The sequence below is a fragment of the Ureibacillus terrenus genome, assembly GCF_006569205.1.
GTDB lineage: Bacteria > Bacillota > Bacilli > Bacillales_A > Planococcaceae > Ureibacillus > Ureibacillus terrenus.
The window spans coordinates 1-57,671 of sequence record NZ_VIGD01000011.1 but is presented as its reverse complement, the minus strand read 5'-3'; the positions used below and the strand labels follow the sequence as shown (position 1 = coordinate 57,671).

50 protein-coding genes and 1 riboswitch are annotated in these 57,671 nt (G+C 41.2%); of the genes, 22 read left to right on the top strand and 28 right to left on the bottom strand.

Features of this window, described 5'->3' with window-relative positions:
- Positions 1–628 precede the first annotated feature (628 nt).
- From FKZ59_RS09495 to FKZ59_RS09470, 6 genes are all read left to right on the top strand, one after another.
- Positions 629–847, top strand: coding sequence for a hypothetical protein (locus FKZ59_RS09495; protein WP_141602525.1), 219 nt, complete (start codon positions 629–631; stop codon positions 845–847).
- Positions 848–1,215: 368 nt separating this feature from the next.
- The gene (locus FKZ59_RS09490) at positions 1,216–4,020 is read left to right on the top strand and encodes a 2-oxoglutarate dehydrogenase E1 component (RefSeq protein ID WP_141602524.1); all 2,805 of its coding nucleotides are present in this window, start codon (positions 1,216–1,218) and stop codon (positions 4,018–4,020) included.
- A 52-nt stretch (positions 4,021–4,072) separates the two neighbouring features.
- Positions 4,073–5,338 (top strand): 2-oxoglutarate dehydrogenase complex dihydrolipoyllysine-residue succinyltransferase, encoded by a 1,266-nt coding sequence (gene odhB / locus FKZ59_RS09485; protein WP_141602523.1) that lies wholly within the window; start codon positions 4,073–4,075, stop codon positions 5,336–5,338.
- Between the two features lie 327 nt (positions 5,339–5,665).
- Positions 5,666–6,520 (top strand): transporter substrate-binding domain-containing protein, encoded by an 855-nt coding sequence (locus FKZ59_RS09480; RefSeq protein WP_141602522.1) that lies wholly within the window; start codon positions 5,666–5,668, stop codon positions 6,518–6,520.
- A 120-nt stretch (positions 6,521–6,640) separates the two neighbouring features.
- Positions 6,641–7,387, top strand: a complete 747-nt coding sequence (locus tag FKZ59_RS09475) for an amino acid ABC transporter permease (protein WP_141602521.1) — start codon at positions 6,641–6,643, stop codon at positions 7,385–7,387.
- Between the two features lie 3 nt (positions 7,388–7,390).
- Positions 7,391–8,128 carry an amino acid ABC transporter ATP-binding protein gene (locus tag FKZ59_RS09470; protein WP_141602520.1) on the top strand — a complete coding sequence of 246 codons (738 nt, stop codon included), beginning with the start codon at positions 7,391–7,393 and terminating at the stop codon, positions 8,126–8,128.
- Between the two features lie 41 nt (positions 8,129–8,169).
- On the opposite strand, the gene FKZ59_RS09465 is transcribed toward FKZ59_RS09470, so the two are convergent.
- Positions 8,170–8,928, bottom strand: a complete 759-nt coding sequence (locus FKZ59_RS09465) for an alpha/beta fold hydrolase (protein ID WP_181733248.1) — start codon at positions 8,926–8,928, stop codon at positions 8,170–8,172.
- Between the two features lie 569 nt (positions 8,929–9,497).
- On the opposite strand from FKZ59_RS09465, the gene FKZ59_RS09460 reads away from it, so the two are divergent.
- Positions 9,498–9,701, top strand: a complete 204-nt coding sequence (locus FKZ59_RS09460) for a DUF6501 family protein (RefSeq protein ID WP_141602518.1) — start codon at positions 9,498–9,500, stop codon at positions 9,699–9,701.
- Between the two features lie 28 nt (positions 9,702–9,729).
- On the opposite strand, the gene FKZ59_RS09455 is transcribed toward FKZ59_RS09460, so the two are convergent.
- Both FKZ59_RS09455 and FKZ59_RS09450 read right to left on the bottom strand, forming a co-directional pair.
- Entirely contained in the window at positions 9,730–10,797 is a 1,068-nt protein-coding gene (locus FKZ59_RS09455; RefSeq protein ID WP_141602517.1) for a toxic anion resistance protein, read from the bottom strand.
- Entirely contained in the window at positions 10,794–11,396 is a 603-nt protein-coding gene (locus tag FKZ59_RS09450) for a 5-bromo-4-chloroindolyl phosphate hydrolysis family protein (protein WP_246045860.1), read from the bottom strand. Before FKZ59_RS09450 ends, FKZ59_RS09455 begins: the two co-directional genes overlap by 4 nt.
- Before the next feature lie 263 nt (positions 11,397–11,659).
- Here FKZ59_RS09450 and FKZ59_RS09445 point away from each other — a divergent pair, with 263 nt between their 5' ends.
- Entirely contained in the window at positions 11,660–11,950 is a 291-nt protein-coding gene (locus tag FKZ59_RS09445; protein ID WP_141602515.1) for a DUF1033 family protein, read from the top strand.
- A 251-nt stretch (positions 11,951–12,201) separates the two neighbouring features.
- Positions 12,202–12,402 (top strand): cold-shock protein, encoded by a 201-nt coding sequence (locus FKZ59_RS09440; protein ID WP_141602514.1) that lies wholly within the window; start codon positions 12,202–12,204, stop codon positions 12,400–12,402.
- Between the two features lie 97 nt (positions 12,403–12,499).
- Here the strand turns inward: FKZ59_RS09440 and FKZ59_RS09435 are convergent, their stop codons facing one another.
- Both FKZ59_RS09435 and FKZ59_RS09430 read right to left on the bottom strand, forming a co-directional pair.
- Positions 12,500–13,264 (bottom strand): 3-hydroxybutyrate dehydrogenase, encoded by a 765-nt coding sequence (locus tag FKZ59_RS09435; RefSeq protein ID WP_141602513.1) that lies wholly within the window; start codon positions 13,262–13,264, stop codon positions 12,500–12,502.
- Between the two features lie 20 nt (positions 13,265–13,284).
- Positions 13,285–14,604 carry a GntP family permease gene (locus tag FKZ59_RS09430; RefSeq protein ID WP_141602576.1) on the bottom strand — a complete coding sequence of 440 codons (1,320 nt, stop codon included), beginning with the start codon at positions 14,602–14,604 and terminating at the stop codon, positions 13,285–13,287.
- Between the two features lie 214 nt (positions 14,605–14,818).
- Here FKZ59_RS09430 and FKZ59_RS09425 point away from each other — a divergent pair, with 214 nt between their 5' ends.
- Complete coding sequence (locus tag FKZ59_RS09425; RefSeq protein WP_141602512.1) at positions 14,819–16,384, top strand: acyl-CoA synthetase; 1,566 nt, start codon at positions 14,819–14,821, stop codon at positions 16,382–16,384.
- 562 nt (positions 16,385–16,946) lie between these two features.
- Here FKZ59_RS09425 and FKZ59_RS09420 read toward each other — a convergent pair.
- The 4 genes from FKZ59_RS09420 to msrA form a co-directional block, all read right to left on the bottom strand.
- A complete protein-coding gene (locus FKZ59_RS09420) occupies positions 16,947–17,633 on the bottom strand; it encodes a hypothetical protein (protein WP_141602511.1) in 687 nt (228 codons plus the stop codon).
- A gap of 152 nt (positions 17,634–17,785) precedes the next feature.
- Positions 17,786–19,390, bottom strand: a complete 1,605-nt coding sequence (locus FKZ59_RS09415) for an ABC-F family ATP-binding cassette domain-containing protein (protein WP_141602510.1) — start codon at positions 19,388–19,390, stop codon at positions 17,786–17,788.
- Between the two features lie 213 nt (positions 19,391–19,603).
- Positions 19,604–20,752, bottom strand: coding sequence for a baeRF3 domain-containing protein (locus FKZ59_RS09410; RefSeq protein ID WP_141602509.1), 1,149 nt, complete (start codon positions 20,750–20,752; stop codon positions 19,604–19,606).
- 1,295 nt (positions 20,753–22,047) lie between these two features.
- Positions 22,048–22,566: a peptide-methionine (S)-S-oxide reductase MsrA gene (msrA, locus tag FKZ59_RS09405; RefSeq protein ID WP_141602508.1), complete on the bottom strand. Its 519-nt coding sequence runs from the start codon at positions 22,564–22,566 to the stop codon at positions 22,048–22,050.
- A gap of 186 nt (positions 22,567–22,752) precedes the next feature.
- On the opposite strand from msrA, the gene FKZ59_RS09400 reads away from it, so the two are divergent.
- Together FKZ59_RS09400 and FKZ59_RS09395 are read left to right on the top strand one after the other, a co-directional pair.
- Positions 22,753–23,709 (top strand): LCP family protein, encoded by a 957-nt coding sequence (locus FKZ59_RS09400; RefSeq protein ID WP_181733247.1) that lies wholly within the window; start codon positions 22,753–22,755, stop codon positions 23,707–23,709.
- Between the two features lie 65 nt (positions 23,710–23,774).
- Positions 23,775–24,992, top strand: coding sequence for an AI-2E family transporter (locus tag FKZ59_RS09395; RefSeq protein ID WP_141602507.1), 1,218 nt, complete (start codon positions 23,775–23,777; stop codon positions 24,990–24,992).
- Positions 24,993–25,158: 166 nt separating this feature from the next.
- Here FKZ59_RS09395 and FKZ59_RS09390 read toward each other — a convergent pair whose 3' ends face one another.
- On the bottom strand, positions 25,159–26,298 hold the full coding sequence (locus tag FKZ59_RS09390) for an aminotransferase class I/II-fold pyridoxal phosphate-dependent enzyme (protein WP_408057483.1): 1,140 nt from the start codon (positions 26,296–26,298) through the stop codon (positions 25,159–25,161).
- 186 nt (positions 26,299–26,484) lie between these two features.
- Here FKZ59_RS09390 and FKZ59_RS09385 point away from each other — a divergent pair, with 186 nt between their 5' ends.
- Positions 26,485–27,288 (top strand): hypothetical protein, encoded by an 804-nt coding sequence (locus tag FKZ59_RS09385; protein ID WP_141602505.1) that lies wholly within the window; start codon positions 26,485–26,487, stop codon positions 27,286–27,288.
- A 39-nt stretch (positions 27,289–27,327) separates the two neighbouring features.
- Here FKZ59_RS09385 and FKZ59_RS09380 read toward each other — a convergent pair whose 3' ends face one another.
- The 3 genes from FKZ59_RS09380 to thiT form a co-directional block, all read right to left on the bottom strand.
- Positions 27,328–28,122 carry an enoyl-CoA hydratase/isomerase family protein gene (locus FKZ59_RS09380; RefSeq protein ID WP_141602504.1) on the bottom strand — a complete coding sequence of 265 codons (795 nt, stop codon included), beginning with the start codon at positions 28,120–28,122 and terminating at the stop codon, positions 27,328–27,330.
- 172 nt (positions 28,123–28,294) lie between these two features.
- On the bottom strand, positions 28,295–29,338 hold the full coding sequence (locus FKZ59_RS09375; RefSeq protein ID WP_141602503.1) for a PTS transporter subunit IIC: 1,044 nt from the start codon (positions 29,336–29,338) through the stop codon (positions 28,295–28,297).
- Between the two features lie 336 nt (positions 29,339–29,674).
- Positions 29,675–30,256: an energy-coupled thiamine transporter ThiT gene (gene thiT, locus FKZ59_RS09370; protein WP_141602502.1), complete on the bottom strand. Its 582-nt coding sequence runs from the start codon at positions 30,254–30,256 to the stop codon at positions 29,675–29,677.
- A 74-nt stretch (positions 30,257–30,330) separates the two neighbouring features.
- A riboswitch (TPP riboswitch) is annotated at positions 30,331–30,437 on the bottom strand.
- Positions 30,438–30,637: 200 nt separating this feature from the next.
- On the opposite strand from thiT, the gene FKZ59_RS09365 reads away from it, so the two are divergent.
- Together FKZ59_RS09365 and FKZ59_RS09360 are read left to right on the top strand one after the other, a co-directional pair.
- Positions 30,638–31,063, top strand: a complete 426-nt coding sequence (locus FKZ59_RS09365) for a GatB/YqeY domain-containing protein (protein ID WP_141602501.1) — start codon at positions 30,638–30,640, stop codon at positions 31,061–31,063.
- A gap of 144 nt (positions 31,064–31,207) precedes the next feature.
- Positions 31,208–31,369, top strand: coding sequence for a transcriptional regulator (locus tag FKZ59_RS09360; protein ID WP_141602500.1), 162 nt, complete (start codon positions 31,208–31,210; stop codon positions 31,367–31,369).
- 181 nt (positions 31,370–31,550) lie between these two features.
- Here FKZ59_RS09360 and FKZ59_RS09355 read toward each other — a convergent pair whose 3' ends face one another.
- The gene (locus tag FKZ59_RS09355) at positions 31,551–32,942 is read right to left on the bottom strand and encodes a nucleoside-diphosphate sugar epimerase (RefSeq protein WP_141602499.1); all 1,392 of its coding nucleotides are present in this window, start codon (positions 32,940–32,942) and stop codon (positions 31,551–31,553) included.
- Positions 32,943–33,561: 619 nt separating this feature from the next.
- On the opposite strand from FKZ59_RS09355, the gene FKZ59_RS14750 reads away from it, so the two are divergent.
- The 4 genes from FKZ59_RS14750 (at position 33,562) to FKZ59_RS09340 (ending at position 38,237) form a co-directional block, all read left to right on the top strand.
- Positions 33,562–33,738, top strand: a complete 177-nt coding sequence (locus FKZ59_RS14750; protein WP_181733246.1) for a hypothetical protein — start codon at positions 33,562–33,564, stop codon at positions 33,736–33,738.
- A 181-nt stretch (positions 33,739–33,919) separates the two neighbouring features.
- Positions 33,920–34,774: a hypothetical protein gene (locus FKZ59_RS09350; RefSeq protein ID WP_141602498.1), complete on the top strand. Its 855-nt coding sequence runs from the start codon at positions 33,920–33,922 to the stop codon at positions 34,772–34,774.
- Positions 34,775–36,369: 1,595 nt separating this feature from the next.
- Positions 36,370–36,696: a DUF485 domain-containing protein gene (locus tag FKZ59_RS09345; RefSeq protein ID WP_141602497.1), complete on the top strand. Its 327-nt coding sequence runs from the start codon at positions 36,370–36,372 to the stop codon at positions 36,694–36,696.
- Positions 36,693–38,237 carry a solute symporter family protein gene (locus FKZ59_RS09340; RefSeq protein ID WP_141602496.1) on the top strand — a complete coding sequence of 515 codons (1,545 nt, stop codon included), beginning with the start codon at positions 36,693–36,695 and terminating at the stop codon, positions 38,235–38,237. Before FKZ59_RS09345 ends, FKZ59_RS09340 begins: the two co-directional genes overlap by 4 nt.
- A gap of 106 nt (positions 38,238–38,343) precedes the next feature.
- Here FKZ59_RS09340 and FKZ59_RS09335 read toward each other — a convergent pair whose 3' ends face one another.
- The 3 genes from FKZ59_RS09335 to parE form a co-directional block, all read right to left on the bottom strand.
- Positions 38,344–39,246 (bottom strand): DMT family transporter, encoded by a 903-nt coding sequence (locus tag FKZ59_RS09335; RefSeq protein ID WP_141602495.1) that lies wholly within the window; start codon positions 39,244–39,246, stop codon positions 38,344–38,346.
- Between the two features lie 117 nt (positions 39,247–39,363).
- Positions 39,364–41,811: a DNA topoisomerase IV subunit A gene (gene parC, locus FKZ59_RS09330; RefSeq protein ID WP_141602494.1), complete on the bottom strand. Its 2,448-nt coding sequence runs from the start codon at positions 41,809–41,811 to the stop codon at positions 39,364–39,366.
- Positions 41,811–43,784: a DNA topoisomerase IV subunit B gene (gene parE / locus FKZ59_RS09325; RefSeq protein WP_141602493.1), complete on the bottom strand. Its 1,974-nt coding sequence runs from the start codon at positions 43,782–43,784 to the stop codon at positions 41,811–41,813. The genes parC and parE overlap by 1 nt, the downstream gene beginning before the upstream one ends.
- A gap of 384 nt (positions 43,785–44,168) precedes the next feature.
- On the opposite strand from parE, the gene plsY reads away from it, so the two are divergent.
- Both plsY and FKZ59_RS09315 read left to right on the top strand, forming a co-directional pair.
- The gene (gene plsY / locus FKZ59_RS09320; RefSeq protein WP_141602492.1) at positions 44,169–44,771 is read left to right on the top strand and encodes a glycerol-3-phosphate 1-O-acyltransferase PlsY; all 603 of its coding nucleotides are present in this window, start codon (positions 44,169–44,171) and stop codon (positions 44,769–44,771) included.
- 24 nt (positions 44,772–44,795) lie between these two features.
- The gene (locus FKZ59_RS09315; RefSeq protein WP_141602491.1) at positions 44,796–45,086 is read left to right on the top strand and encodes a HesB/YadR/YfhF family protein; all 291 of its coding nucleotides are present in this window, start codon (positions 44,796–44,798) and stop codon (positions 45,084–45,086) included.
- A 39-nt stretch (positions 45,087–45,125) separates the two neighbouring features.
- Here the strand turns inward: FKZ59_RS09315 and FKZ59_RS09310 are convergent, their stop codons facing one another.
- From FKZ59_RS09310 to FKZ59_RS09285, 6 genes are all read right to left on the bottom strand, one after another.
- Positions 45,126–45,494 (bottom strand): hypothetical protein, encoded by a 369-nt coding sequence (locus FKZ59_RS09310; RefSeq protein ID WP_141602490.1) that lies wholly within the window; start codon positions 45,492–45,494, stop codon positions 45,126–45,128.
- A gap of 125 nt (positions 45,495–45,619) precedes the next feature.
- Positions 45,620–45,853 carry a small acid-soluble spore protein Tlp gene (gene tlp, locus FKZ59_RS09305; RefSeq protein WP_141602489.1) on the bottom strand — a complete coding sequence of 78 codons (234 nt, stop codon included), beginning with the start codon at positions 45,851–45,853 and terminating at the stop codon, positions 45,620–45,622.
- A 73-nt stretch (positions 45,854–45,926) separates the two neighbouring features.
- Entirely contained in the window at positions 45,927–46,838 is a 912-nt protein-coding gene (locus FKZ59_RS09300; RefSeq protein ID WP_141602488.1) for a VanW family protein, read from the bottom strand.
- Between the two features lie 173 nt (positions 46,839–47,011).
- Positions 47,012–47,662 carry a glycoside hydrolase domain-containing protein gene (locus tag FKZ59_RS09295; protein ID WP_141602487.1) on the bottom strand — a complete coding sequence of 217 codons (651 nt, stop codon included), beginning with the start codon at positions 47,660–47,662 and terminating at the stop codon, positions 47,012–47,014.
- A 152-nt stretch (positions 47,663–47,814) separates the two neighbouring features.
- On the bottom strand, positions 47,815–48,651 hold the full coding sequence (locus FKZ59_RS09290) for a DMT family transporter (protein ID WP_141602486.1): 837 nt from the start codon (positions 48,649–48,651) through the stop codon (positions 47,815–47,817).
- 192 nt (positions 48,652–48,843) lie between these two features.
- Positions 48,844–49,566, bottom strand: coding sequence for an SIR2 family NAD-dependent protein deacylase (locus tag FKZ59_RS09285; protein ID WP_141602485.1), 723 nt, complete (start codon positions 49,564–49,566; stop codon positions 48,844–48,846).
- Between the two features lie 222 nt (positions 49,567–49,788).
- Between FKZ59_RS09285 and FKZ59_RS09280 the strand changes: the two genes are divergently transcribed.
- Positions 49,789–51,129, top strand: coding sequence for a hemolysin family protein (locus tag FKZ59_RS09280; RefSeq protein ID WP_141602484.1), 1,341 nt, complete (start codon positions 49,789–49,791; stop codon positions 51,127–51,129).
- A 30-nt stretch (positions 51,130–51,159) separates the two neighbouring features.
- On the opposite strand, the gene FKZ59_RS09275 is transcribed toward FKZ59_RS09280, so the two are convergent.
- From FKZ59_RS09275 to FKZ59_RS09255, 5 genes are all read right to left on the bottom strand, one after another.
- Entirely contained in the window at positions 51,160–52,047 is an 888-nt protein-coding gene (locus tag FKZ59_RS09275; RefSeq protein ID WP_141602483.1) for an alpha/beta hydrolase, read from the bottom strand.
- A gap of 163 nt (positions 52,048–52,210) precedes the next feature.
- A complete protein-coding gene (locus FKZ59_RS09270; RefSeq protein WP_141602482.1) occupies positions 52,211–53,332 on the bottom strand; it encodes a CapA family protein in 1,122 nt (373 codons plus the stop codon).
- A 343-nt stretch (positions 53,333–53,675) separates the two neighbouring features.
- Positions 53,676–54,854: a lipid-transfer protein gene (locus FKZ59_RS09265; protein ID WP_141602481.1), complete on the bottom strand. Its 1,179-nt coding sequence runs from the start codon at positions 54,852–54,854 to the stop codon at positions 53,676–53,678.
- 25 nt (positions 54,855–54,879) lie between these two features.
- The gene (locus FKZ59_RS09260; protein ID WP_141602480.1) at positions 54,880–55,650 is read right to left on the bottom strand and encodes a 3-hydroxyacyl-CoA dehydrogenase; all 771 of its coding nucleotides are present in this window, start codon (positions 55,648–55,650) and stop codon (positions 54,880–54,882) included.
- Between the two features lie 70 nt (positions 55,651–55,720).
- Positions 55,721–56,869: an acyl-CoA dehydrogenase family protein gene (locus tag FKZ59_RS09255; protein WP_141602479.1), complete on the bottom strand. Its 1,149-nt coding sequence runs from the start codon at positions 56,867–56,869 to the stop codon at positions 55,721–55,723.
- Positions 56,870–57,671: the final 802 nt, after the last annotated feature.

The following is a 57,671-nucleotide window of genomic DNA, read 5'->3' as shown; positions in this document are numbered from 1 at the left end:
GAATGCAATAGAACAATTTTATAAAAAAATCCATGGGAGTTCAACTATTTACAACGATTTATGTTACAATTAAATAATAGGTTGGAATGTTCCGCTTTTTTTTAGGAAAAGCAAATTAAAATGATGAATGTTTTATTTATAAAGTACCTTAAAACCCATGCCTTCAAACCAGGAACATTTTACGAATTGCTGAATTCCGGGTCAGGAGCATAAAAATACATTATGCGCGATCGCAAAAAATGTGACTACAATAAAAAATTTTCCTTTAAAAATTCATGGAATTTAAAAAAAATGTGCCACAATTTAAGTTCCCTTAAATTGTGGCACTAAAATTTTGGAGAAAAAATTACTCCGGGTGAAAAAAGTGTTAAGGGGTGTCATGCTTACATTTATTAATTAACCATTTATAGAATGATTTAAACATTTTTTTCAATTTTATATAAAAGATTTGTAAAAAAAAGTTAAAACCGTATATTTTCCAGAAATTATAAGCTTTTTTATCGGCATGATTTTGATGCTGCAAAATGAATAAAAATTTTTTTGAAATTGTATTGTATATATGAAGTGTTGTCATCAGCATGAAAGAATTAACAATTCATAGATGGTTATAATATGAAGGTGGAAAGCGGTGGAGCAAAAATGGACGTCTGACCGTCAGAAAGAACATGAAAAAAATGAAGCGGAGAATTATGAACATAATTGCAAAGTGCTTGAAGATATATCCTCAAATGTTACAATAAACTATAGTTCACTTGGAAAAATGAGTGGATGTATTTGCGGGCCGCTTTTGCACAAAGCGGAAACCGATCAGACAATAAAATTTGAAAACCGTTATTTCCTTTTTTAAATTTATTTGTATGCTGATAATAATTTTGCCGCAATGTTCTGGAACGAATTTGGATTTTCGGGGGTGGCTTATTTATCTTAATAACATAGTGAAAATAGGTAAAAAGCACATAATATTCAAATTTTTTATGGCTTAAGCGTGTTTCTATTCCTTATTTAAATGCTAATAAAAAAATTTTTCCGTCCACTCAAATTTTTTCATATAAATTTGTGAAAAATAGTTGTATTTTTTGTGAAGAGTAGTAATATTGAGATGGAAAAAAGGTTCTTCTCATAAAAATTATATAAATGAAATTTAATAGAAGAAGTTGAATTTACTTTAAATTTATTATAAGGATTGTGATTTAGCAAAATTTGGAGGTTTTTCTCATGTCAAACAATGTTATTACAGCTGGATCTCCTTGGTCAGCATTTTCTGGTCCTAACTTGGGGTATTTGATGGAACAATATGAACTATATTTGCAAAACCCTGAGGAAGTGGATTCAGATTTAGTTGAGTTGTTCCGACGTTATGGTGCCCCTGTTCTGGAAGAAGCAACAAGCGGCGCCCAACCAGCGGCTCAAGCAGCAGATTTGAAAAAAGTTTTGGCAGCGATCCGATTAGCAGATGCGGTGCGCGCTTTTGGCCATTATGCAGCTGATGTTTATCCACTAAAAGACCGGCCGTTAGACTCCACAAAAATTGAACCATCAACATATGGTTTAACAGATGCTGACTTGGCCGAATTGCCTGCTTCTTTATTCTTTAGTAACGTTCCTGCAAACGTTTCCAACGGTCTTGAAGCAGTCCAATATTTGCGTTCCCTTTACACAGGGAAAATCGGCTTTGAGTACTCCCATGTAGAAGACGAAGCCGAAAAAAACTGGATTCAATCCAAAATCGAATCGGGCTTCTTTAATGCGGCATTGACACCGGAAGAAAAGAAAGCCGTTTTAGAAAAACTTACCCGTATTGAAAACTTCGAAAAATTCATTCATAAAACATTCGTAGGCCAAAAACGATTCTCTGTCGAAGGCCTGGATACACTAGTTGTTTTAATCGACGAGATTGTTAAATCCGCAGAGCAGGATAATTTGAAAAAGCTCGAAATCGGTATGGCTCACCGCGGACGTTTGAATGTATTGACGCATATTGTGAAAAAGCCGTATGAAATGATGTTTGCGGATTTTGCCCATGTGCCAAACGATTACTTCTTCCCTGAAGACAGTTCACTTGAAATTTCCAAAGGCTGGACAGGCGACGTTAAGTATCACATGGGTGCGACATATCACAGAAAATCCGGCTTGACTGTTAAACTTGCCTACAACCCTTCGCACTTGGAAGTGGTTAGCCCTGTTGTCGCAGGCGCAACTAGAGCGGCACAAGAAGACACATCACAACCAGGCGCACCGGTGCAAGATACTTCGAAAGCTTTAGCGGTGATTGTCCACGGCGACGCAGCGTTCAGCGGAGAAGGTGTTGTGCAAGAAACATTCAATATGGCACAAACAAAAGGATTCTCTACCGGAGGAAGCATCCATATCATTTCAAACAACATGATCGGATTTACGACGGAGTGCTATGATTCCCGTTCTACCCATTATTCATCCGACTTGGCAAAAGGTTATGGCATTCCGATTGTGCACGTGAACGCAGACGATCCTGAAGCGGTGGTTCAAGTAGCGAAATTTGCATTTGAATACCGTCAAAACTTTGGCAAAGACATTTTGATCGACTTAATCGGTTACCGCAGATACGGACATAACGAAACAGACGATCCTACGGTGACAAATCCGCTCACTTACTTGATCGTCGCAAAACATCCGACTGTCCGCGAAATATATGCTGAACGGGTAGCCAATGAAGGAATTGTCACAAAAGAAGAAGCAGAGCAGTTAAATAAAGACGTATATGCCGAAATGCAAAAAGCTTATGATTATGTAAAGAAAGTCGGGGAAGAAAAAGGGCATTTGGAAATTGAAATGCCTGAAGAGGTAAAACAGCCTCTTCCTGAAGTCGAAACAGGCGTTCCTGCAGATGAATTGAGACAAATCAACGAAGAATTGTTGGCATGGCCTGAAAACTTCGAGCCGCAAAATAAATTGGCAAGAATTTTGAAAAGACGAATTGAAGCCCTTGAAACAGGAAAAATCGATTGGGGTCATGCTGAAACATTGGCGTTTGCGTCCATTTTGCGCGAAGGAAACCCAATCCGCATCTCTGGACAGGATGCACAGCGCGGTACATTCTCTCAGCGCCATTTAGTACTGCATGATAAAAACAACGGTTCTGAATGGACGCCATTGCATCATATTTCCGGTTCAAAAGCATCCTTTAGCGTATATAACTCTCCTTTGACAGAAGCGGCGATTGTCGGTTATGAATATGGTTACAATCTTGAAAACGAAAAGGCTTTGACAATTTGGGAAGCACAATTCGGGGACTTCGCAAATATGGCCCAAATGATGTTCGATAACTTCATTTCTGCAGCCCGCTCAAAATGGGGAATTAAATCCGGATTGGTGTTATTGTTGCCAAACGGTATGGAAGGACAAGGTCCAGAGCACTCATCAGCACGCATCGAGCGCTACTTGCAGTTGTGCGCTGAAAATAACTGGATCGTTGCGAACTGCTCCAATGCAGGCAACTACTTCCACTTATTGCGCAGACAGGCTAAATTGCTTGGCACAGAAGCGGTGCGTCCTTTAGTGGTGGCCACACCAAAATCATTATTGCGCCATCCGTTGGCAGCGGCGACTTTGGAACAATTATCCGAAGGCAAATTTGAAGAAGTTATTGAACAGCCTGGCCTTGGACAAAACGCTAAAAAAGTGGAGCGCATCATTTTGGCTTCAGGCAAAGTGGCAATCGACTTGGCAGAAGCCGTCAAAGATGGCGAAGGATTCGATAAGCTTCACATTCTTCGAATTGAACAATTGTATCCATTCCCAATGGAAAAATTGAAAGAAATTATCGCTAGATACCCTAAAGCAAAAGAAATCGTTTGGGTTCAAGAAGAGCCTAAAAACCAAGGACCTTGGAGATTCGTTCTGGAATACTTGCTTGAACTTGCTGATGGCAAAAAAGTTCGTTATGTTGGCCGTCCGGAAATGTCTTCTACTTCAGAAGGCGATGCAGATTCACATAAAGCCGCCCAAGCGAAAGTGATCAGCGACGCTTTGGCAGACCTATGATTGCGACAGAAGAATTCAGATTAGTGTTGAGACTTAAAGGAGGATATTGAAAGTGGCTGAAATCAAAGTCCCTGAATTAGCAGAATCGATTACAGAAGGTACTATTGCACGATGGGTGAAAAAAGTCGGAGATCCTGTCGAAAAAGGAGAATTCATTGTTGAATTAGAAACAGACAAAGTCAATGCAGAAATTATTTCCGAAGAAGCGGGTGTATTGACGCAAATTCTCGCTGAAGAAGGCGATACTGTAAATGTCGGGCAAACAATTGCCATTGTCGAGCCGGCGGCAGGGGGCGCTGCTCCTACACCAGCTCCACAGGCTGAACCTGCAAAAGAAGAGCCAAAAGCAGAACAACCAGCTCAACCAGCTCAACCTGTTCAACCGCAGGCTCAAGCTGCACCAGTTGAAGAGACATCTGCCGGAGGACGTATTGTGGCTTCTCCTGCAGCAAGAAGACTTGCTCGTGAAAAAGGAATTGATTTGGCAGCAATTTCGCCAGTAGACCCACAAGGCCGAATCCGTGTCCAAGATGTTGCTGCCCATGCAGCTCAACCTGCTGCACCGGCACAACCAGCACAACCGGCACAACCGAAATCACCAATTGCGACAATTGATGATTCCCGTGTAACAGTCGAAAGAATGAGCCGTCGCCGTCAAACAATCGCAAAACGCCTTCTTGAAGTAAAACAAAATACGGCAATGTTGACAACTTTCAACGAAATCGATATGACGAACGTCATGGAATTGCGTAAACGCAAACAGGAACAGTTCGTGAAAGAAAACGGCATCAAACTTGGTTTCATGTCCTTCTTCACAAAAGCCGTTGTTGCTGCATTGAAAAAATATCCATATGTCAATGCACAAATTGTTGGAAACGAAATTCACAAATTCAATTTCTACGATATCGGAATTGCGGTATCCACTGAGGAAGGTCTTGTAGTTCCTGTTGTTCGCGATGCAGACCGCAAAAACTTCGCTGAAATCGAAAAAGAAATTGCGGAACTTGCTCAAAAAGCCCGCGAGAAAAAATTGGCCCTTTCCGATTTGCAAGGCGGAACATTTACGATTACAAACGGCGGTGTATTCGGTTCATTAATGTCCACTCCGATCATCAACGGTACACAAGTCGCAATCCTGGGAATGCATGCCATTGTGAACCGTCCGGTTGCCATCAACGGACAAGTGGAAATCCGTCCAATGATGTATGTGGCACTATCTTACGATCACCGCATCATCGACGGAAAAGATTCTGTCGGCTTCTTGAAAACTGTAAAAGAATTAATCGAAAATCCAGAAGACCTGCTCCTAAATTCATAATTGAAAGAAGCGAATATACTCCCCTTCCTTTGGTTGGGGAGTATATTTGGTATTAATCATAAATTCCTAGATTATTGACAATTAGTCCTATACTGGGTTATTCTTTTGTAAGAATTACATATTCCGGCCTCTTGATGAACAAAATTTACAATGCATTCTCAAAGGCTTCCATGAATAACCACTAAAGAGCCCTTCTATACTAAATATGTAAGAAGCGCTTTTCTTTCCAAAGTGGAACTAGGGTTTTGTCTTACAAATTGATGCGACCTGAAGTTCTTCTTAGGTCGTTTTTTATTTGTAAGCGGATTAGAAACAGGGGGGAAATATATGAAAAGGAACCTATTATTATTGCTTATTTCTTTGGTAACCGTTTTCATTCTTACCGCATGCGGTTCCGGCGACGAAAAATCAAAAGGAGATTCCGAAGACTCCAAATCTACCGGTTCTAAAGAAGTGTTAAGAGTCGGAATGGAAACGGCATATGCGCCATTTAACTGGTCGCAAAAAGACGATTCTAACGGGGCTGTTCCAATTAAGGACTCCAAAGAATACGCAAACGGTTACGACGTACAAATCGCAAAACGCGTTGCGGAAGGGCTCGGAATGGAGCTTGAAATTGTGAAGACGGACTGGGATGGATTGATTCCGTCATTGCAATCAGGGGCCATCGATCTTGTCATTGCCGGAATGTCTCCGACGCCAAAACGGATGGAAGTCATTGATTTTACGGACAACTACTATACGAGCGATTTTGTCATTGTCGTGAAAAAAGATGGTCCATATGCTAATGCGAAATCCATCCACGATTTTAAAGGGGCAAAAGTGACTGCGCAGCAGGGAACAACCCACTACAAAGTCATCGACCAAATGACTGGCGTGAAAAAACAAGTGCCGGCGAACGACTTTGGACAAATGCGCATCCAGTTGGCTTCCGGTGCGATCGATGCCTACATTTCCGAACGTCCTGAAGGAATGTCAGCTGCAGAAGCGATCAAAGGATTTACTTACATCGTTCCCGAAGACGGCTTTGAGGCCGATGAATCAGACACAGCCATTGCAATCGGTTTGAAAAAAGGTTCACCATTAAAGGATAAAATCAATAAAATTTTGGCTGGAATTTCAGAGGAAGAACGCCAGCAAATCATGGAAGAAGCCATTAAAAATCAACCATCACAACAATAGTGTGGTGAAAGGTTGTCTTGAGATTTACATTTTGACAAGACAACCTTTTTCCATTTCCCCTCTGGTTCGCCAATCAGATTTCTTTCGCATAATTAAAACTATGAATAAGGGGATTTATTTATGTCTTTCTTAGAAACGGTTTGGAAGATTTTTGAAGAAAACTGGGATCTGTTTTTACATGGTGCCTGGATTGCATTGATTCTTGCGGTTCTCGGTACCATTTTCGGTGCACTCATCGGTTTTTTTATCGGCATTATGCACACGATTCCGCTTTCAAAAAAATCTTTTAAAACTTATCTATTGAAACTATTCAATTTTATTCTTACTTGCTATGTGGAATTATTCCGGGGCACACCGATGATGGTTCAGGCGATGGTCGTCTTTTACGGATTATACGCGATTGAGATTGAATTAAACCGATTTATTGCCGGTTTGATCGTCATCAGCTTAAATACGGGCGCTTATATGGCCGAATATGTACGCGGGGGCATTGTTTCCATCGACAAAGGACAGTTTGAAGCCAGCGAAGCGATTGGTATGAGCCACTTTCAAACAATGCTCTACATTATCCTTCCACAAGTGGCCCGCAATATTTTGCCGGCAACCGGCAACCAGCTCGTAATGAACATAAAAGACTCTTCCGTATTAAGTGTTATCAGTGTTGTTGAGCTATTCTTCGCAACAAACTCCATCGCGGGAAGTACATATCGCTATCCGGAAGCATTCTTGATTGCCTGTGTCCTATACTTCATCATGACGTTCACAGTGACTCGCATCTTGTTATTGTTTGAAAAGAAAATGGACGGTTCCGAATCTTACCGGATCGAGCTTGTGACAGGAAACAAGCCGGCAAAGGGTGGTGAGTAAACGATGTCAGTGGTCATCGATATACGGCATTTGAATAAAAAATTCGGCGATCATGAAGTGTTGAAAGACGTGAATTTCCAGGTAAAAAAAGGGGAAGTGGTGACATTAATCGGCGCTTCCGGATCCGGCAAATCCACTTTGCTGCGGTGCATCAACCTGCTGGAAATTCCAACTGGCGGAGAAATCTTCTTCAATGGGCAAAATATTTTGGAAGAAGGATACGATAAGAGAACATATCGCACCCATTTAGGGATGGTGTTCCAACACTTTAATTTGTTTAATAATTTGGACGTTTTGGGAAATTGTACAATCGGCCAAATCAAAGTGTTGAAGCGGTCGAAGGAAGAAGCGGTCAAAAATGCCATGAAATATTTGACGATTGTCGGCATGGAACAATTCAAACATGCAAAACCGCGGCAGCTTTCAGGAGGTCAAAAACAGCGGGTTGCCATTGCCCGGGCGCTGGCGATGGATCCTGAAGTGATGCTTTTCGACGAACCGACTTCCGCCCTGGACCCGCAAATGGTCGGGGAAGTGTTGAAGGTTATGCGACAACTTGCAGAAGAAGGAAACACGATGTTGATTGTAACCCATGAAATGGAATTTGCAAAAGAGGTTTCCGACCGCGTCGTGTTTATGGACAAAGGAGTCATTGTAGAAGAAGGGCCTCCTGAACAGGTTCTCGTCAACCCGAGACATGAGAGAACGAGAGAATTTTTAAGACGCACATTAAATAAATAAAATGGAAAGGACCGTTCGGATTTGTTGAAACGGTCCTTTTTTTAGCTGACTTTGTTCCGGTATTCCTGAATATGCCGAGATATGGCCAAATTGAACAGCTCCGGACGTTCGATATTGGACAAGTGGCCCGTATTTTCAAAAATGATCAAGTTGGAAGATCTAATCATGTAATGCATCAAATAGGCATTGTGGATCGGAACCACTTTATCGTGCAGGGATGCAATAATTAAGGTTGGAACATCAATCGTCAATAAATCATAAAAGTAGTTTCTTCCAAAAGCCGACTGAACCGATTGCAGGTACGTATCTTCCCGGATGTAGAAGGCATTTTTGGCCAATTCGTACACCTTCTTCTCCTCCGGATTGTATAAGCATTTCTTGATGAGGCGATCGTTTAAATGATCGAGGGATGTTTCTTTCATCAGCCGTTTTGTTTTCTCAAGAGTAATGTTTCCGAACAAGGTTGGAATATAATATGTCGTATTGCATAAAATGAGCGATTTTACCCGATTTTTAAAACGCTTACAAATTTCCAAAGCAACGATGCCGCCCAAGGAAAGGCCGACGAAATGAGCCTTATCGATGTTCAAATAATCCAATACTTCAATAATATCCTTGGCGAAAAATTCTACCTGGATATTTTCTTTTTCCGGAGAATGGCCGTGCCCTCTCAATTCGATGATGATTAAACGGTACTGGCTTGTAAGCTCCAATTGCGGGGCCCAAGCCTGAATCCGATTTCCCAATCCATGGATAAAGACTATTTCCTCTCCTTTTCCAACGTCCAAATAATTTAACATGGAAATCACCTTTTCCTCAGCAGAGTCTTCTGAAGCCATAGGGAGGGTTTATTTATAGTCTTTTTCATTTTTTTAATATTTAATCATGCTTTTTGGGGACAGTTCAAAATGGTTTATCATTATTATATGTAAATTGCACAGAAATGTGCTATGACAACTGTACTTATGTTTGCAATTATATTTATTGTGAAATATTCCGCGAAGCGTTTCGGCTTTTTGTATACTGCCACAATTCATCTCGAACTGTTTTGGTACATACATCATATTCGTTGATGGCAATGGCGGAACTGCTTGTTTCCAAGGAAAGAAGGGTTTCATCCAAAAGGGGGGATTGGGCAAACATTGGGATTCTGGCAAAAAAGCCGTTTCTTCCCAATAAAAAGGACCAACATTTTTGGGGCGGAAGAAATGGTTTATGACCACGGGATTGGCAAAATCATTTGAACCAGATTTATAGCCAAATAAGAAAAGGTTTTTGTATAATGTATTTTGACAATTTGAATGTATATAGTCTGGATGAAAATGATATAATTGTAAACGACATAGTAAAGAAAAGAGAGGGTATAACGATGCTGAACTTGAAATGGAAAAATGCACCTACTAAATATAAAGTGCGATGCGTCAATACGAATGCAAAAAAATATCTGGTATCCAATGTGTTGACAGTCGGCAAAGAATACGAAGTGAAAAACGAAACGGAAGAATTTATTTTTATTATTGATAACACAGGCAAAGTAGGAGGATACTATAAAGAGTATTTTGAAAAAATATAAGCGCGAGTGTCTTTGGCACCCGCGCTTTTTATATTGTCCCGATATCCTGCATTGTTTTTTTGAATGTTTGTTGTTTCTCGCTCCGGTCGTCATGAATACGCAATGTTTCCGCAATGGATTCCATTAGCTGCTCCTGTGTTTCCTTTAGGTGAGTCAATTCTTCAGGACCAAATTTCTTTTCCACTGAGAGGCCCATCATTTCGCTATTTTTTCTCGTGATCATTTCGGAAGCGCTTCCCAAACTTTTGCCAGTTTCATTGGCCCGATGTTGGCGATTAAGATTCACGAGCATGGAAATTTGAGATTGCCATAATGGAATTGTGGATAAGATGGAAGATTGGATTTTTTCAATGAGCATTTCGTTTGTCGATTGGATCATCCGGATTTGCGGAGCTGTTTGAATCGCGATTTCCCTGGATAATTGCAAATCATACATTCTCCTGTCCAGCCACTCAATGGCATTTTGCAGATCGGACAGTTTTTGCTCAAACATCGGATTGTCCCGGTCGTCCAATTGGTGTTCCAAAATTTTCAATTCTTTCAAAAGATCCATTTTTTTCATTTCCAGCGCCGCAATATAAAGGTTGATTCGATGAAAATAATCTTCATTTCTTTCATATAATTGGTTCAATAAGGCATTATCTTTCAATAAATTTTCTTGAGCCCGCTTTAAGTGAATTGTTAATCGGTCTATTTGTTTGCTTAACCGATTGTATTGGGAGATGATTTGCTGAATGGATGCTTTTGGTTTAAATAGTTTTCTAAAAAAACCTTTCCGTTGGTCCGTAATGCCCTCAAGATTGATGGAATCCAATTGTTCCACTAAATTGGATAAGATTTCACGGATCGGTGAGGTATCATTCCTTTGTACCTGTACCAACAATTGATGAGTAAAATCTTTTAAAGACTTTTGAACTTCCTCCCCAAAACGCAGAATCGTTTCATAGCGAGTGTCCAATTGACTGGCCAAAAATAAGGCCTCTGACCGTTCTTCTTGGTTGAGGGCAGGGAAGAACTTCGCTTCTGCAATGGAAAAAGAGCTCTTGCTTTTTGAAACGGATTCAGCGGTTTTTTCAGAGCTCTTTTTCCCGATCATGGATTTTCCCTCCGATAGTCAAGTTGTTTCTTTTCCTGTTCCAGTTTGACATAATCCAATTCCAGTATTAGATTTTCCAAATCGGAAGCCAAAGCCGATTTTAAGTCTTCTTCCATTGAACCCTGCAATTTTTTCATCGCGATGCGGGCATCTTCCAGAGCGAAATGGACATCGGCATCCTTGATTTGCTGTTGCACCAATGTCGTATAATTTCTGCTCAGTTGCACCGCAGACGGCAGATGGGAATAGAAAAAGTCTTCCACCGCATAGAATTTCTGCGGATTGGCTTGAACGATGTTGACAATTCTCCGGGATAATTTTGTCATTTCGTTAATCAACTTAAATGAACGGATGGAACGGACACGAATATATTGTTGTGTCAATAAATTGATGTACCGTTTCGCTTGTTTCAACTGGGATTCGATATGGTTATATTCCGAACGGGTAAAGCCGAGTTCCTTCATCCTTTTGAACTTCTGGATGCTTCTGATCACAAAATTACTGATTATATATGTTAAAATTGAAGCGATTATAGCAACTGATAAGATGGGCAAATCAAAAAAACCTCTGCTGAATTGGGCCACTGCTATAATAAACATTGCAGTACCGAAGAAAAAATTTAATAAATGCCGTATAAGAAAATTCGTGATCCCCAGCATGATATGTACCTCCTTGTGCTCTTAGTATAAAATACGTACAGAGTCGGATAAAAGTTTCAAATTTTTTATTAGTCCTCTATTTCATGATACTACTTTTATCACAAAGATTGAAAGCGAACCGGCGGGGAATTGTTCAGTTTCCCCCGTTAAAATAATCTTTCCGGCATTTTTTCAATGACTCATAAAGAAACGAGGTAATTTTAATGTATAAAATCATTTATATGAAAGCGGACTATGAACCATGGTGGCAATTTGAAGATTGGGAATCACATATTGTCTATGAGCAGATTTTTCATACAAAGAAGGAAATGGAACAGGCCCTGCAACAAATACTGGATGACTTCCGAAAAAAATATGATCATGAAGAGAGCAGGGAAGGTAAATATTTTGCATTCTGGTCGGAAGATGAAAAGAGATTTTGCGAAGCTTGCGATGATGAATTGCAAATTTTCCATGGTATAATTGTGCAAGAAATGGCATATAATAAGAAATAGAAAAAACAGAATAACATCCCGATCCGCAACAAACGATTTAAAAAAGGAAAATCGTTTGACATTTTGTAATATGGTAATGTATAATGAATTTACAATTGAATTATTGAGCCGGAAACAGAAGATTCACATATTACAAAGAGTGATCGGAGGTTTTTACGGTACTCTTCGTAATATGTGAATTTTTTTATTCTTTCCGAATAAAAATAATTCCATATTGTAAAAATATTTTTATCTTTTTGGAGGTTTTTTTAATGAAACAAGGTACAGTAAAATGGTTTAACGCAGAAAAAGGTTTTGGATTCATCGAAGTTGAAGGGGAAAACGACGTATTCGTACACTTCTCAGCAATCCAAGGCGAAGGCTTCAAAACTCTTGAAGAAGGCCAAAAAGTGGAATTCGAAGTTGTAGAAGGCAACCGTGGGCCACAAGCTGCTAACGTAGTTAAATTATAATATAACTTAACCTAACTATAATGAGGCATCCGCAATCAGGGTGCCTTTTTTGTATTATTTTAAAATTTAAAAAACAGCGGGAAGAATCCGCTGTTTTTTATTGTGCCGTGTAGCCTCCGTCCAGAACGACCGCCTGCCCTGTAATCCCTTTTGCGGCATCGCTTGCAAGAAACAGGGCCAATGAAGCGATTTCTTCCGTTGCAATGAGCCGTTTTTGGGGCACCAGAGGATAGAGCACTTCTTCCAATACATTTTCGACAGGAATATTACGGGTTTTGGCCAAATCTTCAAATTGTCCCCGGACGAGTGCAGTATCGACGTATCCCGGGCAAATGGCATTGACGGTGATATTATGTGAAGCGGTTTCCAAAGCGGCTACTTTTGTAAGGCCGATGACACCGTGTTTTGCCGAATTGTATGCGGACTTTCCGGCAAAACCGATCAGGCCGTTAATGGAAGCGATATTGATAATCCTTCCATAACCGTTTTTCTTCATATGAGGAATCGTATGCTTCATCGTAATAAAAGGTGCGGTCAACATAATTTTGATCATTTGTTCAAATTTCTCGGTAGGGAAGTCTTCAATAAAGGCGACATGCTGGATTCCGGCATTGTTGATCAGAATATCAATGGAGCCGTATTTTTCCACAGTAAAGTCAATCGCCTGTTTGATTTGTTCCTCCTTTGTCACATCGCAGACAATGCCTGATACATGTCCTGGCAATTCTTTCAATGCCCGGTCAATCTTTTCTTGATTGATATCTGAAATGACCACATTTGTCCCCGCTTCGGCAAAATGTTTGGCAATTTCAAAGCCGATTCCCTGAGCACTTCCTGTAATAAAAAGCGTTTTCCCTTTCATGATAGGACCTCCAACATTCTTTATAATCCCAATGAGAATAAGATGATTGCCAAAATGGTTCCGAGCAAAGGTATGATGACGGTCAAGGCACCCATTGCCGGATAAGCGTCTTTATGGGTTTCTTTGGCAATGGCGGTAATGGTCGTCACCACGTATCCGCTATGCGGCAATGTATCCAGCGAACCTGAGGCGATGGCCACGACCCGGTGCAATTGTTCCGGATTGACACCCATATCAATATAATGAGGTGCGATTAATGGCAACGCGATGGATTGTCCTCCGGATGAAGAACCGGTCAATCCTGCAAGCACGGCAACCGCGATTGCGCCCCCGATCAACGGACTGCCGGGAATGCTTGTCATATAGTCAACCGTTTTCAGAAAGGCATCCGTTTGTTTCACCACACCTCCATACCCGACCACCGCTGCCGTATTGGCAATGGCGATCATAGCGCCCAATGCGCCATCCGCAATCGCCTTTTCGCGATTTTGCATATATTTGAAACTTACGAGATATGCAGTGATAATTCCGCCGAGCAGCGCGATGATTAAAGCGGATGTTCCCAATTTTTCATGGAAAATGAATGAAAATCCAAGTACCACGATTAAAGGCAACAAACTTAAAATCGGGCTTGGAAGCGGCCAGTTTTCCGCTTGTCCCAATTGGTCCGATGCTTTGGCAACGAACTTTTCCCCTTTTGCGATGGCGCGGTTCACCATCCATTTCAGCCAGAAATAGCCTCCCACCGCCATAAAGATGGCCACGATCAAGCTGACTTCCCAACCGGCATACGGCGTCGTGTTCAAATATTGGATCGGAATCCAGTTCTGGATTTCAGGGGAACCTGCTGAAGTCATGGTGAAAGTAACGGATCCCAATGCCATGGCCGCAGGAATAAACCGTCTTGGCAGATTTGCTTCTCTAAATAAGCTGAGCGCCATCGGGAAGACGGAGAAGGCGACAATGAACAAACTTACGCCTCCATAAGTAAGCACGGCACAGGCCGCCACCACTGCCAAAATCGCATGTTTGGCGCCGATTTTTTCGATAATCCATTTTGAAACACTATCCGCGGCTCCGCTGTCTTCCATGACCTTCCCGAAAATGGCGCCTGCAAGGAACATGAGCCACCAGGAACCGATGAAACCGGTAAATCCGCCCATGTAGCTTGTGATAAAATCCGATTCCCCTTCAGCGGCCAGCTGCGGGAAGACGGCGATTCCGCTCAACACGGCTGCAATCAATGCGGCAAAAGGAGCGGCTATCAACAAATTCACGCCCCGCATCGTTAAATAAATCATCAATGCCAGGCTTCCCAAAAGACCAATAAACCCTAATATCAATTATGAACCCCCCTTTGATCAAATTCCCTCAATCTATGAAATTTCTGTGAACAATACAGAAATTCGTATTTTTAAAGTATGTGAAAAGAAAAAAAATATTCTTTACATCCCAAGATTTCTAGTAAATCCGCTATAAGAGTCTAAAGAGAATGGACGGTTCATAGAATTATCCTTGATTCATATCATTTGATGCAAAAGGGGGATTCATTTTATGGATATCGGCCATTTTACCCGGCGAATCATGGTGGACAAGGATCAAACTTTGCAACATAAAGTTGCGATCCAGGAAGAATCCGGCAGACGCTGGACATTCAAAGAACTTCATGAAAAATCAAACAGCTACAGCCATCAACTATTAAAACTGGGCGTGAAAAAAGGAGACCGGGTAGGCATACTTTTATACAATTGCCTGGAATATTTCGCTTTGTATTTTGCCATCGGAAAAATAGGGGCGGTGGCGGTCAGAATCAATTTCCGGTTGACGTCCAACGAACTGGAATTTATATTGAAAGACTCCCATACAAAAATTCTTTGCCTGGACCGTGAGCTTTTGGAGAAAATTGAACCGATCCGCAATCAAATTCCCGTTGAACATTATATTGTGCTTGGGGATGGTCATCTTCCGGATTGGGCGAAAAGCTGGGATTTGCTTTCCTGTGGTCCTGGAGAAGAAGTGGGGGAAATGGACATTTCTATGGACGACCCGGTGATGTTAATGTACACTTCGGGGACGACCGGGAGGCCAAAGGGTGCGGTTTGGACGCATAATACGACTTTTTGGTTTTCGGTGATCCAAATATTGAAATGGGGATTTGACGGTTCCGAAATTGCGATGACAACAGGGCCACTTTACCACGTCGGCGCGTTGGAAGATATCGCATTGCCGGTATTGTTGAAAGGGGGGACGGTGATTATCACCCGAAGCAGGGGATTTGACATTGCGCGGGTGATGAAAGTGATTGAAAAAGAAAAGGTGACCCACTGTTTCCTCTTTCCGTTCATGATATATGACATGTTGAATCTTCCGAACCTGGATGAGTTTCAACTTGCCCATTTAAAAACGATTTATACGGGCGGCGATCCTTTAATGCCATGGGCGATTGAGGCCATTTATGAAAAATACCCGCATGTCGGCATTGTTCAAGTATATGGATTGACAGAGGGGCAGCCGATTGCCGCGTGTTTGAATCCTGAAGATGCCCTGAAGAAAAGCGCTTCTGTCGGGCAGCCGCTTCCGCTGACGGAAATCAAGGTAGTGGATGAAAACGGGGAAGAAGCGCCGTTTGGGGAAGTGGGGGAGATTTGGACAAAAAGCCCAGGTGTTTCAGAAGGTTATTGGGGCAATCCGGAAGCCACGAAAAGCACTTTTGTGAACGGCTGGTGCAAAACCGGCGATTTGGGCAAATGGGACGAAGAGGGATATTTGTATATCGTGGGCCGCAAGAAAGACATGATCCGCAGCGGAGGTGAAAATATTTATGCTGCTGAAATTGAAGATGTGCTTTATCGCCATAAGGCTGTCAAGAAGGCATCTGTGATCGGAATACCGGATCCGAAGTATTTGGAAGCCGTTTGTGCCGTTATTGTGCTGAAAGAAAACGAAAAGGCGACGGAGGAAGAAATCATCCGATATTGCAGACAATATTTAGCGGGATACAAATGTCCAAAGAAAGTCGTTTTTACGGATGAAATCCCGATGACTCCTTCAGGGAAGGTGAAGAAATTCGTACTGAGGGAAAAGTACGGAAAACCGATCAATAGCGGAAAAAATGGATGAATGGACCGGCAAGAATGTTGTTGGGCAATGTTAATTTAAGTCCGGAATGAAGGCGGGCAAGGGGAAACTCTGACAGTATGAGTTTTCCATAATGTGCGCGGACGTAAGCATTTTTTCGCAAACTTGCAAGTAGTATGTACATGAGTAATGCCTATCCGCCCAAGATGAGCTGTTAACAGCCCAAGCGGGAGATCTATCTGCCCAAAATGAGCTGTTAACAGCCCAAGAGTGGGAATTATCCGCCCAAAGAGAGCCGCTAACAGCGCAAGAGAGAAATCTATCCGCCCGAGAAGTGCTGTTAATTGCATATGTGAGTTCTATTTTTATAAGTTTGGAAGAGAATTGTATAAGGGAGGCCTCTATGCACCCTTAGGATTATATGCACAATCGCAACTTTATCAAATTAAGATGTGTTGATGCTTCAAGAGAAATCCTTCTCATCGACAGTTCATAATCCGTCGGGAAAGATTGATTTTTAACAAAAGAAAAAGAGCGAATTAAAGTTGATTCGCTCTTTTTTGATCAATCTTTCTTTGTTGGAAGCGCCAACAGGGAACTGAAATTATTCGGTCGTCAGTTTTTCCAATGTGGAAGTGACAGTATATTTTTCTCCTTGATCCGTATCCATTACGGATTCGGTTTTTACTTCGCCAAACCCTTCGACAAAATATTTCCGGTTCACATATTGATCGTCGACTTCTTCAATCACAATGACATTCTCGAATGTTTTGTAAGGCGTTTCAAGGGTTGCGCCGGTTTCGATAATTTTCCAATTTCCGAAAGTGGTGCCGACTTCTAATGGTGCCGCGAAATATGTCTCAATCGGCTGCATCGCTTTGATTTCCTCGATGTCCGGGAATTGCGCATTCATGTCCACCGGTTCTTTATAGACAATCTCAATTTTGTCATCCCCGATTTTATAAATGTTCATCATTGTGACGCCGCCATTGTCGACAATCGTACCCACGTATTGGTCGTTGAGCCGTGTCGTTTTTTCCGTATACGTTGCAAATTCATTGCCGTCGCCCAAGAAGTAGGCCACTGAATGGTCAGGTTTGAAAAATTGGCTTAAATCTACCTGCTCTTCTTGTTCTTCGTCAGTTGTTTTTTGTTCATCCTGTTTGCCATTTTTCGTTTCTTCGCTAGTCGTTTCATCGTTTGTATTATCCGGCTTATTCGTGTTGTCTTGTCCCTGGCAGCCAAACAGCAACATCAGCAACAGACAGAGGGGGATATAGAGCGCTTTCATATTGTTCATCTCCTTTTCTTTCTTTAATTTTATTATAAATTCTGAATCGATTTTTCACACTATTTTTCGGATAATGTTATTATGTAAACTAATAACCATGATAAAAGATAAAAGCATCGTCTTCTCTCAGGAGAAGACGATGCTTTTCGGTTTTACAAAAGCCCTTGCGCTTCTTTCCATTCCAGGAATTCATCGTAAGTGCATTGTTTATCGATGATGGAGCCGTCATCTTGTATTTCGATGATGCGATTGGCGATGGTTTGGATGAATTGATGGTCGTGGGATGTGAAGATCATGGCGCCTTTGAAGGCGATCAGGCCGTTGTTCAGCGCTTGAATGGATTCCAAATCCAAATGGTTTGTCGGTTCATCCAAAAGCAGCACATTTGCTCCCGACAACATCATTTTGGCCAGCATGCAGCGCACTTTCTCGCCCCCTGACAACACGGAAGGGGATTTTTTCACTTCTTCCCCGGAAAAGAGCATACGGCCCAAAAATCCGCGCAAGAACGTTTCCGATTGATCCTCAGGGGAAAACTGTCTCAGCCAATCCACCAGCGTCTGTTCATTTCCCTCAAAGTATTTCGAATGATCCATCGGAAAGTAGGATCTTGATGTTGTGACGCCCCATTTAAAAGTTCCTCCATCCGCTTTCCGTTCCTCCATTAAAATATCCATTAACGCCGTTTTTGCCAGCGGGTTTCCAAGCAGCACAATTTTATCATCGCGGTTCATGATGAAACGGATATCTTTGAACAATACTTGTCCATCCTGCATTGCCGTTAAGCCATCGACAGATAAACAATCATTTCCGATTTCCCGTTTCATTTGGAAATTGATATATGGATATTTGCGGCTTGACGGTTTAATATCTTCCAATTGAATTTTTTCAAGCATTTTCTTGCGGCTCGTTGCCTGCTTGGATTTCGAGGCATTTGCGGAGAAGCGGGCGATGAATTCTTTCAATTCTTTGATTTTCTCTTCTTTTTTCTTGTTTTGTTCCTGGGCCATCTTCAACGCAAGTTGGGAAGATTCGTACCAGAAATCATAGTTTCCGACATACAGCTGGATTTTACCGTAGTCAAGGTCCGCAATGTGCGTACATACTTTATTTAAAAAGTGGCGGTCGTGGGAGACAACAATCACTGTATTTTCAAAGTTGATCAAAAATTCCTCGAGCCATCGGATGGCTTTTAAATCCAGGTGGTTTGTCGGCTCGTCCAACAGCAGGATATCCGGTTTGCCGAACAGAGCCTGGGCCAGGAGGACCTTCACTTTGTCGGACCCTTCCAAATCCGCCATTTTTAAATGATGCTTCTCATCCGGAATCCCCAGCCCATGCAGAAGGGTAGCGGCTTCCGATTCCGCTTCCCAGCCGTTCCATTCGGCGAATTCCGCTTCCAATTCAGCCGCGCGCATGCCGTCTTCATCGGAAAAGTCTTCCTTCATATAGATGGCGTCCTTTTCTTTCATGACGTCATACAGTCGTTTATGGCCCATGATGACCGTTTCCAACACCGGGTATTCGTCGTATTCAAAATGGTTCTGTTTCAATACGGCGATGCGTTGATCTTTTCCAACAATCACCTGGCCTTCCTGTGGTTCAATTTCCCCGGATAATATTTTAAGGAACGTGGATTTACCCGCTCCGTTCGCTCCGATGAGGCCATAACAGTTCCCAGGTGTAAACTTGATATTCACTTCTTCAAATAATTTGCGGTCGCCATACCTGAGACCTACATTGCTTACTTGAATCATATATTTCCTCCTTCATTTCCGGAAGCCGGACCATTTAGCAAGCCGGCTTTTGCATTCCATTCAACCGAAACTTTTTTATTGATAGCTTTTGTTGATTCAATATGGCATCAACATCAATGTTTAAAGTATAAAGGTTAGCGGAAAACAAAACAACCGTCTGTGCAAAAAAGACAGACGGTTGTTTTCATGGATGAACATATTCGATCTTTGTTTTTAATAGCGGTAAATGGCGGCTGCTCCGGAATCGGACGGCATGCGTTCTTTCGGGAGGACGACTACTTCGCCGCGGTTTTTATATACGATTTCGGCCAAATCGTCCAACACATCATCCACACCGGATTCGTCACTGTTTGAAAGCACCAATGCACCGGTTTCCCGGTCGATTTTGCCCGGATAAATTCGGTCGGCTTCAATCAGAATGCATTCTACACGGTTTGCAATGGCGGCTCTTGAAATTTCGGCTATTTGATCGGTTGCTTTTTCTCGTGCGCGAGCCGCTTCAAACCGGTCCACAAGCTTTTTCGTTTTTTCCAAATAAATCGGTTCAATGATTTCCCATGCCAAATCCCTCAAATCATCTTCCGAAACGGCATTATAACTGATTTTAATGCCCTCTTTTTGCAAATACGGGTTTTTGCTGATGTTTCGGAAAGGAGTATGATATTCATCCAATGCAACCAAAAAGAGCGGTAATTTCATCGGGTTTGAATAATATTTGAATACCGTTTCGTCCACATAACGGAAAAATCGTTCCGTATCAACATCAATGATTTCTTGTTTGCTGCTTGCGCCGTAGAAAACGGGTGCATTGCCGGGACCGCTGAATGCCCCTGCTTTGAGGGATGGAACTGTTTCCACCGTTCCTAAAGCTTCCTGTTTTGTCTGAGGAATGCCCGGATCAATTTCCACCCGTTCAAATCCGTAACGGTTTCCTTCAAAAAGGGCAAATTCTTCCCTGTTTAGTCCCAACAAATGATATCGGTCGGCCGATTGGAAAACACGAATGAGCGGTTTGATATGAAACGTTTCAGCGACAATCGCCAATTCTTTGACCGGGCGCCGCAAATGATAGACGATACATTCGCCTTCAGTAGCAAAAATGGCCAGCCCTTCTCCCGCGTGCTTCCAAAAATTCAAGTCCATCGCAATTTTTTCAAAAGGCTCCATCAAGGATTGAACCTGATCTTTTTTATATTTTTTCGATAAAGCCTGTTCAATTTCCTTTGTCAGATTTTTAAAGAGGATAGGATCCTTTTGATTATCCGGTCCGCGCCGATGGGTCGGCTGATAAAGTGAAATGCAAGGCTTTTTGTCCGAGAGCAGCAGTTCATGGGGAAATTCATTTACAATTTTATACGGCATACGCATCCCTCCGCTCCATAATTTTCTCCGAATGTAAGGGCTTTCATTTTCTTGTGTGGAAAAATAACCCTACCTATATTTAATCTAGCATAAATTCAGGTAAATTTTCCTCATAAAATAGCACAATTTAATGGATTTTTGACTAGAATGATATTTTCTGTGAATTGAGATTTGATTAACTGTACGTTTAATTTGCCGAAGAAAAGAGAATACGAATATTGTTGCTCCAAAAGTTATAATTCTCAAAGTTCCATTGAACAAGAATGATAAAACGATTTTTCCGATGACGAAGGAGAATGAGATTTTTCGTATATAAAAAAGCATAAAGGGAAGGGGAAAGGGAGAGCAAAATGGATGGAAAAAAAGAAGGGAATGTGCTATATTAAAAAGATTTTCAAGGTGAAAATAGTGGAAAAGAGAAAAAGACCGGGCTGAACTCCCCGGCCGGCATCAAAAAAGAAAAAAAATAGAGGGAAAAGCAACATCACTTTTCCCCCTATATGTAAAATTCAGTATTATAGAAGACCGCCTAAAAGACCACCAAGTAAAGAGTTTACTAAACCAAGAACAGTTTGCAATAAAGTTCCGATCAAGTTCATGGTGACACCTCCAATATTCATTTTGTCAAATAAAAACTATGAAAATTACAAATTATAGAAGACCGCCTAAAAGACCACCAAGTAAAGAGTTTACTAAACCAAGAATAGTTTGCAATAAAGTTCCGATCAAGTTCATGGTGACACCTCCTAAAAATGGTATTATATTACCACACAACAGCGGTTCCAGAAGGAAGCCTTCCAGATTGATGTAAAAAAATATCGAGATCTGTCATAAGACTCCTTCTGCAAAACTATTTGTTGTGTATTATGTAATACATTTTGAGTATAATTTTTTCCTAATGATTCCGTCAATGATAGGAATTACCTAATAAATTTATGTATAATAATTTTTTTCTCACCATTTATATAATACTAAATACCCAATGTTATTAAAAAGTTGTATAAATATGTATGTAAAAACAAAAATATGTAATAAATTTACCAACAAGAAAAAATTCCCATTAATATTTATACACAATATTGACAAATTTTTATTAATAAAACTTTTGTTTATAAAATAATCCGGTAATTTAGTCGTATTCAAAATAATGATCAAAAAATCTTTACATTGCAAGAACAATCCTTGGCGCATATAGCCGGTTGTATTTTATTTTACTATAGTTATATTATGTAAACTAATTCCTTTTTTGGAATGAAAAAAAGGGGAGTGGGGCGAAAGGAGCATTCCTTTGCCTGTCAGCTTCCCCAATGCTTTTGAATAAATTCATCCCTGCCGGATTGCTTCCGGTCTTCCTCATAGTGTTTCGGATTTTTCTTGTAATAATCTTGATGATATTCCTCCGCTTCATAGAAGGTTGTTGCCGGACGGATTTCGGTAACAATCGGCTTTTTGAATTTTCCGCTTGCTTCGAGTTCCTTTTTCGATTTTTCGGCTAATATGCGCTGCTTTTCATTATGATAAAAGATGGCTGTTTTATAGTTTTCCCCCCGGTCATGGAATTGTCCGCCGTCGTCGGTCGGATCGATTTGCATCCAATAAATTTCCAAAAGTTTTTCATAAGGCATCACGCTTGGATCAAATTCGATTTGCACCACTTCCAGATGCCCGGTTTTCCCGGTCTTCACCTCTTCATATGTAGGGTTTTCCACGTGTCCCCCCATATAACCGGAAGTCACTTTATAGACCCCATCCCATTGGTCAAAAGGTTTGACCATGCACCAAAAACAGCCCCCTGCGAATGTTGCTTTTTCCATTTTTTACACTTCCTTCTGCTTAAAATCCATATTTTTGTTATATGATATATATACTATCAAATTTTAAAGGCTTCTATTAAGGAAAAGCTTTTCCCGATTGAGCATAGTATAATTATTGATATCGAACTGATTCCATTTTTTATCGTCATCAATAGATAGATTCTTGAAATTTAAAGGGGAATGAATATGGAAGAAAACCAAGTTCATAGCAGGATGGAGAAACGTTATCAACAACAGAAAAAAAGATTTCCGAAATTGAGATTCATCCTCTTGATCATTCTGCTGCTCTTCATTGCAACGGGCGCCTATGCGGTTCATCAATATCGGGAAGGCTTGAAATTGGCAGGCAATGGTGAAAAAAAAGAAATGGATTTTATTTCAGATGAGGAAACAGGGGATATCATCAATTATTTGATTATCGGCGTGGACAGCAGGGGAGAAGAAAAATCCCGATCCGATACGATGATGATTCTGTCATGGAACAAAAAAACGAATGAATTGAAACTTGTTTCATTCATGAGGGATATTTACGCTGAAATACCCGGTTATGATCATTGGAAATTGAATACCGCCTATTATTTGGGCGGCGTTCAACTGTTGAAAGAAACTTTGAATCAAATGTTCGATATTCCGATTCATCATTATGCAGTACTTGATTTCAAAAGCTTTGAATCCCTGATTGACATCTTGGCCCCGGACGGCGTCGAAATTGAAGTGGAAAAGGACATGTCGGCTTATATTGGCGTGACCCTGACAAAAGGGGTGCATCGTCTGAATGGCAAAGAATTGTTGGGATATGCCCGTTTCCGCCATGATGCCCAGGGAGATTTCGGACGTGTGGAGCGGCAGCAAAAAGTGATAGAAGCGTTAAAAGATGAATTAATGCAGCCGAAAAATTTAAAAAATATGCCAAAACTTATTGGAGCCGCCCAAGGGTATATTTTGACGGACATGACAACCGGCGAGGAATTGAAAACGGTACTATCCGTTGCAAAAGGAGGGGTTCCGGACATAGAAAAAATGACGATTCCCGTGGAAGGAACTTATTGGTTCAATTCTTACCAACATGCAGGTTCCGTCATTGAAATCGATTTGGAAACAAACAGGCAAAAATTGCATGAATTTTTGGGAATGGAGGAATAGAAAAGTTACATTGGATTATTTTTCATGGTAAAATAATTTTGTCGAAAAAACGAGAAGGTGATGATTTGGAAAGAGACAAAGAAATAGGGAATGAAATAGCAAAACAAAAGGATTCAACGTTTTTCAACACTAAATATATCCGGTTTCTGGGAGGAAAAAATTTATTATTCACCCTTGTTGTCCTTCTGTTGTTAAGCCTTGTCATTTATGTCGTTGATAAAATTGCGTTCATTTTTCACCCGTTCCAGGTTTTGTTTGAAGTGGTCATTTTGCCGGTTGTGCTTGCCGGGATTTTATATTATCTATTCAGACCCCTGGCGAGACTGTTGGAACGGTGGATACCAAGAATTTGGGCCATCTTTCTGATCTTCATTTTTGCAATCGGCGCGATAACTTTATTGGTCCTTCTTGTATTTCCGTTTTTGCGGGATCAATTTACGAACCTGGTTCACGAGTTTCCCGTATATTTTAAGGCGGTTGTCGAAGGGGTTGTCACATTTTTAAACAATTCCGGGGTGAACGAATTATTTTCAAAATATAACATCGATTATGATCAAGTGTTGACGGATGTCACAAACAATTTAATTACAACCGTAAGGGATACATTTGCGAATTTGGCGACAACCGTAGCCAGCGGCATTACCGGATTGGTTTCGGCCGTAACGGGATTTGTTTTATCGTTGGTAACCGTTCCCTTCATCTTGTTTTACCTTTTGTATGAAGGGGAAAAGCTGCCCAAATTTGTATTGGGCATTTTTCCTCCGCGCATGCGGAACGATGCGTCCCAGGTCATGAAAGCGATGGACCATCAAATCAGCCATTACATATTGGGACAGATTTTAGTTTCCATTTGCATAGGGGTCATGATGACCATCGGATTTTTGATTATCGGTCTGGACTACGCTTTTCTATTGGGATTTTTGGCGATGATTACAAGCGTCGTTCCATATTTGGGACCGGCCATTGCGATTACACCGGCCATCATTATTGCTTTGGTGAACTCTCCGTTCATGGTGTTGAAGCTGATCATCGTATGGACGATTGTTCAATTGATTGAAGGAAAACTGATTACCCCGAATATCATGGGGACATCATTGAAAATTCATCCAATCACGATAATTTTCGTGTTGTTGACGGCGGGCTCTCTTTTCGGCGTCGCCGGCGTTGTGCTGGGAATTCCGGGATATGCCGTCATCAAAGTGCTCGTGAGCCATATGTTCAAATTGTTTAAACGCCGCTATAACCGTTTTGAAGAAAACGAAGCCAACCGTTATAAAATATAAAAAAATCGGCTGTTGCACGGCCGATTTTTTATTTTTCTTTTAGCCGCCGGAAGGGAAGGCTGATAGGGAAGCCATGGTTTTCAACGGACGCAGCGGCTGAAAAGACGATAAAAGCTATCATCCGACTTTTCGTTGAATGGATGATAGCTTTTATCTTCATCACCGATTAAATTTTCAATTTCTCCAACCGTTTGATCGCTTCTTCCAACCGCTCTTTTTCTTGGACAAGGGCGATTCTGACATATCCTTCCCCTTCTGATCCGAATGAAGTGCCAGGCACCATCACGACACCTGTCTGTTCGATTGTTTGGAAGGCGAAGTTCACGCTGTCGATGTCAAACGGGTATTTTGCCCATACAAACATTCCGCCGCTGGATGGCGCATACTCCCATCCAATGTTGTCCAATCCTTTTGTGACCACTCGATGTCTTTCGGAAAAGATTTTCCGCAGCCTGTCCGTAATCATTTCGGAATGGTCCAGAGCAAGGGCGGCGGTGGATTGGATCGGTTCAAACACCCCATAGTCCAGATTGGATTTCAGCTGTTTCATGATTTGTATCAAGTTTCGGTTTCCGACGAAGTAGGCCACCCGGGCGCCGGCCAAGCTGAAACTTTTGGAGAGGGAATTGATTTCCATTCCCACTTCTTTTGCTCCCGGCGCGTTCAGGAAACTGATTGGTCCGTCTCCGGAAAAATAGAATTCGGAGTAGGCGGCATCATGCAGCACGATGATGTTATATTTTTCGGCAAACTCAACGACCTCCGTAAAATATTCAAAAGAAGGCATGGCAGGAACCGGATTGCCCGGCAGGTTCAAAATCATCAATTTCGCTTTTCTTGCCACTTCTTCGGAAATGGCCTCCAAATCCGGAAGATATCCTCTTTCTTTATCCAACGGTATGTAATGTACTTGCGCACCGGCCAAATGGATTCCGGCAATATAGGCGACGTAGGCAGGGTTCGTAATCAACACAATATCTCCGGGATCGCAAAAGGCGATCGGCAGATGGACCAATCCTTCCTGCGACCCCATTGTCAAAAGCACTTCCGTCTCAGGGTCGATTTCCACTTTATTGACCCGCTTGTAATAACGGGCAACGGCTTCGTTAAATTCCTTTGTTCCGGTCAATGTATACCCATAGGCGGAAGGATCTTTGCTTTTTTCGGCCATGTGGTTTCTTAAAATTTCATGGGGCGGAAGGTCAGGGCTTCCAAGGCTCAAGTCGATGATTTCAGCACCTTTTGCTTTCTGTTCGTTCGCACATTCTTTCAATTGCCCGAAAATGGCCGGTTGAAAGTACGACATTTTCTGGGATGGGACGATTTTCAATTGTAACACTCCTTAAGCATCGCAAATTCAGCTTTTAAAAACATTTTAGCATAGTCAATCTGTTTTTGCTTTTCCGGCATAAAAAGATGAAAGGTTTTTGATTTCCTCCAACTTTTTGTTTATGATACAAGAAAAGGGAATCGTTGTGATGGAGTTGAAAGAATGAAGGTATATTCTTTAAGCGGTCCAAGCGGGTCAGGGAAGAGCACAACCGCATTGCAATTTGCCCATGACCATCAAATCGAAGCCATCATCGATGATGGTTTATTGATCAAAAATGGACAAAAAATTGCGGGAACCTCCGCGAAATTTGAAAAAAATACAATCCGGGCGGTCCGGAGAGCCATTTTTCAGGATGAAGCGCACCGCAAAGAAGTCAAAGAAGCCATCAAAAAACATCATATCCAATCGGTTTTGATTATCGGCACGAGCGATAAAATGACGAAAAAAATCGCCGAACAGCTGGAATTGGGGCCGATTGAACGGTTTTATTATATAGACGACATCCGTTCAAAAAATGAGATCAAATTGTCCCAATTTATCCGGACAACCCAGGGGAAACATTTGATGCCGATTCCATATCGGCAAGTGGAACAAAACTTTTTCAAACGTCTGATCCAAAAGGGGTTTGACATCTTTTCGAAAAACCGGGTGAAATTGGGGGAAACCACCATTGTCCAGCCGGATTTTCATCGGCAGACAATCGACATTTTGCCCAATGTTTATGTTGATCTGATTAAATATGCAATTTCCAGGAATCCTCATGTTGCAAAAGTGGAATTCTTGCATTTTTCCATGAAAAAATTATATCCAAGAATCTATGTATCCTTGCACATCAAAGCGCCGGTCCGATATGATGCGGTTGCCGCCATGGAAGAACTGCAAAAACAAATTGCCTTTGAATTCCAGCGTCATTTTGAATTCGAGCCGATGGATATCCATATTTTTATTAAAGGAATGATATAAAATGTGGTTGGCAACTTGGCCAACCACATTTTTCATCTTTTATTTTTTTCGTGTGAATTGAGGCGTACGTTTTTCAACAAAAGCGCGGACGCCTTCCGGGAAATCGTTCGGATCGACAAAAGGCGTAGAACCTTTCCAAAGGGCAGGTGTGGAATCGATGCACTCTTTTACCGAATTTTTTACGGCGAGCAATGAGGCAGGGGACATGCTTGCCACCAATTTTCCCAACCGGATGGAGAATCGCGTCAAATCCTTTTCCGGCACCAAATAGTTCAACATGCCGGCTTTATAGGCTTCCTCGGCTTTAAACGTACGGCCTGTAAAGACAAAATCCTTCGTTGTGGATGGACCCACCAGGTCAACGAGGCGTTTGGCAAACTTATTGTTTAATGTAATGCCCAGTTTGCCGACCGGAATCCCCAAACGGGCCTTTTCCGAGCCGATTCGAAGGTCGCAAGCCAAAGCAAGTTCAAGACCGGCGCCCATGGCAGGACCATTGATCACCGCGATGGTTGGAAGGGGCAAGTTTTCAATGGTTGAAATCGTATTTTCCATCCGGACAAAGGCTTCTTCCGCTTCTTCTATGGACATGCGGTTAAACTCTTTTATATCTGAACCTGCCGTAAAGTTTTCGCCGGAACCCCGGAGAATCAGCACTTTGTTTTTCGGATTATCAAGAGATTGTTTGGCGATTTTTGCAAGTTGGTCCCACATATTTGCCGTCAATGCATTTTTCAATTGCGGACGATGGATGGTGATAATGGCCAATCCTGCTGTTTCCTGATAGACAATCTTGGCTTCTTCTTCTTGTAATCGAGTCGTTCGGACTTGCATTTTTTATACCTCCTTAATTAGTTTCATCTTACTTGAAACTAAGGCATCATCCTAGAGTTATTTCAATTTTCATAAAAAATTCAACAATTTTCAGAAACAATCGACAAATTTATGAAAATTTCACAAACCAAAAATGGGCTATCCTATTAAATATAGGATAGCCCAGGATTTGTTAATTTTCATAGGAAACCAGATAATCCCGGGATTCAATCCATTTGAATTTCTTTTCGAACAATTTGATGAAAAAGAGGTTTAAAATGACAGGAAGGACGATAAACATTGTGACGGCGATGGTCACACTTTCAACATTCCATCCGGCCAAATCCAGATATTTTAAAGGTCCGACAAAACCGGCAAGTCCAAAACCGGCGCTATACGGCGTCCCGGTAATTTGCAGCACGCCGGATAGGGCGCCTAAAATGGCTGCCGTCAAAATCATCGGAAGGGCGATTTTCGGTTTCATAAAGAAGTTGCGCATTTGAATTTTCGCCGAAGCGATGTGGGCAATCGCCGTTCCCAAATTGTTCGCTTTATAGGCCGCGATGCACATGCCGACTCCTGAAGCGGCGACGCCTAGGTTTGCGGCGCCCGCTGCGACTCCCGAAATCATGATGGCCGTTGCGACCCCGATTGTGGAAATAGGGGAAAGAATAAGCACCGAAAATACCATGGCTATTAACATGCCCATCAAAACCGGTTGGAGATTGGTCAAGTAAATAATGCCTTCACCGATGGCCAAACTTGCGCTCCGGACATATGGCAAAATGGCCAAACCGATCAAACCCGGAATGAAAATGGTGAGCGCGGGCATCAACAACAATGTCCACTCTTTTAGTTTGGCATCCAGGAATTTGACGAACAATGTGGCAAGGGCTGCGGTAATCCCGATATTGATGACTGTGCCGATGCCGGCCATGGTGATTGTGCCGTCTTCCGCAATGGTCGTCACACCGCTTCCGATAAATGCGGCAAGGCCAATCGAACACATCTGCACCGGATTCAATTTGAATTGGATGCCGATCAGCACCCCCATGATGACAGGAAGCAGGCTCATCACAAGCACAGAGGCGTTCAAAACGGAGGTAAGGACCGTTTCAAGAGGGCCCGCATGAGGTATAATCAATTTTAATATCTCTCCGACAAGCGCGTTTGGAATTAAACAAACGACTATCCCCAAACTCATGCCTGTTAATAGTTTGTTAAAGAAATCCTTCATAGCTGCAAACCCCTTCTTGTTTAAACTGTTTTTATAGTAAAAATGATGAATTCTTTAATGTAATCAATTATATATTAAAATAATTTTTTATCAACAATAAAAATTCTGATTATTGCTTTGAAAATAAATTTTTTGAAGTTTTTAAATCTACCGAACAGATGGGAAACAACTGTATAAAGGCATCTGAAGGTTTTCGAGCTTTTATAATCGAGAAAAACCGATTATTTTTACAGAAAAAATAATATTATTCTAGTAAAATCGAAAATAAAAAAAGAACTGTCCGGAAAGAGGGAGAATCCCTTTCCGGACAGTCCAGCACAAATATAAGGAAACTGCTTACTTAAAGTTGACGCCTTTCCGCTGAATTAGCCGCGGTGCGGCAGAAAGGAGAAGAATCAAAACAATGGAGCACAAAATCGCCGAGCCGGCCATTGTGGAGCCGTTGACAATGAAAGAATAAAGAATTGGCGACATCCCTTCAGGAGCATATTCCGCCCAAAAAATGACGCCGGCCAAAAAATGCCAAAAATAGCGGGCAACGCTTCCGATGAAGACCGCCAGAACGGCAAAACCGATGCCTTTCACTTTATTTTGTTCTTTGAAGAATGCCCGTTGGATCGGCTTGTACATGAGCCCGGCAAAGCCGATAAAGGCAAAGGCGATAAAGTATTCGATCAAGAATTGCAGGAAGGTCAAAATATAGGCATCTCCAGTTGCCAATTGCAACAGCCCCCATATGAAGCCGGATATGAAGCTCACCGTAATTCCCCAGCGGAATGCTAAAATAAAGATTGGCACCATTGCAAAGGAAATCGAAATCCATGGACCAATTTTAATGGACGGCAGCAAGTCCAAAATTAATGCGAATGCCGCGAAAAATGAGGCTTCAATAAGCGCCTGCAGCCGAATTTTGTTCATAAAAAAACTCCCCTCCAAAAATTGGAAACCTCAGGGGAGAATATGTAAAGAGACACCTGGTCCTCATACAACGAATATTCTCGATCCCACAATCCCTGCGCAAGCATTACCTTACAGGTTCAAAGGGTCAGAACAACACGGAGTTGTTCACTCTCAGCACATAGCTCCCCCTGTGGTTTCGTTTGGTTTGATTGAATTGTCGCCATAAGTATAGCTTGAAAACAGCTTTTTGTACAGAGTAACCGAAAAAAATCTTTTTCGGATGTTCCGACAAACCATCTGCAAATTCCATTTCTTGAATATTATTAGAAATAATGTTATTTCATTTATAAAGCGGCATTTCTAAATGTTTCATAATCCATTAAAGGGGGAATATTATTTATGATGAAAAAGGATGTTTTTGATCAGTTGAAACAGGCGATGAAAGAAAAGGATACAGTTGCCAAAGCGGTTTTAACTCTGCTGAAATCGGCGCTTGATCAGGCGGAGAAGGAAAAGGGTTCCGAGCTGACCTTTGAAGAAGAGATTGCGGTCGTGAACCGTGAAGTGAAACAGACACACCAGGCCCTTGAAGGAGCGAAACAGGCAGGAAGGGAAGATTTGATTGAAAAAGAAAACCGCAAACTCCAAATTTTGCAAAGTTTCTTGCCTAAACAGTTATCCGAAGAAGAAATTGCCGATGCCCTAGTGAAAGCCGGCATTACAAAAGGCATGAACATGGGAGAGGCCATGAAAATCGCAAAACCGCTCCTTGCGGGAAAAGCGGACGGTGCCACAATCGCCAAAGTGGTTAAAAGCCTCATTTAATTCATAGAATAGAGGTAAATAAAAGACTTGTTTAAAAATTTAGACAAGTCTTTTAAATTTATATTGACAGAAAATTAAAACTGTACTATATTAGAAACATCAAAATTAATCTGTTATAGTACAACAAGTGAGGAGTGGTTGGATATGACAACATATCAAGAAGGGTATGAATATTACGTAACGAAATGCGAGCAATTCGGCCTTCAGCCAATCAATTTTTCAAACTTTATCGAACAGCTTTCACAAGAACAACTGGACCGGTTTAATGAACATGCCCGCAAAGTGAAAGAAAACACAGAATCATGATGATTCGTTGAAATATTTATCGAAAGGCGAGGAGATTGCAGAAAAGTGAGGTTAGTAATTTGGGAACGTTGAACATTCGAGTCGGTTAGACAACCTTGCTTGTCGGAAAGAACAAGTAAGGTTGTCTAATTTTATGCACAAAAAAAGAACACCATTTTAACGGAAAATGGCGTTCTGCTGCCTATTCGTCCAACAGCTCAAGGAGACGTTGATACTCCGGAGCTCCGATGCTGTCATAATATTGGTAGAGCAATTCGGAGTTCACTTTGATTTTATCTTTGTGATTTAAATACATCTGCGCCGTTAAAAACCGGATAATTAGCGGGACCGGTTTGTCATGGTTGAACTGGTTTATATATTTTTCGATGAATCCCTCGGACAACACACAGCTCAGATTGTTCCCCAGACATTCAAAATCCACGTAATCAATATGTTCCGTCAAAAACTCATCCGTCAAATGTTTGTTGTATAAACAGGCCGCTTTCCAATCGATCCGGTCTTTGTACCGGTTCAGCCAATGGGGCTCCAAAATGGCGCTGATCAGCGAAATTTGCTGTTCATTATATTTGGCAAATTGTTCATCCATTTCTTCGTTCGTCGGCTTTTTGAATCCCATGTCGTCATACAACTGGCAGGCGAGGGAAGGAATGCCTGTAACCAGATGTTCGCTGCCCGGCCACTTGTATGGACCACGGTCGAACTCGAAAAATTGGAATTCTACTTTTTCTTCTTCCTCATCAAACAAGTCCTCATCCAGTAAATCGATGGTCGCATATTCACTGAAATACGTATCATCTTCGATAAACTTGTCGATTTCATCCGAAAAATGCGGGTTGATTTCCTGATTGTTACGGACCAATTCCTCAATCATATACTTTTTGAAAGATGCAGAAAGCCGCGCAAGTACGGGATAGTTGTACTGCAAAGCGGAAACGTCGACCAGATCCAAATGATCAATCAAGTATTTTTCCGTGATTTGGTCGCATGCATAGCAGACATAAGCGAAATCCACATATTTCAAATATGGTTCGAATTCAGTAGGATGCATTTTAATCAGCCGATAACGCCAGTAACAATAATCGATGATAAATTGTGTTGACCAATTCGGATGAAGTTTTTGAATTTCTTTTACGCTTTGTTCATCCATGATCGGCCCGTAATGGACGGGAATCGATGTGACGTCAAAGTCTTCGGGGATGTTCAGTTTTTCCAGCGTTTTTTTCGGATTAAACCGCTTTTTTCGGCTTGGGTGGGTTTTGAATGTATAAGTGCCGATGGATCCCCGTTCATCCAGCAGAATATAGGAAAGTTCCTGTTTTTGGTCCCGGGTCAATTTTGTATGTTTGGGAAATTTCACAGCTGCAAAATAAGTAATATCATCGAGATTATAATAGAATTTATATTCGCCTTCACGGGTAAATTCGGAGCGCGAATTATTTTTCTTCCAGTATATCAACGCACCTAAAATGGGCGGATAGTTCGAAAAGTAGATATTGGCTATGGAAAAAATATTATGGGATAAAGATTCATCATATACGGCTTTGATAAATTCGATTTTTTTGATTTTTAACATGTTCGACCTCCATAAATCTATTATACCCCTTGAAAACGGAGCAGCCTACTTCAAATTTATAAAATATTTATAGAAAAAACATAGAATCCATATATAGAAGGGAAGAAATCCTATGTAGAATCAACTTGCCTTATAAATTTTATGAATTTTATTTCATTATAATGAATATTTTAATTGCTTCTTTAACAAAAAATTCAAATCCTGACAGGGTGTTTTTACAAAAATTAACAAGGGATCGCCGGCAAATCCGGAGTTTTTTGCAAAAGGAAGCGTAAATGGGGATTTTATATAAATGATTCGGGGGAATTGCTGCAGTATTCATTTTTATATAATCATTTTTTTGCGAAAAACATTTTCCACAAGATTGATCTGGACATGCAAGCATCATTTTTTGGATGAAAACTAGTTTTGTTATATGAAATATAGTCTGTCCGGTTCATAGAGGGAAAACGATTGAAGCCATCTTTTTCCTCTCATGATTCGTATTGATAGAATATGGGCACCGGTCGGCGGGGCTTGATTTTATCAAAAAATTACTAGAATCTAGTACATCTGCCTGTTCCTCTTATTTGAAACTGCATTTTATATAGTAGATTCAAAAATGGAGGTGACCAGAAATATGCAAAACAAATTCCAATTGGGTGATAAAATCATTGTAAGAAGCCCTTCATTTGCAGATCAACTTGGCATTTTTCTAGCGATCGATAACAACGCGTTGGTTTGGGTGACTGATATCGGAGGAAGCTTGACACTCGCCAGAACAGATCTTGACGGGGTAACCATCGCAAAAGCATAATGTTTTGCCGGAAAAGGTCAGACTTGCAGCTACAGGTTTGACCTTTTCTTATTGGAAATTTACGACTAAATACGGCTGATTGATTGCGGGGACAAGCGGTACCGATTTAGGCGTCCGCCCTTTCCATCCCGGATGTTTGCCCATAAAGTATAGTGACTACGTTAAACCTGGGAGAACGCATATGAAAAGCTCAGTATATTTTTCACCGGAAATGAATCATCTTTATAAAACTGAAAATGGAAGGCAAGTCATCGGGAACAATCAAACCTTCTTTGCGTCCGGCCCTTTTGATGAATTGAAACATTTCATCGGCCGGCATTACGCCAGCTTGCATGATCAGATACGGTTTGCAACAGGCAGAATCCGGGAGTTCAGCGAAAATCAGGCGGTCTTGCATCAGGCGGCGATACAGTCGATAGAGAATCAGATAGGCTGGTTAAAGGAAAAGGTGATAAAACAGGAAAACATGCTGGAAGCCTTTTCGGAATTTTTCAGGAAAGACATGCCGCAGATCACGAAGGACGTGGATGAAAAAATTCAGGGGCAACAGCAGTTCATCCGCAATCAATACAATCAGATCAATGAACAGATGGAAGAAATCCATGAGCAAACGGCCGGCCAAATGAACAGGATGTTGGAACAATATGAACAATCGATGGAACGCGTTTCTGAAATGCATAAAGAATTCCGTCAGATGAAGAAGCATTTAAGCGAAGTTCAACAGCAGTGTGAAGATATAAAAAAAGAAGCCGAAAAAGGGAGAAATCATTTCCAGGAAGCAATGAAAAATCTGACGAATCAACTGAACGATAATCTGACCAGCCTTTCCAAGCGGCTGGAGTCCATCGAAAACTCTTTCAAAGATTCTCTTTCCTATTTCCGTTTCGGAGACCGCATCATGATTACCGACCGGAATGGCCAAAGCACCGGGGTGTTCATCAGAACGACCGAAGACGCGGTCATCTGGGTCAGCGATGTGACAAATACTTTGACGGTGTCAAACTTTAAAGGTTTGACCATTTCAAAACTTAATTGAGCAGAATTGTTGAAGCGCCATTTTCCTTATCAGGGAGAAGGCGCTTTTTTTGTTGGCGGGGAAGAAGGGCAGGGGAATGGATTTCAGGAAAAGCGCGCGGCTGTCAAGGTTAATCGGAAGAATCCGACCGGATCAGTCGAAAATGGGTACAAATTGTTAACATGAAGTCCCTTAATAGTATCACCGGGAGGAAGTGTTGTATGATGAAAAAAACAGCATCCATAAATATCGGTTGCATACATATTAAAGCGTCCTGTCGGTAAACCGGGAATCAGGAGAAAATTTATAATAATCCATGAATCCATGCAAAGGATGTGACGGGAGATGAAATGGTATTTGTTGCGGAACGACCGCACAGGAGGGGAATTTAAAACGGCCATTCGATTGAAGGCCCGTTTGTTTCAACTGTTCGGATGGCGTTTGACGGACATTTATAATGGATGAATAATCGGGTTCTTGTGCATAGATAACAGAGCAAAGATGGATATTTTTCGACAAATTGATAATTTTCCATCACTATATTCAATTGAAACATGGTTCTAAATAATCCATGTTGAATACAAAACCCGCCCCAAACCAATCAAAAAACAAAAAAACACACGAACTAAAGGTATATAAGTTACTAGAATAAACAGAATCATAGGGAAAATTTGGGAATAATAAAGCAATTTATACGTATCCGGGAAAAGGAAAACCGCGATGGGAACGCCGAAGTGAACAGAAGGCAAATGCCGTAAAAACTTCGGTTTGTTAAAATTCCGAATCCGATAATAAAAATAACCAATAACGGCCCGGAAAATGCTCAAACAAAAATTTTTGATGCACGTGTTCCATTTTCAGAAAGAAACAACAGATTATGACGGCCAAACCAAAATGCCGCAAAATGATTGAAAATAATCCGTTGGACCATCCGTGATCGGAACAAAATAATCGCTTGGCGAAGCTGCTTTGAAGGAATCCGAGAAATTTCAACGAATGACTTATTCATTAATGCCATGTTGAGCACAGTTACTTATGGGAAAGGAAGGAAGATGATCAATTTTCTTTTTTAGTTTACATAATATAAATTATCGGAAGTTAAATCTCATAATTGAAGAATACTTCTAATAGTGAGACAGAAAAGATTTTTATGATTCATAAACTTTATTAACAATTTCCCTTATTACAATTATTTTTTGTATATCTTTATTTCATAACTAGGAATTTTAACAATTTATTAAATACAATTTTTCAATCAAAACTATTTTTATAATATAAAAACATTGTAAAACTTTATTTTGTATTCCTATTCACAAACTTTCTTTATTATTTAGCGCTTGTCAGATCCTTTCTTGATTTCATTTCTTTTTTTGTTGAAATCCTTCCATATTTCCCCACTTTTATGGTCATGTGAATCATTTAACAATCAAAAATTCGTTTTAAAGCTAAAATTTTCTCTTTTAAGTACGTTTTTTCGCAAAAAAATTTGTATAATTTATAGAAAAAGTATTGCAATTTTGTGAACGGTTCAATAAAATGGGTATTGTAAAATTCTTAAGCAAGAATTTTACGGACATGAAGCAGCAAAATCGTTCAAATCTAAAGGGGGTATGTTTATGGAGAAAAAAGGCGGTAAACCAATTGATTATGAAAAAATCGCCAAAATGGAATCGTTCAGACAGTTATCCAGAAAGAAAAATGCTTTCCTCTGGACGATGACAGTCATTTTCTTTGTACTTTATATGTTGCTACCAGTACTGACATCTTACACAAAAATTTTGCATCAAAAAGCAATTGGGGAAATTACTTGGGTATGGTTCTATTCTTTTGGTCTTTTCATCATGGTTTGGGGACTGGCACACTTTTATGTAGGAAGAGCCAACAAATTTGACAAAGAAGCAAAAGAAATCATAGAAGAATATGAAAGAGGTGCTGGTCAATGAGTCTAACATCGATTGTAATGTTCTTGGCTATTGTCGTAGTAACATTGTACATCACTTATTGGGCTTCAAAACGAACTACTACTGCAAGTGATTTCTACACTGCCGGAGGCGGCCTAAAAGGCTGGCAAAATGGACTTGCTATTTCGGGGGATTATCTGTCTGCTGCTTCATTCTTGGGGATCGCCGGTTCCGTTGCATTATACGGATATGACGGTTTCTACTTCTCTATCGGTTACCTTGTAGCGTATTTGGTTGTGTTATACATCGTTGCCGAACCATTGCGCAACCTTGGGAAGTTTACATTGGCTGATATGATCACAGCGCGCTTTGAAATGGCAAAAGTTCGTGGAGCGGCTGCTTTGAGTACAATCGTTATCGTATTGTTCTACATGATCGCCCAGCTTGTAGGTGCAGGTGCACTAATTCAATTATTATTCGGTATTCCTTATTGGGTGTCTGTATTAATCGTGGGCGTCATGATGACAATCTACGTATTATTCGGCGGAATGACTGCTACATCTTGGGTGCAAATTATTAAAGCTGTATTATTAATGTTTGGTACTGTAGTTATTTCATTCCTTGTTTTATTAAAATTCGATTTCAGTATTTTCAGAATGTTCTCAGAAATGGCTACTGCCACTGATGCTGGAGAGGCATATTTAAATCCAGGTTTGTTATATACAAACGGCATTAATACAATTTCTACATTATTAGCGTTAGTTTTGGGTACAGCTGGTTTGCCACACATTCTAATGCGTTTCTTTACAGTTAAAGATGCTCAAACTGCACGTTCATCCGTAATTTGGGCTACTTGGATTGTAGGTATCTTCTATGTGTTGACAATTTTCTTAGGCTTCGGCGCGGCAGCATTCGTTGGTAAAGACACAATCGTTGCTGCAAACCCTGCCGGTAACATGGCGGCACCATTGCTTGCCGAAGAATTAGGCGGAGATATACTATTTGCTTTCGTTTCAGCCGTTGCGTTCGCGACAATTTTGGCGGTAGTTGCCGGTCTCGTACTTTCCGGTGCTTCTGCTTTATCCCATGACATTTATGGTCAGATTATCAAAAAAGGCAAAATTACTGAAAAACAACAAGTGATGGCGGCACGTATCGGTTCATTAGTGATCTCTGTAATTTCCATTTTACTTGCTTTGGGAGCACAAACATTAAACGTAGCGTTCCTTGTATCATTGGCATTCTGTATTGCAGCTTCTGCCAACTTGCCAGTAATCATTTATACAATTTACTGGAAACGTTTCAATTCAAATGGAGCTGTATGGGCGATTATCGGTGGATTAATTACTGCTTTAGTCATGGTGGCAGTATCACCGAACGTATGGAATCCAGAGCCTGGTAAAGCAATTTTCGTAGGTACGCCATTGGTAACATTAACGAACCCTGCTATCATTTCTGTACCAGTCGGCTTCATCTGCGGATGGCTTGGCACAATATTATCTAGAGAAGCTGACGTTGTAAAATACAACGAAGTTGAAGTTCGCGCTCAAACTGGCATTTCCGTAAACGAAGTATCCCATTAATTCACTTACATTCATCCTTCAACCCTATAAATACATTTTCCTTGAGTAGCAAGTACTCAAGGATTTTTTTGCATTCAAAGAGGGGCAATCGCCCTCCCCCACTTCCCTACTCTCTCGATAAAATTACAATGGTCAATAAGATCAACAATGAACCAATCCAATCAATCCAGCCAAAAGAGACCCCTAAAAAAATCACCGATGTTAACGCGGCAGATAACGGTTCAGCACAAGCAAGCAAACTCGTTTCATAAGCCTTTAAATATTTTAAGCTATCCAAATAAAAATAAAAGGAAAGAACCGTTCCGCAAATAACGACAAATAAAAAAGCAAAATTCGTTATGAAATACCATTGACCTTCAAATTGCCATGGAGCCCTGATTAGACTGAAAAGAATGCCTCCTACAACCATTCCCCAACCAATCGTGATAAAGGAACCCCATTTTTTTAATAAAGGAATCGGAAAAATGGTGTAAAACGCCAAACCAAAGGCCGATAAAATTCCCCAGATGAACGCCTGTTTTGAAATTGTTAAAGATTCAACATTTCCATGGGTTACAAGCAAAAATGTTCCGAATAAAGCGGAAAACACCGCCAACAATTCTCTTAATGTCGGCAACCGTTTGGCAAGGACGATATAGTACATCGTCACCAGTCCAGGGCCCAAGTATTGCAAAACTGTTGCGGTTGCAGCATTACCGTGGGCAATGGCTGCCAAATATGTATATTGGACGCCGATCATCCCAATAACGCCGAAAATCACTAAACGCACTGCATCGTTTTTCTGTTTCCACACTTCAAAAATGTGGTTTCCTTCTTTTTTATATGCAATGCTTAATAATAAGGAGCCGGCAAGCAGCAGCCGACAAGTGGTGAACCATTCAGTATTGATTTTCAGCTGTTGGAACATGTATTGGGAAACGGTACCGGAAATTCCCCAAAACAATGCAGCCAAAATAACGAAGAAGATCCCTTTTGAACGATCTTCCATGGACCAAATCAACTTTCCCATCACGACTCCCCCAGATATCCATATCAGAATAGTAATCTTTTTTATTTATCTTTTCAATAAAGAAGAAAGGAGGGTGTCTAGAAAGGCAACATCTTTCCGGACACCCTCTGCTAATTGCTATTCTTCCTGATCTTCCCGTTGAGGATGGAGTATTTTCACAAACAATAATTCGCCATCCGTATCAATATCAAGTTTCAAAGAACCGTTTGAATAACGGTCTGCCCGTGCAAGGTTTGCAACCTCAATCGACTCTTGAACTTGTTTTTTCGTCGCCAATAACACCTGGTCGTCCTCATTTACGACTGATACGTTAAAGATCCGATGAGGGTTCTTTTTCAATTCCTTTAAAATGACGAGCCCACGTTTTGCCCTGCCGCTTCGTTCAATTTCAGATAAGCTCATTCGTTTAATGGCCCCTCGGTGAGTCACAACAATCAAATCCGGTTGCGAATCTGCATCAATGACATTGACAGCTGCCAAAACATCTCCATCTTTCAAATTGATTCCTTTAACGCCGCCTGTTTTAATACCGGTTACCGGAATTTCATCCATATTAAACCGGACAGTGTAGCTCAAATAGGATGTCAGAATGATTTCCTTTCCAGGTGTCACCAGGAAGGCAAACATCATCTCATCATCATTTTTCAAATTCATCGTCTTGATTGGCTTGGAGTAGCGGGTCACTTGATATTCGGCAAGTTTTGTGAGTTTTACTTGTCCGTGTTTTGATGCTGTCAGAACAAACTTGTTTTCATCATCGAAGTTTTCAACTCCTACCGCACCAATGACTTTCTCGCCTTCTTCAATCGGAACAATGCTTGAAATGTGCTGACCCAGGTCTTTCCATCGAATTTCCGGCAATTCATATACCGGCTGATAAATATAATTTCCCTTGTTTGTAAAGATTAAAAGATGATGCTGCGTATTTAATGTGTTTTCAAACAACAAATAATCCGATTCTTTCATCGCAAAATCTTCCGGATTTGAGGCGGCATAGGAACGGAGGCTTGTCCGTTTTACATAGCCGTCTTTTGTCACTGTCACTACAAAATCCTCGCTCGGAATCAGCACTTCAAGGGATACTTTGATTTCTTTCACTTTTTCCTGGATTGTTGATCGGCGCGGCTCTTCAAACTTTTTGCGCAATTCCAGGATTTCTTTTTTGATGACTTTAATCAGCTCTTTTTCGCTGCTTAATATTTTTGTAAGTTTTTCCGTTGTTTTTTGAAGTTCCTCATGTTCTTTTTGCAGCTGTGTAATATCTGTATTCGTTAAACGGTAAAGCTGCAAGTTCACAATGGCTTCCGCCTGTTCTTCCGTAAATTGGAACTTCATTTGCAAATTGTTTTTTGCATCCTTTTTATTCTTGGAAGAACGAATCGTTTGAATCACATCATCCAAAATTGATAACGCTTTGATTAAACCTTCAACGATATGTAACCGGTTCTTTGCCTTTTGAAGGTCGTATTTCGTTCTTCTTGTTACGACGTCCTTTTGGTGGTCGATATACGCGTCCAACATCAATGGGAGCGTCATCATGGTCGGACGGCGATTATGGATGGCAATCATATTAAAGTTATATGTGATTTGCAGATCGGTATTTTTATATAAATAATTTAAAATTGCTTCTCCGTCCACATCTTTCTTCAGCTCGATGACAATCCTGAGTCCCGCAGTACGGTCGGATTCGTCGCGCACTTCCGCAATGCCTTCCAATCGTTTGTCGAATCGCATTTCATCAATTTTTTTAACAAGTTGCGCTTTATTGACATCATATGGGATTTCGGTAATGACAATTTGTTCTTTTCCGCCTTTGATCGGTTCAATCGTTGCTTTGGAGCGGATGATGATTTTTCCTCTGCCCGTTTCATAGGCTTTTTTAATACCGTCCACGCCTTCAATGATGGCGCCGGTCGGGAAATCCGGACCTTTGATCACCGTCATCAAATCATCCACTGTACAATCCGGATTGTCAAGACGCATCAGCACGCCGTCCAATACCTCCGACAAATTGTGGGGAGGAATATCTGTCGCGTAACCTGCGGAAATTCCTGTAGCTCCGTTGACAAGCAGGTTTGGAAGCTTTGACGGAAGCACGGTCGGTTCGACGTCCTGGTCATCAAAGTTTGGCACAAAATCAACGGTTTCCTTATCGATATCTTTCAGCATTTCGGCTGCAATCGCGGAAAGGCGGGCTTCCGTATAACGCATCGCAGCAGGAGGGTCGCCATCAACCGAACCGTTGTTTCCATGCATTTCGATTAACGGATATCGCGCTTTCCAATCTTGGCTGAGCCGCACCATCGCTTCATAAACGGATGAATCCCCATGAGGATGGTAGTTCCCGATTACATTTCCGACCGTTTTGGCCGATTTGCGGAACGGTTTGTCATGGGTATTCCCATCCCTGTACATTGCATATAGGATTCTTCGCTGTACCGGTTTTAAGCCATCCCGGGCATCCGGAATCGCCCGGTCCTGGATAATATATTTACTGTAACGGCCAAAGCGGTCACCGATTACGTCTTCTAATGTCAATTCGTGAAATCGTTCGGTTAGCGCCATTATTCATCCTCCTTATATTCGATAAAGTCGGGCACCAATGTATTTGTATCTTCTTCCATGCCAAAATCGACATTGGCTTCAATCCATTTACGGCGCGGCTCCACTTTATCGCCCATCAATGTCGTCACACGACGTTCCGCACGGGCGCCGTCTTCGATGGTAACCCGAATCAGCGTTCTTGTTTCAGGGTTCATCGTCGTCTCCCAAAGCTGGTCCGCATTCATTTCTCCAAGACCTTTATAGCGCTGGATGACGTATCCTTTCCCCACTTTTTTGATTTTTTCCTGCAATTCACGTTCCGTCCAGGCATATTCAACGATCTCGTTTCTTCCGCTGCCTTTTGATACTTTATACAGCGGCGGCAAAGCCAAATATACTTTTCCCGCTTCAATCAACGGACGCATGTAGCGATAGAAAAATGTCAAAAGAAGCACTTGTATATGGGCGCCATCGGTATCCGCATCGGTCATAATGATGATTTTATCGTAAGCCGCATCCTCGATATTGAAATCCGGACCGACTCCGGCACCGATCGTATGAATGATGGTGGAAATTTCCTCATTTTTCATAATATCGGTAAGTTTTGCCTTTTCTGTATTAATGACTTTTCCACGTAAAGGCAAAATCGCCTGAAATGTCCGATCCCTTCCCTGTTTCGCCGATCCTCCCGCTGAATCTCCCTCCACAAGGAACAATTCATTCTTTTTCGGATTTCGGGATTGGGCAGGTGTCAATTTTCCAGAAAGAATCGTTTTTGCCTTTTTCCCTTTTTTGCCGCTGCGCGCTTCTTCCCTCGCTTTTCTTGCCGCTTCCCGGGCCTGCGAAGCGCGTATCGCTTTACGGACGAGATTTGCGGATAATTCGGCATTTTCTTCTAAAATGTAAAGCAATTTTTCAGACAACACGGATTCTACAGCCGTACGGGCTTCCGGCGTTCCAAGCTTGCTTTTTGTCTGGCCTTCGAACTGCAGCAATCTTTCCGGTATACGCACGGAAACAATGGCAGAAAGCCCTTCGCGGATATCGGTGCCTTCCAGATTTTTATCCTTTTCTTTTAGCAATCCGACTTTTCGGGCGTATTCATTGAAAATTCTCGTCAATGCCGCTTTGGCGCCCGTTTCATGAGTCCCTCCGTCACGGGTGCGGACATTGTTTACGAAGGAAAGGATCGTTTCGGAATAACCATCATTATATTGAAAAGCGAATTCCACTTCGATTTCATCGTGAGTCCCTTCCACATATTTCACCGGATGAATGACATCCTTTTCTTCATTCAAATATTCAACAAATGATTGAATCCCGTTTTCATAATAGAAAACTTCCCGTTTGCCTTCTTCCCGTTCATCAATCAATTCCATTTTCAATCCCTTTAAAAGGAAAGCGGATTCCCGCAATCGCTCTGCGAGAATATCATAATTAAATTTCGTGCTTGAAAAAAGCGTCTCATCCGGCAAAAAATGAACAAGCGTTCCGGTTTCGTTTGTTTTTCCGATCACTTCAAGGGTTGTTACAGGTTGTCCGCCGTTTTCAAATCGTTGTCGGTGGATGAGACCGTCCCGATAGATAGTGACTTCGAGAAATTTTGAAAGGGCATTCACAACGGAAGATCCCACACCGTGAAGCCCGCCGCTTGTTTTGTATCCCCCTTGTCCGAATTTGCCTCCGGCATGGAGAACGGTGAAAATAATTTCAGGTGTAGGTTTTCCCAATTTATGCATGCCCGTTGGAATTCCCCGTCCAAAATCCCGCACGCTGATGGAATTATCTTCATGAATTTTGACAATGATATGTGAACCAAAGCCAGCAAGCGCTTCATCTACCGCATTGTCGACAATTTCGAAAACGAGGTGATGAAGACCTCTGCTGTCAGTGGAGCCAATATACATGCCTGGTCGTTTCCGTACTGCTTCCAAGCCTTCCAATACTTGTATGGCATCAGCATCATATTTTAGTTCTGGTTGATTGATTGCCAAATGAAACCCCTCCAAATACAAACATCTGTTCTCTAATCGTACTTAGAATATATGTTCTTGTCAATATATAGTACATTTAACAGCTTTATCATTTTAACAAATCATTTCAAATAAATAAAAAACAAGTTTCTTTATTTTTAATTGAAAATACTTCGAAAACCATCCGTTAAACGTTTTTTATTCCGCTTGGTACATCATATATAATAAATGAAAATATTTCTTTCATTCCCGATAAGTAGTTTAATTTCCTTCTTGATTAAACAATTTTTTATCAGATATTTTTTCCGATGCCAAAAAAGTGAAAAGACTCTTTTTCTAATTAAGAAAAAAGTGTAAAATGATTATCGCTGAAAACAAAACGTTTAAATTGAAAGGAATCTTGATATGGTAAATGTATTAGCAATTCTTTGCGCTTATTTAATCGGTTCGATTCCGTCCGGTTTATGGATCGGAAAAATTTTTTATAAAACGGATATCCGCGAACACGGCAGCGGAAACCTGGGTGCAACCAATACATTCCGGGTGCTTGGTAAAAAAGCGGGCATAGTTGTGACGATTATGGATATTTTAAAAGGAACCATCGCAACCTTGTTGCCGATCATGCCTTATTTTAGCGACACAGTTGTACATCCTCTTATTTTAGGGGCGGTTGCAGCTTTTGGCCATATGTTCCCTATTTTCGCCGGTTTCCGCGGCGGGAAAGCGGTTGCCACATCCGGCGGAGTGCTATTAGGCTATTCATGGCCATTTTTTGTACTACTTGTCATCGGTTTTTTAATCTCGCTAAAAATCACGAAAATCGTCAGCCTGTCCTCAATGGTTGTTTCTGTCATAGCAGTTATCTACAGTATTATATATTGGATTGTCACAGGTGATTATGCATTATTTATTTTAGTAGTCATATTGGCAAGCTTTATTTTCTATCGTCATCGTTCCAATATCAAACGCATTCGGGAAGGTACAGAACCGAAAGTGAAATGGCTATAAGATTCTTGTGAATGGAGGTTAAAAATGAAAATTGTTATTACAGACGAAGCGCTAACTTGGTTTAAAGAAGAAATGGAAGTAGAACATGGCGACTATATCCGTTTTTATGCCCGTTATGGAGGATGTTCCCCGTTTCATGAATCCTTTTCCCTTGGAATGAACCGGGAAAAGCCTCACGATATCGGGGTTGAAACAGTCGTAGACGGCATCCATTTCTTTATCGAAAAAGATGATGAATGGTTTTTTAATGATCATGATTTGCATGTTTCCGTCGATCCGAAAACGGAAGAATTGCTATATGAATATAAAAAGTAAAAAAGGAAGTGGAAAGATGGAAGCCACTTCCTTTTTTTATTAAAATTTTTCTACATCAATCACATGTTTATCATATCCAAGAGCGACAACCATATCATTGTAGGCAACCAATACTTCCCGATACAACACATTGATTTTTTCCGCGTTCACTTCCCCGTCATCTTCATAACGGGCTGGATCGAATTGGCTGCTGAATTCATCCAATTTCACTTTTAAATGATCCACTTCTTTTGATTGTCTCGCCTCTTCGCTTGCATATGTATAAACATTGAATGAATGCTGGTTGGCCGTAAATTTCTCGATTAATTCCGTACGCTTGCTGCCTTTTTTTGTAGCAACTTTTCTTAATTGTTTCACCAAATCCATGACATTGCGGCTTTGGTTGACAAGTGTTTCAACCATGTTCATTGATAACCCCTCCCCGACATACTCCAGCTTCCATTCGTATTTTTATCAAAATTTGGTCAATATTTATTATAAAAAAACAAAAAATGATTGCAACAAAAAAAGAAACTGGCTTTGCGCCAGTTTCTTTATACTTCGCCCTTTTCACGGGCAGCATATTCTTCTTTAATTTCTTTGCGGAAACCTTCAATCGCTTTTCGGCGACGTTCATTTTTGGCTCTGATTTTTTCTTTTTCTTCCGGACCTGCAAACTCCATGCTTGCTTCGGCTTCATGAATATTTTCTATCGTATTTTGCACCATTTTTTGCAATTTTTCCACATTATCGGAACGATCGTCCGGATTTGGTCTGCGATTTGGCATTTCACTTTCCTCCTCCTTTATAGTTTCGATAATAGTTTGGATGAAGGGAGAGGAATTATGTGATGAATTATTATCATGGTTGTTCAATTTCCGCCAATTCATTTTTTAACAAATCTGCATATTCTTTCGAAGTTCTGATTTCGACGGTAATTGAACCAGGCCTGTAATAGGTTTGGATGACAAATGGAACACCCGTTGCATTCCGAAATTGAAAATCAAGGCCGCCAAAGGAAACCGTCGCGTCCCTGCCTTTTGGAACATATCCGACATCCATCGAATGATGATGCCGTTCCAGAATCTCAACGGGCAGTTTGTCGACAGCGTTAAAAAGTGTTGAAGATGTTTGGCAAACACCTCCTCCAATCCCCATCACCTTTTTCCCATTGACGATTTCCGGCGCCATTTGGTAACCTTCAGCAATTTCCCTTGGTCCTACAACGGAATTGAAAGAAAATTTATCGCCGCTGCCGACGATGACATTATGGATGGCCGCAGCAGAAAGCTCGATATTTTTGCTTCTGCCTTCCTGATTGGGATTAAAGAAAGTTGTATAGGAAGCCAAAACCACCTCTTTCAAATGAGGCACATCCGACTTACGATAATTGCTTTCGGTCACTTTTAAAGGAATTTCGATTTTTCCGCCTGTAAAGGAGAGTTGCAAAATTTTTTCTATGAAAAGAGGCGTATTGATTTCAATTTTTGGGGAACCTTTAATAATCTCTCCGTTCGAGTCGATTCGGTCAAGGATCATTTCCTTTCGATAATTCGGCTGAATTTCTTCGGCCCAACGTTCCATTTCCCTTTTCAAGATTGTCAAATCGTACTCAATCCAATAATCATAAGGATTGATTGTAAAAATTACTTCTTTGCTGTAAGGATCAAGTATGTCAATTTTGTCGGAATGCAATAAATCAAAATTTGCCGACATTCCATCCGATGGTGTTATGACAATCAATATTAGAAAAGTAAGTACTATTTTTCTCATCAATGGCAACACAACCTAATGAACTATTTTTTTGTATTGTTCCCGAATTTAGTCGACTCATGCAAAAAGGAGGCGTTATTTCATACGCCTCCTAAGAATAATATCCATCCTTTTTCGACACTCTAAAAATCGGTACTGATCTTCAGAATTTTTGTAAACCTAGTTTACTAATGTCAATATAGCATCTCAAACAAACGGCTATCCGCAAGATTTGTATCGATTGGACAGATTTTCGAATCCCTGCCGTACTGCCAAATCCACACGTTGGCTTCACAAGGCACTTTGGCCGGATTGAATTTTGGAGCAAACTGCGCTTTTGAAACGCCCGGATCCGGTTCCGCACTCCAGAGAATGGCTTGAGTGGCAACCATCTGATCTTGGCTGACCGCTTCACAATATGCTTTCGCAAAATTTCCTTCTGTCGGATCGTGATAAAAACCCGGTTTAAAGTCCGTATTATACATGTAATAGACATAACCACGAATCCAATTGCTATCCACTTCAAAGAAACGTTCAACATTGGCGAATATCGGAGTGCCTTTCCGGATTCCCAGTCTTTTGGCATGATAGGATGCGAACATGGCCACCATCCGTCCTTCATTTTCTCCCACCGCTTTTTTGAAATCATTGTAAATTGGAAGCAATTTTGTGCCGCTGTTGTGCAAAAGTTCGATTTCTTCACGGTCCAAACCGTCAGAAGCCCCTTCGACCCGGGTCAAATACCTGCCCCAAAATTCCGGTTTTCCGTAATTGTTTAACACACAATTGTACAAGTCCGCCGTCACTTTTTGCGATGAATCAACACCCCAATGATAAGCAGCCACTTATCGTACCTCTTTCCTATTAGTGTTTCCCCATAATTATATATATTGTGCTACTACATCAATTGTTCATGGAAATATAAAATGAGGGCCGGTTTCGCCCCCATGATCATGTTTCCTGTTTGCTTTCAATGTATAATGGCTTTTCCATTCAATTAAAACTTTGTGCAAATCATGCCCAACAATGCTGTAATGACACCGAGGATCTGATACATTTTTAACTTCTCGTGAAAGATGAGACTACTTCCGCAAACGACCACTAAACAGCTCAATGAAACGATGGAAAATACGATGCTGGCAACTCCTTTTTGCAACGCAAAAAAATAGCAGCTATAGGCGATGACGCTTAACAGGCCGACAACTGCGCCAATTTTTAATTCTGACTGCTGCCATTTTTCATGGACAAGGAAGCTGTTTGCAAGCAAGTAAACTGCGCCTCCGCCGTACATGGCTATTAACATGTTCAATGGAACAATATGCATATAAGTCGATGTTTTCATCAATATTCCCAGAATGCCGAGGGAAAGAATCGCAAAACAAATTCTCATCATCCAAGGCAAATATTCTACATGGATATCACTGGAAGGTTTATATTGTATCGCCACAGCTGAACATAACATGATGAAAATCCCCGTCCATTGCAATACCGTGATATGCTCATGGAAAATCAATGCGGCACTTAAGATGGGAATAATGGTATTTAAACTGATTAATGAACTTGTAATGCTTGCCGGCCCCTTCTCGAAAGCTTTCGACATTTGAATATTGCCGTTGGTATTCAAAATTCCGATCAATGCTCCAAGGAGAATGGTAGCCAGGTTCATATGATGGATTCTGACAAATAATCCATAAGTGGCCGTAATCAGAAACGCGAATAAATAGAAATAAAGTTGAATATGTATTTTGGAATAGCCTTTGGCTGTACTCCATTTAAAAATCATATTATTGGTGCCAAAACAAAACATAGTGGACAATGCAGCCCCGATCCACATACGTAAGCCCCTCTCTTGATGTCGTACATTTTATTCTAGGTGAAAACAGGAAAAATTCAATGTCCATTTAAACGACGATTTGCATTATTTTAACGTTATTTTTCTCGTTAAATAAAATTTCTATAGGAAAACACGGAATTGGTCAAATGAAAAAAGACCCGTTTTCTGAGACTCGGGTCTTGATGTTTTTGATTACTTGTTGGTGGAGAGCAATTCATCCAATTTGATCAACACTTCTTTCGCCTTTCCTTCCAGAATGCAGTCAAAGTAGGATGCATGGGAAGCAATTTCTTTATTGATATACACCTTTTTTCCTTTTGTCATCATTGGGAGCTGGTTGACCGGATACACTTCCAGACTTGTTCCGATGACAATGACCAGATCTGCGCTTTGTATGTTGGATAAAGCATTTTGCCATGCTTTCTCCGGCAACATTTCGCCAAACAGCACCACATTGGGCCTCAAATAACCTTGGCAATGCCCGCATCGTTCCTTTGCCAGGAAAGACTCTTTTGATGCACTTTGTCCGCATGAATGGCAGCGAAAGGTATAAATCGAACCATGCAGCTCATCGACGCATTTGCTGCCAGCCTGAAAATGGAAGCCATCCACATTTTGAGTGGCGATTCTGTGGAGAATCCCATCTTTCTCCCATTTTGCAAGAATATGATGGCCTTCATGAGGAGCGCATTTTTCGAGCAAACGAATCCTCATGGAATAAAATTCATGAAATAAAGGATAATTGAACTCCAACGCGTCCACTGTCGCCACCTTTTGCAGATCGGTTTTGGTCCACCAGCCGGATGCGGACCGGAAATCCGGGACTCCGCTTTCCGTGGACATTCCTGCCCCTGTCAACACCACCGTTTTTTTCGAAGAACGAAGCCAATCATCCACTTTTTGCAGATTGTTCATATCACCTACTCCTCTCCCCTGTTCTTACCAATAGTTATCTCATAAAAATTAAGAACTGAAAATAAAAATGTAAATTATTTAAAACACTTCCCGTCGAATTTGCAGCTAAATTTAACGAAAGCCAATGTTTAAATTTTTAGTCACAATAAATTAAAAACACCCTTTTTCTGCTTTATTATAATATAAAGGTAGGTGATTACCCCAATCATTGGAGGATTGTTTATGTCAACCCTGATTGTACTCATTCTGTTAATTTTTTTGAATTCTTTTTTTGCGGCATCGGAATTTGCCCTTGTCGAATTGAATGAAATCAAAATCAAAAAACTTGCGAATGAAGGGAATCGAAAAGCGAAATTATTGGATAAATTAATTTCCGAACCGAGCCGATTTTTAAGCACCATCCAAATCGGCATTACATTGGCGGGCTTTTTGGCCAGCGCCTTCGCTGCGGATAGCTTTTCGGATGAATTTGCCGCATTCTTGTACGATGCAGGCGTACCGTTGACGCTTGAAACGCTCGATATTATCTCCGTCGTATTCATTACGGCGATTTTGTCCTATTTTACCCTTGTATTCGGGGAACTCGTGCCCAAAAAAATCGCGTTGCAACAGGCAGAAAGGGTAGCCAATTTAGTCGTATATCCCTTAATCGGTATTTTCTATGTCTGTTATCCCCTCGTTAAGGTGCTCAGCCTTTCAACAAGTGCAGTGCTCCGCTTATTGAAAGTGGATGAAAAAGTCATCCGTGAAGAAGCTACGGAAGAGCAAATAAGGCTGATGGTCGAGCTGGGAGGCATCCAGGGAACCATTAATAAAAGCGAAAGCAAAATGATTCAAAACATTTTTGAATTTAATGACAAATTGGTTTCCGATATTTTTACCCATCGCGTTGATATTGCCGCCATCCCGGTTGAAGCGACCCTGGAAGAGACGTTAGCGATTGTCGATGAAAACCGCTATACCCGCTTTCCCGTTTATGAAGAAGATATCGACCATATCGTCGGCATTTTGCATGTAAAGGATTTGCTGCATATTTTGAGCCAAGTCGATGAAAAAGAGGAATTTCAATTAAAAAACATTATTCGAAAACCTATTTTTGTCATTGATTCATTATCCATTGATGTATTGTTTCAAACCATGAGAAAGAGCGATGTCCATATGGCGATTGTCATCGATGAATATGGAGGTACGGCCGGGCTTGTCACAATCGAAGATATCATCGAAGAAATTGTCGGAGAAATCGAAAGCGAGACAAATGCGGAAGAAAAAGAAATTCAAAAAATAGGACCGGATCAATATTTAATAAAAGGCGTCACCCATTTGTACAAAATCGAAGAACAATTGAATATTCATTTGCCATCCGAAGATTTTGACACTTTGAACGGATTTTTATTGGAACATGTAGGACAATATCCTTTCAAAAATAAAGTGTTTGAATATGAAAATTTGCGCTTCCAAATCGTTGAAGCGGATCAACATCGTATAGAAAGCGTCATTTTAACAGTATTGGAAAACAAAAAGAAGGAAAATGAAAATGACGGTGAATATCGTAAGGAAAAATAAAATGGCGGGAAGGAGATCCTTCTCGCCAAATTAATTCATCAAAAATTCGGCGGTCAATTCGTGGCCACGCATAAAATCGGGAGAACCGGGAAAATTCTGCATAAAACCGTGGACATTTCCGTCAAAACGGACATGCTTGACGTCAACACCGGCTTGTTTTAACAATTCCGCAAACTCTTCCCCTTCATCGCAAAAAGGATCATATTCGGCTGTAAAGATTAATGTTGGAGGCATTTGCGCCAATACCTCATTTTTTACGTCAAAGGGAGCATAATAGGAAACAGATGCATCCTTGATGTTGGAGAGGGATAATGAATGCAAGGAAAGGTCGATTCCGTATTTCCCATTAAAAAGCGCTCTTGAAAAATGCGGACTGTCCTTTATTTGTTGGTCAAAATGGATGATTGGATAATGTAATACTTGTTTTTTAAACCGGATATTTTCTTGAAGGATGAAATGAAGGACAATGTTTGCGGCAAAATGCGCGCCGATGCTTGGCCCTCCAATCGCCAGTTGGTTCGGAAGACCTCCCAATTCTTCCACATGATCAACAATCCATTTCGTAGCGTCATAACAATGACTGAGCATCTTCTCTTCACGCCCTGGTGTGCAATAATCGACGGCGATCACTTTATATCCCGCCAATGAACAAATCAACCGGCAACTGACATCGTGGGTTTCAATCCCACCAGGAATCAAATTTCCGCCATGGAAAAAAATAAATACAGGATGTTTCTCTTCTTCATTGGGTGTATAAATCCTGATCGGGATTTCCGCACTCCCTGTTTTGACAAACCGTTCTTCTATCCGAAATACCTTGGGGCGTTTATCCAACGGAGGATTTTTAATTTCGATTCCCGTTTGCCTTGCTTTCGGAAATTGCCGAAAATATTGTTCAATGTACAAATGAATCGGCATTCACTCACTCCTTTCTTTTTACATAATGGTTATCAAATGTTCCATACTAATCGATGTACCGTATCTTTAGAATGCGCAAAGAAGAAAAGTGTATAACAAAATAAAAAAGCTAAGTATAGCCATTGAAGCAAGTTTCTATACTTAGCATGAAAAATTAAGTTGTTCAATTAACCGGTTCCCATTCGATAAATGTCATTTCCGGAACATATTGGCTCATATGGGATTTGATTTCCTCATAAATTCCATAGGCATTAGGAAGTTCTTCGTTTGTTAAACGATAGAGAGGGACAATTTCGTAGTTTCTCCAATTTTGGAAAGTTACATAAGTCGGCAAAAATTGAGGATTCAATATCTCCACCAACGTTTTTTCATTCCCCTCTTCATCATATAATACCGTCTTTTTTACATCCAGTTGTATGATTCCGCCGATGCGGGTGAAGGGAAGGTCTTGCCCGGATAAAAAATTGCCCAAGGAATGAATGACAAATGTCTGATTTCCTTTTTCCCCGGTATACCATTTTGCAGGCTGCAGCACATGGGGATGATGAGCAAAGACGATATCGGCCCCGAAATCGGCCAAGTGTTGGGCTATTTGATCCTGATACTGGTTAAATTGCCGTTGATACTCGTTTCCCATATGTATGTTCACGACTACCACATCCGACATTTCTTTCGCCTTTTCAATATCCGATTTCATTTTATCCAAATCGATGTAATTGACGTAATACTCTTTTCCTTTGGGTACAGGAATTCCATTTGTTCCGTATGTGTAGCCCAAAAAAGAAAAAACGATGTTATTTTTTGTAATGGTTTTAATTTGCGCCGCTTCTTCTTTTGTTGCAGCACATCCTACATACGTAATCCCGAGCTCGTTCCAGTGGTTTGTTGCGTTCAAAATGGCGCGTTCTCCCCTGTCCAGTACATGGTTATTGGCCATATTAACTACATCCACACCCGCATCTTTTAACGCATCGCCAAGTTCAAAAGGACTGTTGAATGTTGGATAAGTGGAAAGGCCGATTTCTTTTCCCCCGATAATGCTTTCCGAATTGGCAATGGTCAAGTCCGTGCTTTCCAAATAAGGCTTTACTTGCTGAAACATTTTTGAAAAATCGTAGCGGTTATTCCCGATGTACGCATCATCATAGACCGGTTTGTGCAATAAAACATCGCCCACCGCCGAAATGGATGCAGTGTATATTTCCGGTTCTTTCGGTTGAACTTCCGGCTCTTCCTCTTCCATGGGAGGATTGGGCGGAACAGGGACATTAGAAGGAGCCTCCATTTCCGTATTACATGCCGCAAATAGTAGCGTTACTAATAGAACTAATAGATATCGGACTATTTTCTACATCTCCTTTATGAAAAGCTTTGTACATATACTTTGGGCAATACCCGTTTCTTTTTTCCTAATGCCTTTGTTTCATTTTAAAAACTGTTTTCCCTTATGGCAATGCTTTTCCCAATAATAAAATGTGAAAAAATCATGGCTTTCAAATAAAAAATGCCCGGAACAATAAAGTTCCAGGCATTTTTGACACTTTATATAAAATCAGGATACATTTATCGTAATAGTATCAATCCTGAAGATTATAATGCTTTTTGAATCAACAATTGATGTTCTCTTTTTAATCTTTTTGATACATTGTAACGACCGCTGCGCCTCCTAGACCGAGGTTGTGCTGCAGGGCGATTTTGGCGCCTTCCACCTGACGATTGCCCGCCTCTCCCCGCAGTTGCCAAACGAGTTCCGCACATTGGGCCAATCCCGTTGCCCCGATTGGATGTCCTTTTGACATCAATCCACCTGACGGATTGATGACATACTTTCCGCCATACGTATTGTCCTGATCATGAATGAGTTTTTCCGCTTCCCCTTCATCGCAAAGACCTAAAGCTTCGTAAGTGATGACTTCATTCGGCGTAAAACAGTCATGCAATTCGATGACATCGACCTCATCAGGGCCCAGACCGGCTGTTTCATAGACTTTCCTGGCAGCGCGTCGGCTCATGCCATAACCTACTAAATTCAGGTTGTTTTCATAGCTGTCAGGCTGATCCGTTGCCATTGACTGGGCGATGATTTTGACGGACTGTTTCAAGTTATGCTTTTTTGCGAATGATTCGCTGCAGACGATTACTGCCGCCGCACCGCATGTCGGCGGGCAGGCCATCAATCTTCTCAGCCCCGGATAGATGATTGGTGAATTCATCACTTCTTCCAGTTGAAGTTCCTTTGTAAATAATGCAAATGGATTATGGGCCGCATGTTTTCTGGACTTCACCGCCACCTTCCCAAAAATCTCCGGATGTGCGCCGTATTTTTTCAAATATTCAAGCCCCGCTGCAGCAAATACCTTTAACGCAATCGGGCCATCCGGCAAGTCCGGATTCAATTCTATAAACCTTTGTTGAATCCATTGAAACGGCGAAGTGCGGTCCGGCCAGTTTTCCCCGATTGCCCCCGGTCTCATTTCCTCGAATCCGAAGGCAAGCACACAATCGGCCGCACCGGATTCCACCGCCTGGCGGGCCAAAAAAAGGGCTGTGGAACCGGAAGAACAATTGTTATTGACATTGATAATGGGCATTCCCGTCATTCCGACCTGGTACAAAGCCGTTTGTCCGCATGTACTGTCGCCGTAGATATAGCTGGCATAGGCCTGTTCCACATCGTCCAGTTCAATCCCGGCATCTTTCAGCGCCCCTTCAATGGCCCTGGCAGCCATCACTTCATAAGGTTCATTGTTTCCAGGCTTTTCGAACTTGACCATGTTGACGCCAATGATTCTGGCATGGTTTGTCATATGGATCCTTCCTTTCATGAACGGATTATCTTGGCGACATGCGGATTGCGCCATCCAGACGAATCACTTCGCCATTGATATATTCATTTTCCATCAGAAATGTGGCCAGTTCCGCATATTCGGACGGACGTCCCAGCCGTTTCGGGAATTCCACGCTTTCCGCCAATTTCTGAAGGACCTTTTCCGGCAATGTCTTTGCCAACGGCGTCATGAAAACCCCGGGCGCAATGGTATTCACCCGGATACCAAATTCCGATAAATCGCGGGATAACGGCAATGTCATCCCGGCGATCCCCGCTTTGCTTGCCGCATATGCCGCTTGTCCCATTTGACCGTCAAATGCGGCAACGGAAGCCGTATTGATGATGACGCCCCTCTCGCCGGAATCGGTATAAGGTTCATTGTTTTTCATTTCATTCGCGGCAAGTCTTAGCACATTAAAAGTCCCGATCAAGTTCACATCGATTACTTTGCGGAAAGTCTCCAATGGCAGAACGCCTTTTTTTCCGATCGTCTTTCCCGGTGTCCCGATTCCTGCGCAATTCACACAAATATGAATGGCGCCGAATGTATCGATGACCTGCCGGATGGCATGCTGCACGGATTCATCATCCGAAACATCCACAACCGAATAACGCACCTGATCACCTAAACGCAATGCTTCGTCTTTCGCTTTCTTTTCGTTTAAGTCGAAAATAAACACCTTTGCCCCTTTTTCTACTAATTTTTCAACGGTAGCCAAACCCAAACCGGAAGCTCCTCCGGTCACGACTGCCACTTTGTTTTGTAAATCCATCTATGCTCCCCCTTACTCATTGTTTTTGATATATCAGAAATCTCCCTGCTCTTTGGGAGAAATGTTTATACTATTTTCCCAGTACATCCCTGCTGATGATTTCTTTCATAATTTCCGATGTGCCGCCATAGATGCTCTGTACCCTTGCATCCCTGTAAGCCCTTGCAACCGGATATTCTTCCATGTAGCCGTAACCTCCAAATAGCTGGAGGCAACCATCGACAATTCTTCCCTGCGCTTCGGTGGAAGATAATTTTGCAATGCTTGCATCAGCCGTGGAAAGTTCCCTTTTGGCGAGCAAATCCAGGCAATGTTCCGCAAATACCCTGTTGATTTTTGCTTCGGCGGTCATCTCCGCAATTTTATGGCGGATTGCCTGGAACCGGCTCAAAGGTTTGCCGAAAGCTTCCCGTTGATGGAGATAATGAATGGTCATTTCCAGAATTCCTTCCATTCCCCCGCATGCAATGGTTCTTTCTCTCGGCAATTCTTTCATCAAAATGACAAAACCCTTGTCCAATTCCCCCAGAATTTGCGTGGAAGGGACTTGGACATTTTCAAAAAATATTTCAGAGGTATCGGCGGAATGAAGGCCCATTTTCTTTAATTTTTTGCCTTTAATGACTCCTTCCCTTTTCGCATCCACAATAAACAAGGTCGTCCCTTTGGATGCAGGAGCGTCAGGATTTGTTCTGGCCGCAACGATGACAAAATCAAAATGTTGTCCGTTTGAAATGAACGTCTTTGCCCCGTTGATAATGTAATGTCCTGTAGACGGATCTTTTCTGGCATATGTTTTGATTCCTTGTAAATCGCTGCCCGCCCCGGGCTCCGTCATCGCGATGGCACCGACATACTCACCGGAGGCCATCTTTGGCAAATAATGCGCTTTTTGTTCCTCGGTCCCCGCATTAAGGATGTAGTGGGCCACAATATCCGAATGGACAGCCACATTGCCGGCAAGGGAACTGTAACCTAACCGGTTAAATTCATCGACGACGCGTGCAGAAAAATGGACAGAAGCCCCGATTCCTCCATATTTTTCGGGGATGTCGACACAAAGCAGACCGGCTTCCCCCAATTTGTTCCATAATGTTCTCGGGATGATTCCCTTTTCTTCCCACTGATCGTAAAATGGTGCTATCTCTTTGTCCGCGAAAGATTTAATGGATTTTTTAAATAAAGAAATTTCTTCTTTCATGACAAATTCTTTTCCCATCAAAACACCCGCTTTTCAATTTCATAAAATTCCGAATTCTTTTGCCGTCATCTGAGAATAATCGCTTTCATCTTATTAATTGCATCCATTTTCCTGCATTGAAAACTATAAAAAATATAAACTGGAGTAACTTATGAAAATTCATCTTAATAAATGAATTGTTTTACTAAATTTTTTAAATGAATCCCCATTCATTACCTATGTTATTCCCATTTCATTTATTACTAACAAATTAGGTTAACAATGGCTTTCCAAAAGATCTTTTCTTACTTCCTATATTTACTTTTAACTGCATATAATGTATATTATATGACTAGTTTAATCATACAAAATGGGTATACATATATAAAAAGACAAAGAAAAAAACAGTTTCGCTTTATCGGGTATCGATGAATACAACATATTTTATATTATGTTTAATAAAAAGCCTCAGTCTATTTGATATTATCCCTCTTGTGTAGACAATGTAGAAAAAGGATACACTGCTATACAGGAAAGATTTTTTTGGATAAATCAGATGCAAAATACACAAGCTATAGTTTTGAATTTAAATTACGCGAAGTCACGATGTATTTTAATGAACATTAGGGTATCGAAAAGTGGACAAGAGAATGAAGATAAAAGATCCTAAAAGGGGGTACGTATTTGGGTAAAGAACTATCTGTTTTTTGCAAGCAAAAAGTGCAGAGAATTGCAAGAAAAAATACATAGGCTTGCCGGCTCAATGAATTTACCTTTCAACCGAGCGAGAAGGGAGCGACTGAACGGCAGAAAGCGCGTGCCGCAAGCGGTAGCTCTCTCC

What these genes read in the sequence shown, in the direction of transcription:
- FKZ59_RS09490 (WP_141602524.1), top strand. Translation starts at nt 1,216, where the DNA reads ATGTCAAACAATGTTATTACAGCTGGATCTCCTTGGTCAGCATTTTCT.
- FKZ59_RS09480 (WP_141602522.1), top strand. Translation starts at nt 5,666, where the DNA reads ATGAAAAGGAACCTATTATTATTGCTTATTTCTTTGGTAACCGTTTTC.
- FKZ59_RS09475 (WP_141602521.1), top strand. Translation starts at nt 6,641, where the DNA reads ATGTCTTTCTTAGAAACGGTTTGGAAGATTTTTGAAGAAAACTGGGAT.
- FKZ59_RS09470 (WP_141602520.1), top strand. Translation starts at nt 7,391, where the DNA reads ATGTCAGTGGTCATCGATATACGGCATTTGAATAAAAAATTCGGCGAT.
- FKZ59_RS09465 (WP_181733248.1), bottom strand. Translation starts at nt 8,928, where the DNA reads ATGTTAAATTATTTGGACGTTGGAAAAGGAGAGGAAATAGTCTTTATC.
- FKZ59_RS09460 (WP_141602518.1), top strand. Translation starts at nt 9,498, where the DNA reads ATGCTGAACTTGAAATGGAAAAATGCACCTACTAAATATAAAGTGCGA.
- FKZ59_RS09455 (WP_141602517.1), bottom strand. Translation starts at nt 10,797, where the DNA reads ATGATCGGGAAAAAGAGCTCTGAAAAAACCGCTGAATCCGTTTCAAAA.
- FKZ59_RS09450 (WP_246045860.1), bottom strand. Translation starts at nt 11,396, where the DNA reads ATGTTTATTATAGCAGTGGCCCAATTCAGCAGAGGTTTTTTTGATTTG.
- FKZ59_RS09445 (WP_141602515.1), top strand. Translation starts at nt 11,660, where the DNA reads ATGTATAAAATCATTTATATGAAAGCGGACTATGAACCATGGTGGCAA.
- FKZ59_RS09440 (WP_141602514.1), top strand. Translation starts at nt 12,202, where the DNA reads ATGAAACAAGGTACAGTAAAATGGTTTAACGCAGAAAAAGGTTTTGGA.
- FKZ59_RS09435 (WP_141602513.1), bottom strand. Translation starts at nt 13,264, where the DNA reads ATGAAAGGGAAAACGCTTTTTATTACAGGAAGTGCTCAGGGAATCGGC.
- FKZ59_RS09425 (WP_141602512.1), top strand. Translation starts at nt 14,819, where the DNA reads ATGGATATCGGCCATTTTACCCGGCGAATCATGGTGGACAAGGATCAA.
- FKZ59_RS09420 (WP_141602511.1), bottom strand. Translation starts at nt 17,633, where the DNA reads ATGAAAGCGCTCTATATCCCCCTCTGTCTGTTGCTGATGTTGCTGTTT.
- FKZ59_RS09415 (WP_141602510.1), bottom strand. Translation starts at nt 19,390, where the DNA reads ATGATTCAAGTAAGCAATGTAGGTCTCAGGTATGGCGACCGCAAATTA.
- FKZ59_RS09410 (WP_141602509.1), bottom strand. Translation starts at nt 20,752, where the DNA reads ATGCCGTATAAAATTGTAAATGAATTTCCCCATGAACTGCTGCTCTCG.
- msrA (WP_141602508.1), bottom strand. Translation starts at nt 22,566, where the DNA reads ATGGAAAAAGCAACATTCGCAGGGGGCTGTTTTTGGTGCATGGTCAAA.
- FKZ59_RS09400 (WP_181733247.1), top strand. Translation starts at nt 22,753, where the DNA reads ATGGAAGAAAACCAAGTTCATAGCAGGATGGAGAAACGTTATCAACAA.
- FKZ59_RS09390 (WP_408057483.1), bottom strand. Translation starts at nt 26,298, where the DNA reads ATGTCGTACTTTCAACCGGCCATTTTCGGGCAATTGAAAGAATGTGCG.
- FKZ59_RS09385 (WP_141602505.1), top strand. Translation starts at nt 26,485, where the DNA reads ATGAAGGTATATTCTTTAAGCGGTCCAAGCGGGTCAGGGAAGAGCACA.
- FKZ59_RS09380 (WP_141602504.1), bottom strand. Translation starts at nt 28,122, where the DNA reads ATGCAAGTCCGAACGACTCGATTACAAGAAGAAGAAGCCAAGATTGTC.
- FKZ59_RS09375 (WP_141602503.1), bottom strand. Translation starts at nt 29,338, where the DNA reads ATGAAGGATTTCTTTAACAAACTATTAACAGGCATGAGTTTGGGGATA.
- thiT (WP_141602502.1), bottom strand. Translation starts at nt 30,256, where the DNA reads ATGAACAAAATTCGGCTGCAGGCGCTTATTGAAGCCTCATTTTTCGCG.
- FKZ59_RS09365 (WP_141602501.1), top strand. Translation starts at nt 30,638, where the DNA reads ATGATGAAAAAGGATGTTTTTGATCAGTTGAAACAGGCGATGAAAGAA.
- FKZ59_RS09360 (WP_141602500.1), top strand. Translation starts at nt 31,208, where the DNA reads ATGACAACATATCAAGAAGGGTATGAATATTACGTAACGAAATGCGAG.
- FKZ59_RS09355 (WP_141602499.1), bottom strand. Translation starts at nt 32,942, where the DNA reads ATGTTAAAAATCAAAAAAATCGAATTTATCAAAGCCGTATATGATGAA.
- FKZ59_RS14750 (WP_181733246.1), top strand. Translation starts at nt 33,562, where the DNA reads ATGCAAAACAAATTCCAATTGGGTGATAAAATCATTGTAAGAAGCCCT.
- FKZ59_RS09350 (WP_141602498.1), top strand. Translation starts at nt 33,920, where the DNA reads ATGAAAAGCTCAGTATATTTTTCACCGGAAATGAATCATCTTTATAAA.
- FKZ59_RS09345 (WP_141602497.1), top strand. Translation starts at nt 36,370, where the DNA reads ATGGAGAAAAAAGGCGGTAAACCAATTGATTATGAAAAAATCGCCAAA.
- FKZ59_RS09340 (WP_141602496.1), top strand. Translation starts at nt 36,693, where the DNA reads ATGAGTCTAACATCGATTGTAATGTTCTTGGCTATTGTCGTAGTAACA.
- FKZ59_RS09335 (WP_141602495.1), bottom strand. Translation starts at nt 39,246, where the DNA reads ATGGGAAAGTTGATTTGGTCCATGGAAGATCGTTCAAAAGGGATCTTC.
- parC (WP_141602494.1), bottom strand. Translation starts at nt 41,811, where the DNA reads ATGGCGCTAACCGAACGATTTCACGAATTGACATTAGAAGACGTAATC.
- plsY (WP_141602492.1), top strand. Translation starts at nt 44,169, where the DNA reads ATGGTAAATGTATTAGCAATTCTTTGCGCTTATTTAATCGGTTCGATT.
- FKZ59_RS09315 (WP_141602491.1), top strand. Translation starts at nt 44,796, where the DNA reads ATGAAAATTGTTATTACAGACGAAGCGCTAACTTGGTTTAAAGAAGAA.
- FKZ59_RS09310 (WP_141602490.1), bottom strand. Translation starts at nt 45,494, where the DNA reads ATGAACATGGTTGAAACACTTGTCAACCAAAGCCGCAATGTCATGGAT.
- tlp (WP_141602489.1), bottom strand. Translation starts at nt 45,853, where the DNA reads ATGCCAAATCGCAGACCAAATCCGGACGATCGTTCCGATAATGTGGAA.
- FKZ59_RS09300 (WP_141602488.1), bottom strand. Translation starts at nt 46,838, where the DNA reads ATGAGAAAAATAGTACTTACTTTTCTAATATTGATTGTCATAACACCA.
- FKZ59_RS09290 (WP_141602486.1), bottom strand. Translation starts at nt 48,651, where the DNA reads ATGTGGATCGGGGCTGCATTGTCCACTATGTTTTGTTTTGGCACCAAT.
- FKZ59_RS09285 (WP_141602485.1), bottom strand. Translation starts at nt 49,566, where the DNA reads ATGAACAATCTGCAAAAAGTGGATGATTGGCTTCGTTCTTCGAAAAAA.
- FKZ59_RS09280 (WP_141602484.1), top strand. Translation starts at nt 49,789, where the DNA reads ATGTCAACCCTGATTGTACTCATTCTGTTAATTTTTTTGAATTCTTTT.
- FKZ59_RS09275 (WP_141602483.1), bottom strand. Translation starts at nt 52,047, where the DNA reads ATGCCGATTCATTTGTACATTGAACAATATTTTCGGCAATTTCCGAAA.
- FKZ59_RS09270 (WP_141602482.1), bottom strand. Translation starts at nt 53,332, where the DNA reads ATGGAGGCTCCTTCTAATGTCCCTGTTCCGCCCAATCCTCCCATGGAA.
- FKZ59_RS09265 (WP_141602481.1), bottom strand. Translation starts at nt 54,854, where the DNA reads ATGACAAACCATGCCAGAATCATTGGCGTCAACATGGTCAAGTTCGAA.
- FKZ59_RS09260 (WP_141602480.1), bottom strand. Translation starts at nt 55,650, where the DNA reads ATGGATTTACAAAACAAAGTGGCAGTCGTGACCGGAGGAGCTTCCGGT.
- FKZ59_RS09255 (WP_141602479.1), bottom strand. Translation starts at nt 56,869, where the DNA reads ATGGGAAAAGAATTTGTCATGAAAGAAGAAATTTCTTTATTTAAAAAA.